The 44035-nt window shown below is 57.6% G+C and carries 41 protein-coding genes, 1 tRNA gene and 2 pseudogenes; 16 read left to right on the top strand and 28 right to left on the bottom strand.

The annotated features are described in order from the left end of the window. Positions 1-842, top strand: an 842-nt coding sequence (locus tag QP363_RS10405; protein WP_284764498.1) for an HNH endonuclease signature motif containing protein, incomplete at its 5' end; no start/stop codon positions are given. Between the two features lie 517 nt (positions 843-1359). Here QP363_RS10405 and QP363_RS10400 read toward each other — a convergent pair. Then, positions 1360-2169, bottom strand: coding sequence for a hypothetical protein (locus tag QP363_RS10400; RefSeq protein WP_253287306.1), 810 nt, complete (start codon positions 2167-2169; stop codon positions 1360-1362). 115 nt (positions 2170-2284) lie between these two features. Here QP363_RS10400 and QP363_RS10395 point away from each other — a divergent pair, with 115 nt between their 5' ends. The 3 genes from QP363_RS10395 to QP363_RS10385 are packed head-to-tail and all read left to right on the top strand — an operon-like array spanning position 2285 to position 5315. Next, positions 2285-3589, top strand: a complete 1305-nt coding sequence (locus tag QP363_RS10395; protein WP_284764497.1) for a DEAD/DEAH box helicase — start codon at positions 2285-2287, stop codon at positions 3587-3589. Continuing rightward, on the top strand, positions 3586-4440 hold the full coding sequence (locus tag QP363_RS10390) for a 3-methyladenine DNA glycosylase (RefSeq protein WP_284764496.1): 855 nt from the start codon (positions 3586-3588) through the stop codon (positions 4438-4440). The genes QP363_RS10395 and QP363_RS10390 overlap by 4 nt, the downstream gene beginning before the upstream one ends. A gap of 56 nt (positions 4441-4496) precedes the next feature. Further along, positions 4497-5315 (top strand): vWA domain-containing protein, encoded by an 819-nt coding sequence (locus tag QP363_RS10385; RefSeq protein ID WP_070445153.1) that lies wholly within the window; start codon positions 4497-4499, stop codon positions 5313-5315. 180 nt (positions 5316-5495) lie between these two features. Here the strand turns inward: QP363_RS10385 and QP363_RS10380 are convergent, their stop codons facing one another. From QP363_RS10380 to secA2, 5 genes are all read right to left on the bottom strand, one after another. Further along, positions 5496-6041 carry a MerR family transcriptional regulator gene (locus tag QP363_RS10380; protein WP_201829573.1) on the bottom strand — a complete coding sequence of 182 codons (546 nt, stop codon included), beginning with the start codon at positions 6039-6041 and terminating at the stop codon, positions 5496-5498. A gap of 328 nt (positions 6042-6369) precedes the next feature. After that, positions 6370-6960, bottom strand: coding sequence for a bifunctional nuclease family protein (locus QP363_RS10375; protein WP_284764494.1), 591 nt, complete (start codon positions 6958-6960; stop codon positions 6370-6372). Positions 6961-7096: 136 nt separating this feature from the next. Next, entirely contained in the window at positions 7097-7852 is a 756-nt protein-coding gene (locus tag QP363_RS10370) for a MerR family transcriptional regulator (RefSeq protein ID WP_010186535.1), read from the bottom strand. Between the two features lie 118 nt (positions 7853-7970). Next, positions 7971-8402, bottom strand: a complete 432-nt coding sequence (gene odhI / locus QP363_RS10365; RefSeq protein WP_284764491.1) for an oxoglutarate dehydrogenase inhibitor Odhl — start codon at positions 8400-8402, stop codon at positions 7971-7973. Positions 8403-8489: 87 nt separating this feature from the next. Further along, positions 8490-10781, bottom strand: coding sequence for an accessory Sec system translocase SecA2 (gene secA2 / locus QP363_RS10360; RefSeq protein WP_201829571.1), 2292 nt, complete (start codon positions 10779-10781; stop codon positions 8490-8492). Positions 10782-10877: 96 nt separating this feature from the next. Between secA2 and QP363_RS10355 the strand changes: the two genes are divergently transcribed. From QP363_RS10355 to QP363_RS10340, 4 genes are all read left to right on the top strand, one after another. Beyond that, positions 10878-12056 (top strand): alpha/beta fold hydrolase, encoded by a 1179-nt coding sequence (locus tag QP363_RS10355; RefSeq protein WP_201828175.1) that lies wholly within the window; start codon positions 10878-10880, stop codon positions 12054-12056. Positions 12057-12063: 7 nt separating this feature from the next. Further along, positions 12064-12462, top strand: a complete 399-nt coding sequence (locus QP363_RS10350; protein ID WP_070730043.1) for a YchJ family protein — start codon at positions 12064-12066, stop codon at positions 12460-12462. A gap of 87 nt (positions 12463-12549) precedes the next feature. After that, positions 12550-12623: transfer RNA gene (locus tag QP363_RS10345), tRNA-Pro, on the top strand. A 218-nt stretch (positions 12624-12841) separates the two neighbouring features. Next, a complete protein-coding gene (locus tag QP363_RS10340) occupies positions 12842-14449 on the top strand; it encodes a cation:proton antiporter family protein (RefSeq protein ID WP_070445130.1) in 1608 nt (535 codons plus the stop codon). A gap of 221 nt (positions 14450-14670) precedes the next feature. Here the strand turns inward: QP363_RS10340 and QP363_RS10335 are convergent, their stop codons facing one another. Both QP363_RS10335 and QP363_RS10330 read right to left on the bottom strand, forming a co-directional pair. Next, positions 14671-16086, bottom strand: coding sequence for a WHG domain-containing protein (locus QP363_RS10335; protein WP_284764487.1), 1416 nt, complete (start codon positions 16084-16086; stop codon positions 14671-14673). Between the two features lie 233 nt (positions 16087-16319). Continuing rightward, a complete protein-coding gene (locus QP363_RS10330; protein WP_070445127.1) occupies positions 16320-16526 on the bottom strand; it encodes an antitoxin in 207 nt (68 codons plus the stop codon). Between the two features lie 423 nt (positions 16527-16949). On the opposite strand from QP363_RS10330, the gene QP363_RS10325 reads away from it, so the two are divergent. Next, positions 16950-18302: a site-specific DNA-methyltransferase gene (locus tag QP363_RS10325; protein ID WP_284764483.1), complete on the top strand. Its 1353-nt coding sequence runs from the start codon at positions 16950-16952 to the stop codon at positions 18300-18302. A 21-nt stretch (positions 18303-18323) separates the two neighbouring features. On the opposite strand, the gene QP363_RS10320 is transcribed toward QP363_RS10325, so the two are convergent. Further along, entirely contained in the window at positions 18324-19334 is a 1011-nt protein-coding gene (locus QP363_RS10320; protein WP_236659268.1) for a PHB depolymerase family esterase, read from the bottom strand. A gap of 82 nt (positions 19335-19416) precedes the next feature. Between QP363_RS10320 and QP363_RS10315 the strand changes: the two genes are divergently transcribed. The 5 genes from QP363_RS10315 to QP363_RS10295 all read left to right on the top strand — a co-directional run bounded on the left by QP363_RS10315 (position 19417) and on the right by QP363_RS10295 (position 23829). Further along, on the top strand, positions 19417-20259 hold the full coding sequence (locus QP363_RS10315; RefSeq protein WP_070717254.1) for a class I SAM-dependent methyltransferase: 843 nt from the start codon (positions 19417-19419) through the stop codon (positions 20257-20259). 106 nt (positions 20260-20365) lie between these two features. Beyond that, a complete protein-coding gene (locus QP363_RS10310) occupies positions 20366-21304 on the top strand; it encodes an ABC transporter ATP-binding protein (protein ID WP_216382187.1) in 939 nt (312 codons plus the stop codon). 13 nt (positions 21305-21317) lie between these two features. Then, the gene (locus QP363_RS10305; RefSeq protein ID WP_216382184.1) at positions 21318-22112 is read left to right on the top strand and encodes an ABC transporter permease; all 795 of its coding nucleotides are present in this window, start codon (positions 21318-21320) and stop codon (positions 22110-22112) included. Further along, complete coding sequence (locus tag QP363_RS10300) at positions 22109-23224, top strand: sensor histidine kinase (RefSeq protein WP_284764479.1); 1116 nt, start codon at positions 22109-22111, stop codon at positions 23222-23224. Before QP363_RS10305 ends, QP363_RS10300 begins: the two co-directional genes overlap by 4 nt. Continuing rightward, positions 23221-23829 (top strand): response regulator transcription factor, encoded by a 609-nt coding sequence (locus QP363_RS10295; RefSeq protein ID WP_284764477.1) that lies wholly within the window; start codon positions 23221-23223, stop codon positions 23827-23829. Before QP363_RS10300 ends, QP363_RS10295 begins: the two co-directional genes overlap by 4 nt. A gap of 7 nt (positions 23830-23836) precedes the next feature. On the opposite strand, the pseudogene QP363_RS10290 reads toward QP363_RS10295, so the two are convergent. The 19 genes and pseudogenes from QP363_RS10290 to QP363_RS10200 form a co-directional block, all read right to left on the bottom strand. Continuing rightward, positions 23837-24367: pseudogene (locus QP363_RS10290) on the bottom strand (anaerobic C4-dicarboxylate transporter family protein); the annotation flags it as partial. 85 nt (positions 24368-24452) lie between these two features. Beyond that, complete coding sequence (gene der / locus QP363_RS10285; RefSeq protein WP_284764475.1) at positions 24453-26081, bottom strand: ribosome biogenesis GTPase Der; 1629 nt, start codon at positions 26079-26081, stop codon at positions 24453-24455. Continuing rightward, positions 26074-26784 (bottom strand): (d)CMP kinase, encoded by a 711-nt coding sequence (gene cmk, locus QP363_RS10280; protein ID WP_070711848.1) that lies wholly within the window; start codon positions 26782-26784, stop codon positions 26074-26076. Before cmk ends, der begins: the two co-directional genes overlap by 8 nt. Next, on the bottom strand, positions 26784-27701 hold the full coding sequence (locus QP363_RS10275) for a pseudouridine synthase (RefSeq protein ID WP_070711844.1): 918 nt from the start codon (positions 27699-27701) through the stop codon (positions 26784-26786). The genes cmk and QP363_RS10275 overlap by 1 nt, the downstream gene beginning before the upstream one ends. An 87-nt stretch (positions 27702-27788) precedes the next feature. Continuing rightward, positions 27789-28403 (bottom strand): SMC-Scp complex subunit ScpB, encoded by a 615-nt coding sequence (gene scpB / locus QP363_RS10270; protein ID WP_070711842.1) that lies wholly within the window; start codon positions 28401-28403, stop codon positions 27789-27791. A 16-nt stretch (positions 28404-28419) separates the two neighbouring features. Further along, on the bottom strand, positions 28420-29217 hold the full coding sequence (locus tag QP363_RS10265; protein ID WP_070445094.1) for a ScpA family protein: 798 nt from the start codon (positions 29215-29217) through the stop codon (positions 28420-28422). Between the two features lie 9 nt (positions 29218-29226). After that, positions 29227-30105, bottom strand: a complete 879-nt coding sequence (locus QP363_RS10260; RefSeq protein ID WP_201828169.1) for a ParA family protein — start codon at positions 30103-30105, stop codon at positions 29227-29229. A 164-nt stretch (positions 30106-30269) separates the two neighbouring features. After that, entirely contained in the window at positions 30270-31385 is a 1116-nt protein-coding gene (locus tag QP363_RS10255) for a hypothetical protein (protein WP_284764467.1), read from the bottom strand. A gap of 45 nt (positions 31386-31430) precedes the next feature. Further along, positions 31431-32309, bottom strand: coding sequence for a site-specific tyrosine recombinase XerD (xerD, locus tag QP363_RS10250; protein WP_070445087.1), 879 nt, complete (start codon positions 32307-32309; stop codon positions 31431-31433). A gap of 41 nt (positions 32310-32350) precedes the next feature. After that, positions 32351-32989, bottom strand: coding sequence for an NUDIX hydrolase (locus tag QP363_RS10245; RefSeq protein ID WP_284764465.1), 639 nt, complete (start codon positions 32987-32989; stop codon positions 32351-32353). After that, complete coding sequence (locus QP363_RS10240; protein ID WP_070445081.1) at positions 32990-33949, bottom strand: copper transporter; 960 nt, start codon at positions 33947-33949, stop codon at positions 32990-32992. Beyond that, on the bottom strand, positions 33949-35133 hold the full coding sequence (gene steA / locus QP363_RS10235; protein WP_284764462.1) for a putative cytokinetic ring protein SteA: 1185 nt from the start codon (positions 35131-35133) through the stop codon (positions 33949-33951). The genes QP363_RS10240 and steA overlap by 1 nt, the downstream gene beginning before the upstream one ends. Before the next feature lie 26 nt (positions 35134-35159). Further along, entirely contained in the window at positions 35160-36836 is a 1677-nt protein-coding gene (gene recN / locus QP363_RS10230) for a DNA repair protein RecN (protein ID WP_070445074.1), read from the bottom strand. A gap of 38 nt (positions 36837-36874) precedes the next feature. After that, complete coding sequence (locus tag QP363_RS10225; protein WP_070445071.1) at positions 36875-37786, bottom strand: NAD kinase; 912 nt, start codon at positions 37784-37786, stop codon at positions 36875-36877. Then, the gene (locus QP363_RS10220; protein ID WP_284764460.1) at positions 37783-38592 is read right to left on the bottom strand and encodes a TlyA family RNA methyltransferase; all 810 of its coding nucleotides are present in this window, start codon (positions 38590-38592) and stop codon (positions 37783-37785) included. The genes QP363_RS10225 and QP363_RS10220 overlap by 4 nt, the downstream gene beginning before the upstream one ends. Positions 38593-38632: 40 nt before the next feature. Then, a complete protein-coding gene (locus QP363_RS10215) occupies positions 38633-38794 on the bottom strand; it encodes a hypothetical protein (protein WP_168165683.1) in 162 nt (53 codons plus the stop codon). Next, positions 38785-39768 (bottom strand): HAD-IIA family hydrolase, encoded by a 984-nt coding sequence (locus QP363_RS10210; protein ID WP_070718036.1) that lies wholly within the window; start codon positions 39766-39768, stop codon positions 38785-38787. Before QP363_RS10210 ends, QP363_RS10215 begins: the two co-directional genes overlap by 10 nt. After that, positions 39768-40676: a tetratricopeptide repeat protein gene (locus tag QP363_RS10205; RefSeq protein WP_070644619.1), complete on the bottom strand. Its 909-nt coding sequence runs from the start codon at positions 40674-40676 to the stop codon at positions 39768-39770. The genes QP363_RS10210 and QP363_RS10205 overlap by 1 nt, the downstream gene beginning before the upstream one ends. A 130-nt stretch (positions 40677-40806) precedes the next feature. Next, positions 40807-41400 carry a hypothetical protein gene (locus tag QP363_RS10200; protein WP_070445058.1) on the bottom strand — a complete coding sequence of 198 codons (594 nt, stop codon included), beginning with the start codon at positions 41398-41400 and terminating at the stop codon, positions 40807-40809. Positions 41401-41748: 348 nt separating this feature from the next. Between QP363_RS10200 and QP363_RS10195 the strand changes: the two genes are divergently transcribed. After that, positions 41749-42973, top strand: a protein-coding gene (locus tag QP363_RS10195) for an IS3 family transposase (protein WP_284764456.1) whose coding sequence is annotated in 2 segments (ribosomal slippage) — positions 41749-42032 and positions 42031-42973 — 1227 coding nt in all. Because the reading frame shifts where the segments join, the coding sequence is not laid out codon by codon here. Between the two features lie 603 nt (positions 42974-43576). Further along, positions 43577-43852: pseudogene (locus QP363_RS10190) on the top strand (transposase); the annotation flags it as partial. Positions 43853-44035 lie beyond the last annotated feature (183 nt).

Genomic DNA, 44035 nt, shown 5'->3' with positions numbered 1-44035 from the left:
AAAAGACCCTGGATGCCTGGAACTTAAGAATCAAACTCGCCGCCACACCCGCACACCGCATCCCACATGTTGCCGCCGCACGGCTTAAAGAACTGCGTGCTAAAAGAACCGCCAAACCAGGCGTGCGCATCACCTACCGGGAACAAGGCCCCAACACGCTCTCCATCACCGATGACGCCACCACGATTGCCAACATGCGCGCCGTCTTAGAATCCACCAACACCACCGACCTTCTTAAAGCCGCCAACGACGTCTTCTTCAACCAAGCAAGCGGTACAAAGCCGGCCGTGCGCACCCAAGTCATCATCACATTAAATGAGTTGGACCAAATCATTAACGGCGACGGGGACGAAATCCAGCTCAACCTGACTAACGGCGCGCGCATGACAGGCGCAGAGTTTCTCACCCACAAGTTTGCCGAAATAGGCTACGCCACCCTCGTCCACCCTCTTGACGGGCCCATCAACACCTGGCGGCTAGAACGTGGAGCAAACCTCAACCAACGCCTTAGCCTGCACGCGGAATTCCACACCTGCTCAAGACCAGGCTGCAACAAACCAGCCGATTACTGCCAAGTCCACCACCTCATCCCCTGGCAAGCAGGTGGCTTTACCAACATCAAAAACCTGACCTTCCTGTGTGCCTACCACAACGGTATTAACGACGATGACCCTTCAAGGCCTACCGGACGTGGCTACATGTACCGACTTAACACCGGGGTTAGCTTCATCCCACCCTGGGGTGCACCGATAACCGCAATGCCGGAATACCAAGAAGCACTAGCCAGACTCAACACCGAAAAAGCAGAACAGCCACCAGAGGAACCACCCGACAGCAGTTAACCCCAGCCACCACACACAACAACGACTGAAAGGAAACGGCTTACCACCTGCACCAACACCGCTACCCGCCAACCGAGGGAAGGTTCGCGGGCACACCGGCGATCCTTCAGACAACACCACCCACAAACCACAACAAGGCACGCGGGGATCCCTGACCACGGCTAATGCGCCACAAAATGCAGCGGGGTGTACCGGGACTCTTAAGCCCTTAAAGGAGAAACCCGCCACCCAGATGCAACGGCAGTGACAGTAAGGCCGGGTTTAAGCCCTTAAAGAACGAGACCCGCCAACCGAAAGATTAACGGGATACCCGTGGTGTGTGACAACAAGTCGACCGTGCGATGCCCCACCGCAGCGAAACACTTTCAAGCTAGTTCTCGAAAGCAATCGACCTGAAGCAGGAGCGGCCGAGAGATTTACTGCCTGCTATCCCGGCTATCCACACCGCCTGCGGATGACAAATGCGCGCTCGCGGGCTGTGCAGCCGGCGGATGGATGGGAGGTGCGGCGCTAAAAGTTAGGCATCCACCGGCGGGCCTCCCGGAGTCAGCTCAAGGATGCCCGCACCCACAAGATAGGTTGCTAGATCATTCAAATCAGCTTCCTCCCCGTTGTCGTCATAACCATCCATGACGTACTCAATGACCGCGTCGCCATCCTCGAGAACTTCCGCAATCACGTACTCCTCTGCCTCCCCAAAGGCGGCAATCTGCGAGCCACGGGCCGAAGTAAAGTCCTCAACGGAATCGCTTAGCCCAACGCTTTCTGTATCGCGAATCGCATCCGCGTTCTCTGTGTACTGAGCCACGAACTCCCTGTCCGGGCCATAAATACAAGAGATCGTCGGAACCCACTGCACGTCCAAGCCCAGATAGTCCGACTGCCCAAAGAAAGATGTGTCCTCATAGCACTCGTCCGAAAGCCCAATAAGCGGTTCGGGCACCGGAGCAGATACCTCGGAGGCTCGGATCCTGTCGACATCATCAGCGTCGTATGTACTATTCCAATACGTGTCATCAGAAGCCGCGACGTCTCGTGGTGCTTCGTCGAAGTCAGCTGCGACATCCTTGAAGAAGGAAACCGCAGCAAAGATTGCGACGGCTGCGATAATAGCGAGTACAAGGATTACTGCCAGTACAATCCACAGCACCTTCTTCGAGCTCGACTTCTTTTCCGGCGGCTGCGGCATTGCCGGTCCGCTGGCGTTAGGCCCTTGATTCTGATTGTTAAATCCAGGTGCTGCTTGGTTGTGCGCTGGGTGGCCTTGCTGTGGGTTCTGTCCAAATCCACCGGGCGGTTGTTGCGGGTTAGCGAAAGGGTTCGTCATGCCGATCAATCTAACAGAGAACCACGTCACAATATTGTGAAAAATGCAGGATGCGAGGCCCGTTCCCCGTCATAGCTTTTCGATCTGACGGTGCAGCGCATTAGACTGCCATCCGATGAGTACTTTCGCCGATCTCGGCCTCCCCCGCGATGTTGTCCGTGTTCTAGATAAGCAGGGCATCACGACCCCCTTCCCTATCCAAGAAGCCGCGATCCCCGACACCCTCTCCGGCAAGGACGTCCTCGGCCGCGGCCCCACCGGTTCGGGGAAAACCTTTACGTTCGGTCTTCCTATGTTGTCCCGGCTGGCAAAATCTGGTGTTTCCCGCCCCGCGCACCCACGTGGGCTCGTTCTGGCACCAACACGCGAGTTGGCAACCCAGATCCAGCAGCGCCTGGAAGAACCAGCAGCTGCCCTCGGCCTGCGTGTGCTTGCGGTAGTCGGAGGCGTCAACATCAACAACCACATTCGCTCACTCGCGCGCCCGGTCGACCTGCTCGTTGCTACACCGGGGCGAGCACAGGATCTGATCGACCAGGGCAAGCTTTTCTTCGACCACGTCGCTATCACTGCCCTCGACGAGGCCGACCAGATGGCGGACATGGGGTTTCTCCCCCAAGTGCGCAAACTACTTAAGCTCACCCCACCAGACGGCCAACGCCTACTCTTCTCCGCCACCCTCGACGGTGAAGTCAACAAGCTGGTCCAGCAGTTCATGCACGAGCCCGTAACTCACTCCACCGCGCCTGTCGAGGCCGCCGTGGACACGATGGAACACCACCTGATATATATCGGCACGCGTGAGGCGCGCAACGACGTCGTCCTGCGCCTAGGTGCACGCAAAGGCAAGACCATCATGTTCATGCGCACTAAGCACGGCGTCGACAGGCAAGCCAAAAAGCTCCGCAGAGTCGGTATCAATGCGCTGCCTCTCCACGGCGATAAGGGCCAGGGCTCACGGACAAAGGCTATAGAGGGCTTCGCCGACGGCAGCGTTCCTGTGCTCGTCGCCACCGACATCGCCGCGCGGGGAATCGACATCGCGGACGTTTCCCTCGTCGTCCACGTTGACCCGCCCGCGGAACACAAGGCCTACCTGCACCGTTCCGGCCGCACGGCGCGCGGTGGAGATTCAGGCACCGTTGTCACGCTCGTCACTGATGAACAGCGCGACGAGGTGGCTAAACTCATCGCGAAAGCGGGGGTCAAACACACCGACCTCGACATCAGCGACCGCGCCAACCCTGCCAGCAGTCCTGAGCTTGCCCAGATGACCGGTGCACGCAAGCCAAAGGGCGAACCGCTCGGCCCACCACACCAGCAACCATCTAAGAAGCAGACATCGCGTCAGCGGGCGGGCCTCCAAGGCCAGCGCCACCGTAACTCGCGCCGCCGACGGGGAAACGCAGGTCAACGATGATTCTGCAGACCACAGACTGGCAAGCTCGAATGCGCAAGCATGAGGAATCAGCAGATGAGTTCCTCAAGCGCTTTCGGCACCCTGGTTCCTACCACCCTGTCTACGACTTTCTCTTCGAGTACTACCCTGTTCGCCCTTCGCATCTGCGGCGTTGGCACCCGGGGGTAGGCATCACCCTGGCAGGGGATGCTCCACACAGCGACTGGCGCTACTACCACCGCACTGCTGAGGGAATTGCGGTAGACACCGAGGCCTTCCTCGAGCGCCGCGGCGGTACCGTGCGCTACATCCTTGACCTACTGGAAAAGACTACACGCAACCCCACCCAATTTGATTGTTTTGGGCTGCATGAATGGGCCATGGTCTACCACACTGATGCTCCTCGCCATGACCTGCCGTTGCGGTTAGGGGCGGAGGGGACGAATGAGGTCGTCGACAAGCACCGCATCAAGTGCACCCATTACGATGCCTTCCGTTTCTTTACGGAGCCCGCGCGTCCGCTCAATCTCACGGTGCTGAACCGCGAAGACCAGCCGGAAAACGACCAAGCAGGGTGCGTCCATGTGAGCATGGATCTCTATAAGTGGGCGTGGAAATTGGGGCCTCTGGTGCCGGGTGAGTTGTTTCTTGACACCTTCCGTCTGGCCGTCGCCGCACGCACGCTCGATATGGAGGCCTCTCCCTACGATTGTCGCGAATGGGGTTTTGGTGTCGTTCCTATCGAAACGCCCGAGGGAAAGTCGGAGTACGTGCGACGCCAACGCGCGCTTGCCGACGCCTCCGAGCCACTCCGCGCGCGGCTTGTCTCCCTAATTAGAGCAGCGCTGAGCGCTACAATGAGAGACCATTGATGTGACCCGTCGGGACGCAGTGCGCGGCCCCGAGACCTCAGCGCGGAAGGAAAGAGATGGCCCGGCACTCGGATGGAAAAAATAACTACGCATTTGCACCGTGGGTCATCATCGTGGCCGTCCTGGCGGTGTTGGCGCTGGCCATCGGCGGTTTCTTCCTTTTCCGAGAGGGAGATTCCTCAAAATCTGAAACAGAGGCTGCGGACACAACCGCTGCGACTTCCACTGAGGAAGCCCCCACCAGCACTGCGGCCAAGACTCCGGAATCCGCCACGTCTTCGGAATCAGAGCAGCCTTCTTCGGCCGCGCCCAGCTCGGAAGACAAGGCCCCTGAAGATGTCGCGCCAAATACGCTGTTCCTGCTCGATACATCCGACAGCCTTGCGCCGTACTTCGATGCTGTCACTCAGGGCGTGGCGGAGGCGGCAACGGCGGTCGGCGCGAAGGGAAGCCAAGTGGCTCTCTGGAACTATTCCTCCCCCATTTCCGCAACAGCCATCGTGGGCTTCCGTCAAAATGTTGCTTACGGCGACGCCGAGAACGTCGCCTTTGCCGTGGGGCAGTTCGGCACCGGCGGTGTACCACAAACACGCAGCGCCGTCGTTGCGGCACTCGATAACGCCACGGATCAAACAGCTGGTAGTGGCGAAAACACTCGCGTCGTGCTGATTACCACTGGGACCCAACAGGATATGGATGACGCAAGCTTTGCGGAGGCAGCCAAGAACGCTCGCGGTGAAGGCGTTAGTTTGAGTGTGGTCCATATCGGTGATGGCGAAAAGGACACAGAGTTGGAAAAACTCGCAGACGATTATTCCACTGTCTCGAATCCTTCCAATGCACAAGAAAGCATCGCGAGCGCCGCTGGGGCGTAATAATTTAGGTACGCACCTGGAGGATGCGCGGCCTTGCTTGAAGCGACGGTGTGCGGGCACGTAAAACCGTCATGTGGGTGCAGGGCTGCAGAGAAGAAAAGCCGCCGCATCCTCAACAGCACTGACGTGAGCTGCAGTGCGCAGGAGGAGGAGCGGCGGCGGCTTCCTGTGGTAGGCGTTTTAGGAGGTCTTGCGCTTGCGGCGAGCGGCCAGCTCGTCGAGGCCAATGACAACGTCGATGTCTTCTTCCTCTACAACACGCTCGGCTGGGAAGGAAGTAATGGTACCAGAGAGTTCCTTGAGAATACCCGGCACAGCGATGCCGAACACGCCTTGGCCGCCGGCCAGCAGGTCGATAACTTCGTCGTTAGACCGGCACTCGTAGACCGTGGTGCCGTCCGACACCAAGGTGAGCTCAGCAAGATCGTTGACGCCGCGGTCGCGCAAAGACTCCACGGCGAGGCGGATGTTCTGGAGGGAGATTCCGGTATCCAGAAGGCGCTTGACAATCTTCAGGACCAGCACGTCTTTAAAGGAGTACAAGCGCTGGGAACCGGAACCGCGGGCAGTACGGATCGAGGGCTTAACCAAGTCGGTGCGCGCCCAGTAGTCCAGCTGGCGATAGGTGATTCCAGCTACCTGACACGCGATGGGAACGCGGTAGCCCAGCTCCTCATCAGGCCCTACATCGAAGAGAGATTCCTGAACGTAGGTGTTGGCGGCAATCTCGTCGAGCGGCAGGGCGCTGGACTCAGTACGATTATTCTTACTGCTCACGTAATTACTCCAGTGATACTTGAGGGGAGTTCTATTTTTCTATTAAAGGACACGTCAGCGACGGCGTCAAGGGTCGTCATCGGTGAACCTCTAGTAGAACTTTAGACTTTTTGATTCACTTTGTCATCATTAGTCACACGCGTGTCATTAAAAATTTTCACTGACAGCACGAGAAAAGCGGCGCCCGCAAAGGCGCCGCTCTGTCCATCAAAGATCGGTTTAGAACATATGTCCGCTATTGAACTACGCGGAACCTAGGCTCCTCGCAGTGAAGGGGCTAGTCCTCCTCTTCCTCTCCTCCGAGCAAGTCCTCCTCCGATATGCCAGAATCACGCATCATCTGTTCGAAGCCATCATCTTCCTGCGTTTTCTGCTGAGCAGCTCGCTCTTGAAAGTCGCGCATGCGCTTCTCTGGAAAGGTTTCCGGGGATTCCGCCTCGCGCTCTAGGTCGTAATACTCTTTAAGGTCCTCGTCGCTAATGTAGATGGCCACCTCGTCGAGCACATCCTTTTCAAAATGGATGGGTAGCCCATAGTGGTCTGCCAGGACGAGTGCATCGGACATACGGGCATCATGCTCTTCGCCGGTTCCGTCCACAAGATCAACCATGAAAACGCCTTTGCGGTACTCGGAGACGCAGATGTGCTCGATGCCATCGAGCTGGTCCGCGAAGGCGATGAGCAGCTCGTAGGTACTTGGCCGCGCGTTGAAATGGCGCTCGAGGACTTGCAGCACGCGCGCCCCATCAATCGGTGAGACCCACACTGGCACGTGCCGGTCCGTCTCTTCCCAGTAGAAAAGAGCGCACAGATTGTTTTCGGGTCCGACGGGATGGATTCCTAAAAATTTCAGTACTTCAGTAGTCATGGGACCCACTTTTACACACTTTTCTTGCACATGGTTCTCGGGCCAGCTAGGCAGCGTAAAGATACTCGGAGTGGCACGAGAAGGCGACACGAAGCCTGGGTTAGGCCACATTCCATCGCGAGCCAGGCATCAGGTTTTAAGGCCGGAATTCGTCGCGAAGCTCGGTCTTGACCAACGTCCCGTGGAGCGATAAAACCAGGGCCGCCATCTGCTGTGACAGCTCCTCCGCCTGTTGCGGGGCGGTATCAGACTTCGAATGCGCGACCGGCGTTGCCACCTGCGAAATCATGTCCGCCTGGCGTCGGGCAGCATTGCGCAGCGATTTCAACTGCCGAGCCTCGAGCCCAAAGGACTCCAGCGCCACGGCCGCGGAGACAATGGACACGTCATCCGTGTCGAAGAAGCCCGCCGGATCCGGCTTGATCAGGCCCACCGAGACCAGTTTCGCGATGTTTTCCTGCGTTGTTCCGGCTTGGTCGGCCACGTCGGCGTCGGTAAGCCGGGTAACTACCGGCGCACGTAGCTGCTCAGCGCTGATAAGGGCCTCAGCCTGGGAGGAGACAATAGCGGTCACCTGCCCCGAGTCCATCGCATCCAGTTGTTCCCGAATGACCTTGAGCGGCGTGTAGTGATCACGCTGCGCAGTCAGAATGTAGCGCAGGCGGTCCAAGTCTTTTTGGTAATAGCGACGGTAGCCCTTTGCGGTGCGCTCCGGAGTAATCAGCCCCTCAGACTCCAAGAAGCGAATCTTCGACACCGTCACGTCCGGAAATTGCTTCTGAACGTGCTTCAGCGTTACGCCAATAGACATGGGCTTCTGCTTAGCAGGCTTGGTCTTCTTGGCCACGGAAGACGCTGCTGCGGCAGCGGCGGTGGACTTCTGCGCACTCACGATAGGACTACTACTGCTTTCTACACGGTTTCACTTGGACACAGCGGGAACGTGGGCAGGGTGCGAGATAAACCTACTCCCCCTCGCACCCGTTAGTTCCTGCTAACTAGAACTGCTTTTATTTAGGGGCAATAAAAACCAGGCGGAACTTACCGATCTGGATTTCATCGCCTACTTCCAGCACCTGCGCATTGCGTGGCTCACGGTTGACGTAAGTGCCGTTGAGCGATCCGACATCGACAACCTCAAATTGGCCGTCTTTGGAGCGGAACTCGGCATGGCGGCGGGACACCGTGACATCATCAAGGAAGATGTCTGCTTCTGGGTGGCGTCCGGCGGTAGTGGTCGGCTGATCCAGCAGGAAGCGTGCGCCAGCGTTGGGACCGCGCTTTACGACGAGCAGCGCCTGGCCCTCTGCCAGGTTCTCAGCGCCGGCAACGGAGGCGTCAGAACCCGCCGCGGTGCCGTTTTCCATCTCCTTGAGAAGATCAGCGCGGAAGACAGAAGTAGTCTCTGCCTGCGGTTCCGGCGTTCCGGTATTCTCGCTCATTTTTACCTCCGAAGGGTCGGATCGATGTTGACTCATTCCATATTAGCGACTCCGCTGTCCGCGCGAGTCACCTCTGGCGCATTTACATTAGCGGAAAATGTTTCCTATGCCCTTGAGCACGGAATTTCCGCCCCCAGATAGTGGGTTATCAGAGACCATATAAGTCCATGTGGCGCTCGGTCGAGACAGCCCATGATCCTCGAGGTGGGCACCCTCAGAATCAATAAGCACAGTCTTAAAAGTATCAAGAGCGTCATCAACTGCCCGCTGCGCCAAGTCCTTAAATTCACGCACCGCGATGCGGTGGTATTCGTCGATGGGCGTCTCGCGGGCGATGGCGCGCAAGTGGATGGATTCACGAACGTCATCCATCAGCTCTAGGTGGTCGGCCCACGCCAAATCTAGGTGGTACAGCATAATCTCGCGGGCAGCCCGCTCACGAGCTTCCGCGGGGACGTCGCCAAGCTCGGCTGCGCGTTCGGGCGCCCGTTCAGCCAACTCCTGCCAGGCTTGATCAGTGTCGAGCAACTTGGCACGGCGCTCATCGATAATGATGCGTTGGTCCGCGAGTAGCTGGTTGTACTTCCAGGTTTGCGCGTGAATCTCCAGCAGTTGCCCTTCCGTCACGCGTTGGCAGTGTGCAATGAAGTCCCGGACGCGCTTGGAATCGATGAGCCCATCGGCATCGGGGCGCGCGGACAAGGATTCATCTTCCCCGCCCTGTTTGACCACGTCATCCTCCAAGGAAACGAAAAAGAGCGACATGCCCGGATCTCCTTGGCGGCCTGCACGCCCGCGCAACTGGTTATCCAAACGGGAGGAGCGGTGCCGCGAGGTGCCGAGCACTGCCAAACCGCCCTTTTCAACAACGGCTTCACGGTCAGACTCATCCGCGCCGCCCAGCTTGATATCGGTGCCGCGGCCCGCCATCTGGGTAGACACAGTCACTCGCCCCACGTCGCCTGCTTCCGCAACGATGCGCGCCTCGTCCTCATCATTTTTTGCGTTGAGGACGTTGACCGTAATCCCCTGTTCACGTAGGGCTTCGGCGAGGTCTTCTGATTCAGCAACATCGTGGGTACCCACGAGTACCGGCTGGCCAGTGCTATTGATTGCCACGATTTCATTGACGATGGCACGGGATTTTTCATCCACGGAGGCATAAATGCGGTCAGGTTCGTCGAAGCGCTGCAGTTCCTTGTTGCGGTCGATGACCGAGACGTGCAGGTCATAGAACTGACGCAGTTGGTCTGTTGCCTCCACTGCGGTTCCGGTCATGCCGCACACTAGCGGATAGCGCCGCATGAGCTCCTGGAGCGTAATGGTGTCGAGGATGCGCCCTCCTTCTGACACCTCTAGGCCTTCCTTGGCCTCCACCGCGGCCTGGAGGCCATCCGGCCAGCGCTGCAGTTCCGCTACGCGGCCGCGGGAGGCGTCGATAAGCTGCAATTTTCCGTCCGTGATGATGTAGTGAATATCGCGGATAAGCAGTGCCTTAGCGTGCAGCGCTAAGTTAACTTTGACCAGCACGGAGCCGATGTTCTCCTCCGAGTAGAGCGAGTCGAGTCCCAATTCGTGCTCCACACGTGCCGCGCCCTCCTCGGTGAGCGCTACCGTGCGCCCATCCTCCGCAATAACGTAGTCCTGCTCCTCTCGCAGCCGGGAAACCACGTTGGTGATGTGGCCCGTAGATTCCTCACCGGGGCGATTTCCGGCGAGGACGAGGGGGACGAGGGCTTCGTCGACAAGCACAGAATCCGCTTCATCCACCAACGCCACATCCGCGCGCGCTTGCACCGTTTGCTCGCGGGACGTGATCTGGTTATCCCGTAGCACATCGAAACCGAGCTCATTGACTGGTGCATAGATGATGTCGGATAAGTAAGCCGCGCGGCGTTCTTCCGGGCCGAGCTTCTCCGTTACCGGGGCCACCGTGAGTCCAAAGAACTCCACGAGCGGGCGCATCCATTCAGCGTCGCGCGCTGCTAGATAATTGTTCACTGTCACCAGGTGCACGCGCTTGCCGGTCAGCGCAAAACCCGTCGCGGCCATGGCTCCCACCAGCGTCTTTCCCTCACCAGTGGCCATCTGGATAACGTCGCCTTCAAGAAGACGCAGCACAGCTTGGGACTGGACAGTAAAGGGACGCATGCCAAGCTTGCGTTCGCTGGCCACGGCTAGGGCTGCGAGGAAGCGGGACTTATCCGCGATCTTGCCGTCCTTCACGCACTCCCGTGCGGTGGCGGCAACCTCTGCATCCGACAGGTTCGCGATATCCTCTACCGCGGAATCTGCGGCCGTCACAACGGCTTTCGACTTCTTGTTGTTGCGTTCGGACTGCGCGCCCATTGCCTTCCAGAACCAATCGAATGCGCCCATGAGCACTCCTCCATCCTTGTGCGTCATACAGGTCTTCTATCGACTCTAGTCAACCCCGGTTCGCAGGCGTGCGTTCGCCCTTATATCCTTATGGTCATGCAATCCGTGAACGTGTCGCTCCCCTCCAGCACCGGTACCACGATGGCCGGAACCATCGACTTCCCTGACTCCCCTCCGCAAGCCTTCGCCATCTTCGCGCACTGCTTTGCCGGCTCGCGCCATACCCCGGGCGCTGCCCGTGTGAGCAAACAGCTGACTAACTTTGGCATCGCTACCCTGCGCTTTGATTTTCCTGGCCTAGGCCAATCCGAAGGAAATTTTGCGGACACATGTTTCAGCCAGAATGTTGCCGATATCCAGGCCGCCGCTGACTGGCTAGCACAGAACTATTCCGCACCGCAGCTACTCATGGGCCATTCACTGGGCGGGGCTGCCGCTCTGGCCGCGGCCAACAACATTCGCTCCCTCAAGGCCGTGGCCACCATCGGCGCCCCCTTCGATCCTGCACACTCCGTGCTGCACTACGCCGACAAGATCGGCGAGGTCGACGCCAACGGTGAAGTCGAGGTCACCCTTGGAGGCCGGGCACTGACCATTTCGCGCCTCTTCCTCGAAGACCTTGCTGAGACCAACCCGGAGGACTATCTTCCGCGCCTGCGCAAGCCCCTCATGGTGCTACATTCCCCCATTGATCAAACGGTGGGCATTGATAACGCGCAAAATATTTTCCGGACCACGCGCTATCCCAAGTCCCTCGTCGCCTTGGATAAGGCCGATCACCTGGTGACTAAGCAGGGCGCGGCAGCCCGTGCCGCCGACCTCATCGGGGCGTGGGCGGAGCAGTTCATTGTTCCGGAGAACATTCCCACCCCAGTTGCTGAGGACTCAGCGCTTGCAATCCCGGCAGTTGGAACCAGGATGGGCGTCGTCGTGCGCCACAATGACCGATCGGTGAGCGCTGACCGCACGAAAAAGAACGGCGGCAAAGGCCAAGGTTTCACCGCGGAAGGCCTTCTTATGTCCGCTGTGGCTACGGCAAGCACTCAGGCCATCAAAGAAGCGGGCAAGGCGCAGAAAATGGACGCGAAGGTGCTCGAAGCGGTATCTGTCAGGGTTAGCCAAGAATCCGAATCTCGTTTCACACGTATGGTGACGCTTCCTGGCTCTCTGAGTGCCGATCAACAACGCGCGCTTGCCGACGCCGCCGCTTCCACCACCATCGACTCCCTCCTCGCTGTGGACATCGCCACCGCCGTGGCAACCACTGCAGAATAAGCCGCCCATGGTTGTTCTTAACCCACTTGATCCTGGCGCCCGCTGCCCCTGCGGTACCGGCCTAAGCTTCGGCGAGTGCTGCTCGCGCTACCATACCGGCACACCCGCCCCCTCAGCGGAGGCCCTGATGCGCTCGCGTTTCAGCGCTTTCGTCACCGGCGACGAGGATTATTTGCTGCGCACCTGGGACCCCGAAACCCGCCCGGAGCGCCTCGACCTCGCCGAAACCGGCATTCGCTTTTATCGCCTCGACATTATCGACACCGTCGCGGGCGGCCCCTTGGACCAGACCGGCATCGTTGAATTCGAGGCTTTCTATAAGGGAGCTGCCAAGGGCTCTCAACGGGAGCGCTCCTCTTTTCGCCGCCAAGGCGGGCAGTGGGTCTATTCCACCGGAGAGTTTTAGAGCCTTTAAAACAGAGGTTGAGCTGGGATTTGTCGAAGCGAATACCGCTGGTGTAATCTGTAGCAGTTGCACGAAATAGTGCGACGGCGGACTATGGCGCAGTTTGGTAGCGCACTACACTGGGGGTGTAGGGGTCGCAGGTTCAAATCCTGTTAGTCCGACAGTATTATGGCTGGTCAGAGCGATTCTGGCCAGCCTTTTCTCACGTTTTCCTTTCCCATCCTGAGGTGGACTAGCCGGCTAGTCCACCGTAACTCAGAACTTCAAAGTGCCTAATGTGTCGTCGCCAAGCAGCGCTGCCCCTATGTTTCTCCCCCTCATGGGCTAAAGAGCGTTTCTAACTAGGGCTATAACCTGGGTTGAGGCACTATTACAATTCATGGAATTGTTGTTGACCTACCTCGCTGTGGTGTTTGGTTGCGGCCTCATCGCGTGGGCAGTGCGCCTGCCTCCACTTATTGGATTTCTCGCCGCTGGCTTTGCGCTCAACGCCGGCGGAGTCGAGCATGTCGAAGCATTAAATCTATTCGCGGACATTGGCGTTACTCTCATGCTTTTCGCAATCGGGTTACGCCTCGATCTCAGGGCCTTAACTGATAAAGCTGTGTGGCTGACAGCCAGCGCACATGTACTCGTGATGACTCTGCTCGGAGCGGGCTTCATTACAGCACTCGGGGCTCTTGGTGTATTTGGACCTACGAGCTTTTCGGTAGCTGTCAACATCGCCCTGGTACTGAGCTTCTCAAGCACCATCGTGGTCTTAAAAATCCTGCAGGACCGCGGCGATGAACAAGCCCTGTACGGAAATATCTGTATTGGCGTACTCATTATGCAGGACATCATCGCTGTTGCCTTCATGAGCATTCTCCGCGGGGAGCCGCCCAGCTTGACTGCCCTCTTGCTTGTACTCATCGTGCCGCTACTGGCATTGACAACGCGCCGCTGGTACAAGCTCGGCCACGGTGAGCTGGGCGCACTATTCGGCATCGTGATGGCCCTTCTGCCTGGTTATGCTCTTTTCGAATGGGTCGGACTCTCGGGCAGTCTGGGTGCTCTCATCATGGGCGTGGTTCTCTCTCGCTCCCCTGGGGCGGAACAACTCAGCCATTCACTGTTCACACTCAAAGAATTGCTGCTGGTTGGCTTCTTCGTCAACATCGGCTTCCTGGGCCTCCCGACGTGGCAGCACCTCCTTGACGCCAGCCTGCTCCTAATGCTTTTGCCTGTCCAGGGAATCGCCTACTGGGCCATCCTGTGGACACTAGGGCTGCGCAACCGTACTTCCGTCCTCGCGTCTTTGCTCCTGGCCAATTATTCCGAATTCGCGTTAATCATTGCTGCCCTCGGGGTGGAAGACGGCTGGCTGAATCAGCGCTGGCTACTTTCATTGGTTCTCGCAGTGTCCTTGAGCTTCGTCATCTCCGCCATTTTCAACCCACAGAGCGTCTCGCGGGCCACGCACGTGGCCAAACGCTTACCTACGCGCCCACCGCACAAGATTCACCCGGAAGATCGTCCGATCGAGCTGGGGGATGCCCATGCTTTGGTCCTTGGGGTCGGCCGCCTAGGACTTTCCTGTTACAAGGAGCTCACAGAGGTCTATGGCGCGAAAGTCTTAGGCGTGGAGCATGATCCAGCCCGGGTGCGCCACCTCCAAGAGCGCGGCTTCAATGTCGTGGAAGGCGATGCCACCGATGTCGACTTCTGGGAGCGTGTCAAGGACAGTCACCACATTGACATGATCATGCTTGCTATGCCCGCCCAGCACGCGAACGTCGACGCAGTCAAGGAGATCTTCGCCTCCGATATCAACCCCGAGGAATGCACCATTAGCTCGGTGGCAATGTACCGCGAGGACGTAGAAGACCTCGAGGAACTCGGGCTTAACGTCGTGGTGCATCTGCAGGACGGTGCAGGCGAATCACTGGCCGAACGGACCTTCACCGAAAACCAGATGCGGCGCCTGCGCCTGGCTGGTGAGCTCTAGGTCTACGACGGCATCGGAGCGGCGCCTTCCCACCCCGGCGGGCTTTCTCCTCCACGAGCTACACAAATGCACCTAGAAAATACGCATATCTCACCCGCCACAAAGTAACTTCACACGGAAGAACTAAGAAGAAAAATCTCCGCTTCCCCTTAAGGAAGTGGAGATTAGCCGTGATAACTGTTGCGGCCAACTAGGCACGCCGCACCGTCACGAGAGCGAAACTAGTTTGCCATACCGCTAAGGCTTCGCATGATGCCGCCAAATTCGATATCCATATACTGACTGAGGACTTCAAAAATGAAGTCCGAGTCATAACCACGCAATGGCCCCTTTGTGCTCAACATGGAAAGACCATGAGCACCCGCCCATACCGAAATAACTAGGGTGAAAAGCACCCACGGGGTGCGTGGTCCATCAACCTCATCGATAACCTCGCGCACAAGAGACATAATGAAGCCAAAAGCTCGTCCAAACTCGCTAAAGTCGCGCTCGAGCTCGACCGCTTTGTTTGCATTCGGGAGGAAATTATCTTCGAATGACATGGGGACGATTGGCCCAGATGCAATCTTGATCAGCGTCTCGAAACCTTGTGGGTCATACAGGGCATGTGAGACATACCCATAACCTGTGGCCTTAATCTTGGATACGGCACTAGCATTTTCAGGCAATGCAGCCACCTGACGGTAAATGAACTCATAGTTGATCTTGTCCAGATAGCGCTCAAGGTAGTTAGTTAGTTCCTTATCACTTTCAATCAGGTGTTCAGCCTCTTGAACGCTGAGGCCTGCTCGATTCGCAGCTCCGCCGATGTACAGTCCGGTTACACCACGATCAAGAATCTCCTCAACAGCACCCCGAAGTAGCGCTGAACGCTGCTCTTCTTCTGTCGTGCGTGGAAGATCCTTAGCCTTTGTCAAAAGCGCTTCCGGCTGCTCCCCCACCAATCCATAAGGAATGGTGCGTTCAATTCGCTCACCCCTAAAAAATGGGTAAAGACCAACGCTGAGAGTATCCATAACAGCACTAAACGTCTGCTTCTTGGCTGCTGGCGAAAGGTAACGCAAGATTCCTTCAGCAGCGAGCTGCGTTACGCCGTGCAAATGCGAGAAGATAGACAACGCTGAAAGCAGAGTCCCCTTTGCATCGACCTCTCGGCCGCCAGATTCCCTTATAGCGTCTTCAGTCAGCTCAAAAAGCATCCGCATTATAGGGCACGTCTCGGCGCGCCCGCCTCGGTCACCAAAATCTTCCGCCTTCAGCCCCACCTGCGGCGTTGCGTGGACCGCAGTAAATGCTGCGAAGGCGGAAGGATCCTCAACCGCAAAAGAGAAATACGACAGAGCTGTGGCCCGGAGCTTGTCCACTGCAGTTGCGTTTTCAGGTAAGCGTTCTAGATGTAAATCAACTACTGAGGTCAATGCTTCATTGAGCGAATGCTTAGTAGCTTCAACAAGCTCAGCCTCAGATGCAAACAGTGCCCGTGCTTCCCCAAAAGGCACATCGACTTGATCTGCAACCTCCCGCAGGCGGACTTCATCAATACCCGCCTTGGCAATGACCCGGCCGGCTTGCTCAATAAGTAGCTGCCGAGAGGGGCGGTTACCGTGTTCCACATCTACTGAAGTAATCACGGTCATTAGCCTACCCAGGAATAGGTCAATTTTAATTCCATAAACGCAAGATAGGAAACTTTATAGAATATTCTCAGTTTTCTTCCTGGCCGCATCAGTCCGCAACTGAACCAAAACAGGTTGAACTATACATTAGTGTAAAACTTATACAGTCCTGCCCACTTTGTGGACAGGACTTTTTAGACTACTGGGCATGCCCTAGTCGCCCAAGGCTACCATGCCGGAGAGGCGGCTAGTCTTTACTTCTGCTCATCGCCCTCGGGAGCCTCAGCACCCTGGTTGCCGATACGTTCATCAAGCTGGTCACGCACAGAGTCAATCTTATCTGCTTTGTCCTCGCCCAGCTTTCCCTTAGCCAAGTCTGCACCCTTGTCCAGTGCGCTATCCGAAATCTGCTCACCCTTATCGGTGTTCAGCGCATCCTTTGCCTTGTCAAAAATACCCATTTCTACAGTCCTTCCTTTGCTTTACTGTTTCTAACAGTGCTGGCTTCCAACACCCGAAGGCACCTACACCAGAGCCGTGTTCACTATTGCGTGAAGCCTCCTTAGACTCCCCACGCAACGAACAGATGCTCTACGGTCGCTGCCTTCGGCGTGCGCGCCAACACACCCCCACCGTACCGACGCCCTGAGTTCTTCGCCACAGCGTTTATAAATTAACGCTGTCAACAGCGCATGGCAGTTTTGGAAAACTAGATTCTAAGAGTTTTAAGTATCTCTATAATGCCCCACCCCCACCATCTACCCCTTTTCGTTCAACAACTTGGTACGTGCCATCACCCTCTCATTTGTGAACGCCTGTACTCTAAGACACAATCCTTTTGTGCTCTTTTCCCTCTTTGCCGCGGGAAACGAGTAAAGGGCCCGATGTTCAACGCCCCCCCTTGGTCCTTAATCTCTATAACCAACACACTAATCGCCACGATGCCTTCGTCTCATTCCTCGCCTGATTTCCTTCCTGCCACGCGCCCTCGTGTCACCACACCATCCCCCGTTGAGCGCGCTTCCACCGATGTGGGGTCGGTTTTTGGGCTTGTATGGCCGGGCAAGGAACAAGCTGCTGCGCTGGCCAAAGAAGAATCTGTGAGCAAGCGAAAGCTCATCAGCGGCCGGGGTTCTTCCCCCAACAGTGTTAGCGTGGCAGATAATCTAGCTGCACTGAATGACTTTATTGAGCGGGGTATGCGCGCGGACATCATCTACATCGATCCGCCGTACAACACTGGTAAAGACTTTGTCTATCGTGACAACTTCCGACAGCGCCGCGATATGCGCTCAGAGCATTTTGGGCAGTGGCATGCAGAATGGCTTTCCATGATGCTGCCGCGCTTAATCCTGGCGCGTGAGGCGCTTGCTGACGCAGGCTTCATCCTCGTGTCAATCGGCGAATCAGAATCGGCCCATCTACGCCTCCTTCTGAATGAAGTTTTTGGTGAAGATTGCTTTGCTGGCCAACTCATTTGGAAGAAGGGCGGGACTGGCAAGAATGACTCGAAGTATGCCGTACTAGAACATGAATACATCTTGTGTTACGCCAAGTCCCCAGCAAATCCTGGGTTCAATGTGGATGTAGAGGCGCAGACCTCGACCCGCTACAACCACAGTGACGAGAAGGGCAACTACTCCTTAGTCCGATTGGACTCTAAAACTTTGGGCTACCTACCCAGTCTGGACTTCCCCATCGTCGCCCCCGACGGCCGCGAGTACTGGCCCCATCAACCAGAAGGAAAATCAAAGGTAGCTCGCTGGCGATGGGGCAAGGACAAGGTTGCTGAACACTACGAAGAATTGGTGTTCAGGCGTGGTTTTGTCTACACCAAAAACTATGAAAAGAAGGGTGCACGACCTCGTTCCATCCTGGATGGGCAGCGATTCGGAGTCACACGCACAGGCCGTCGCGATGCCGAAGAAGCTCTCGGCATCACAGGTGTCTTCGACTTCCCTAAACCCGTACGGCTTCTCAAGCACCTCATTGCCATCGCCGGTGGGCCAGACGCGGTAGTCCTTGATTTTTTCGCTGGCTCGGGGACAACCGCTCAAGCCGTCGTCGAGCTCAACCGCGAGGACGGTGGCCATCGCTCTTTCCATTTGGTGCAGATTCCCGCCCCCACAGAGGCCTCCAGTGCGGCGCGCCAAGCAGGCTTCGACACGGTTGCAGATATCTGTCTCGCACGAGTTCGCTCACTCGATGTGCCCTTTGACCACTTCACCCTGGACTAGCAAAACCGCGCAGTAACGCCCCTAGGCCACGCCGTGCTCTTCGGTGCCTTCTGGGCGCCCGGGGATGCCAAAGAAATCCAGTACTGCATCGGTAGCGAATCCTTGTCCGACTTCGATTTTCGTGTCATTGTTTCCGCCCGGCCATACGTGAGATCCGCCTTCGATGCGGATGTGCTGTAGCGGTGCTTCACAGGCAGTCCAGGTCTCTCTGGTGGCACCGTTTGTCAGGCGCACGGAATCGACGTCCCCTCGACAGTCATTGCGCCGCTGATCCTGCCCAAGCACCTCTGCTACTGAAGAATAGGCAGTATCGTGGCGCACTCCGCCTTCGTAATTAACTACGGGATCTTTTGTACCGTGGATATCCAAACGGCCGACAGGTTTATCCAAACAATTCGTATGGATTCCTTCGTAATATGCCGCCGAAACTGTCGCTACAGATCGAAAGGTGCCCGGCATCCGGCAGGCCAGGAAGGCTGCGAACCCCCCGCCGTTGGACAGACCTGCGGCATAGATGGCGTTATCGTCCACCTCGTAAGTAGAACGCAGACTATCCACGAGAGAGCGAACGAATTCTAGGTCTTCTTCAGCGCTAGTAGCAGCGTAGGGGGCTGGCGCCCACGCGGCCTTCTCCCCCGCTGGGTAGGCAACGATGGCGTGAGCGGCATTGAATTGGGTGTACTGCTCCATATTCTCCGGAGAATCTGTATACCCGTGGAAAGATAGCAGCACCGGCCAGGAACGCTCAGGCGTGTAGTTTTCAGGCACATGGAGAAGGAAGCTCCGACCAGAGGCCAACCGAACTTTCTTCGTGTGTCCAGGCTCCGGGCCGACCAGCATAGGAGCTAGTGGGATACCGAGATCATTTGTCCACTCTGCTGGGGAGGTTGACGTAGGTGCTTCCTCTTCAGGCGAGCTGCACGACGCCAACGCCATGACAGTTGCCGCGACGGCGACAGACCCAGCGAGCGCACGCAACCGGCGCAGCCGCGTTGCGGAATCTTCGCCCATCATTCCCCTCGCCACATTCATTATCGGAAAATATCCTCGTCCACCTTAAAACATCCCACCAACATCCACGAACCTGCAGCACCACGGTAAGTTTGAGGGCATCATGAGCTCTTTGCCTTCCGACCCATCCGATTCCTTGGGCGTACCCTCTCCGCACCCACTACCCGAGCATTACCCCAGCTACCGGCACGCATCCGGAAAAGAATCTCCTAACTTCGGCACTGCTCAACAGCGGGTGCATTCTGCCCGAGCTTTCCAACAAGGAGCCGACGTCTACCACGATGCTCGTCCTGGATATCCGCCGGAAGTATCGCAACTTATTTCCTCTGCACACACCGTCCTCGACGTTGGGGCAGGAACCGGCAAACTGACCGAGTCACTGCACAATCCTGTCGTCTACGCCAGCGATCCTTCCCCTGATATGGCACGAGTATTGGCACGCCTGGGGATTCCCTGCTGGCGCGCCACCGCTGAGAACACAGCTGCGGATACCGCCTCCCTCGACGCCATCACCTGTGCTCAAACCTGGCACTGGGTCGATGTCGATCGAGCTTGTGCGGAATTTGACCGAGTGCTCCGCCCAGGGGGAAAAGTGCTTTTGGTGTGGAATACACTAGACGTTCACGCTGACCCATGGATCCTCCGGCTCTCCCGCATCATGCATTCAGGTGATATCCACCGTCCCGGTTTCTATCCCGCTTTGAGCGATCCGTGGACGCTCCGTGAAGAGCTTCGCTTAACGTGGGAACACGAGCTGTGCCCCGAAGATCTGCATGCACTCATGCATACTCGCTCATACTGGCTTCGCAATGGAGCGAAAATCCATGAACGCATGACGCACAACCTCAACTGGTACCTCTACGAGCACATGGGGTTTAGCCCCGGACAAGCGCTGAGCATCCCGTACCGTACGGATGCATTCTTGTTGGGCCGCCATGGCGAGTAGTTCCGCCATGGCCAGGAGCGGGCCTTCGGCAGCCATGACAACTGTCATCACTGATTGGTGACACCTCTTCTACGCTGCAAATACTTCACAGCCATAGCGTGAAGATATGAGCACAACACCTACACTCCCGCCGGCCGTAGATGTCAGGGGCGTCGGCAAAGTCTTCAACGCATCCTCCCGAGAACCTGTTCCAGCGCTTCACGATGTCTCCCTCACCATTCAACGGGGTGAAATCGTCGGTTTGCTGGGTACGAATGGCGCTGGCAAGACCACGCTCATTGACCTCATCCTTGGGCTCACGAGTCCAACTTCAGGGACAATTAACGTGCTCGGCACCTCGCCAAAGGAAGCAGCGAAGACTGGACGCATCGGCGCGGTCATGCAATCCGGCGGCTTACTCCCAGATATCACGGTGAAGGAAACCCTCGAGCTCCTTGGCGCGGCCTTCCCATCCCACCGCCCATTAAAGGACATTATTGAGCGCGCGAACTTAGGCGATATTCTCTCGCGCCGGGTGGGGAAATGCTCCGGCGGCGAGCAACAGCGTGTGAGGTTCGGCTTAGCGCTGTTGGGGGATCCGGAGCTGTTGCTTCTCGACGAACCCACGGCCGGCATGGATGCCGCGGCTCGGCGTCACTTCTGGGAGGCCATGCACCACGAGGCTGAATCCGGCCGGACCATCGTCCTTACTACTCATTACCTGGAGGAAGCAGATTCTTTTGCCCAGCGCATCGTCATGCTCAACAAGGGCGAGGTTCAAGCCGACGGCTCCACGGAGGAGATCCGCAAATCTAACTCCACCCGGATTATTCGCGCCACCTTTCCCGATGGGCTGCCTGATTCCCTCTTGAGTGCTGATCTTCCGGGAGTTGTCCGCCTAGAAGGCACCAAAACTGGCCTCACCATCACTACACGGGACTCTGACGCTGTGGCCCGCTTCCTGCTCACTAAAACTGCAGCTCGCGATATCACCATCGCTGGCCATAGCTTGGAGGATTCCTTCTTGGAGCTTTCCAACGCATCCCCGACTACCGCCAATCTTTAAGGAGACAACCACCATGAGCACACGCATGGCATCACCCAACCTTGCCGCCACGCTACGGTACGCCGGTCACGACCTCAAGCGATTGCGCCGCGACCTACCAACGCTCTTCTTTAGTATTGGGCTACCGATCATCTTCTACATTCTCTTCGGCGCGATGCAAGAATATGGCGACGTTGAATTCAACGGCGGAAACGTTGCTGCCATGGTCATGATCGGCATGGCGCTCTATGCCGGTGCCACAGGTGCTGTAGGCGCTGCTGGCTCAATGATCGCAGAGAACCGCGCGGGGTGGGGCCGGCAATTGGCTCTTACTCCCCTGCAGCCTGTCCAGCTGGGAATCGCTCACTTCCTCAACATTGCGGTTCGAGCTATCTTGCCTATCGTCGCCGTTTTCATCACTGGGGCGCTGACCAAAGCCAACATGCAGCTGGAACAGTGGGTGCTGGCTTTTCTTGCTACCGTAGCCTGCGCCATCCCCTTCGGCTTCTACGGCATGGCTTGGGCCATGCTCAATCCATCGGAAAACAGTGTGTCCATTGCTTCCTCTAGCATCGTCATCCTCGCCTTTGCCGGAAACGTCTTCATGCCGCTCAAGGAAAACCTTCTTGACGTAGGACGCTTCTCCCCCATGTACGGCGCACAAGCTCTTGCTCGTTGGCCGCTGTCTGAAGGAGCTCAAATGATCAATGGCCATCAGCTTTTTATCAAAGATCCTCTCTGGTACGCATGGGTTAGTATCGCGGTATGGACAGTGGTTTTCGTCGGGACGTGCTTACTTCTTCGCAGCCGCGACAAAGACCGAGCATGATGCACAGCTTCAAGGCCCGCGATGCCGCCTTCGCCGCAGTCTGGCTGATATTTCTCCTTCCTGTACTGCTGCAAATCCTCTTCCAACCCACTACTTCTGCAGGACGGCGTTTCTGGGCAGTGGCAATCACCGTCGTCTTCTGCGTGGCCTATTCTCTTGCTTTCGGAACGTTGCACTCCTACCCACAGGCATGGTCCTACCAGCGTCGCGTAGCTACGTGGTGGCTCATCCTCGCACTGCTAGCGCTTTTAGCTATTCCATCTCACGGTGTCTGGGCTGTGGTCTTCGCGCCCTACCTTGGGGCCTTAGTGTCCTTCACACAACCGCTCAAAACAGCGTCCACCATCATTGCCCTGACCGGTGCCGTAGTTGGTATCCCTCTTTGGTTTTACGCGGAGCAGCGCTTTATCGATTTCGCACTCATCCTCTTCGGGTGGCCGCTGCTCATCTTGACGCTGGGCACTTTGTCCCAGCGCGATGACACTGAAACCGCCTTGCGCCACGACTTGGATTTAGCTCAACAACGTGAAGACATCGCCGCAGATATTCACGATCTCCTCGGTCATACCCTCACGGCTATTAATCTCAAGTCAGAAGTAGCCCGCCGCCTGATCGACCATGATCCGTCGACAGCAGCCGCCGAGCTCGAGGAAATTAGCTCTCTTTCAAGGCTGTCCCTTGCAGAGGTCCGCTCGACAGTTACACGGATGAAGAACCCCACTTTTGCCGGTGAGATCCAGGCGGCCCGCCGCATCTTGGACACTGCCGGAATCACAACCCACCTTCCCGATACATTTACGCAGCCCCAGTCACATGAGGATCTTTTCTCCTGGGCACTGCGGGAACTCACCACCAATGTGGTGCGGCATTCTGGTGCCACGGAGTGCTGGGTAACCCTAGACGAAAACTCCTTGCAAGTAACGGATAACGGCGGCGGCTTCACGGAGGACGCTAAGCAGGCGCTTGCCGCCGGCCTCACAGGCCTTGCTGGCCTTCGCCGCCGTGCTGACGACGCGGGCGGCGACCTCATAATCCGGCGTGGCGACGGCTTAACCTCTGTCCTCTTGACTCTTGAAAACACCACCGAGGTAAAGGAGTTTCAGCAGCCATGACAGCTTCGATCCGAGTTCTTATCGCCGAAGACCAGTCACTGGTCCGCGGAGCGCTCACTGCACTGCTCAACACCGAACCGGACATAGAAGTCGTAGCGGACTGCGCTTCCGGGACAGAGGTCGCTGCACTCGTCGCTAGGCACAGCGTTGACGTGGCTCTACTGGATATTGAAATGCCCGGTATGAACGGCATCGATGCGGCACAAACTATCGCAGATACTGGCTGCCGCAGCCTTATCGTCACCACATTCGGGCGCTCTGGTTACGTCAAGCGTGCGCTCCAGGCAGGTGTCGATGGCTTTCTGGTCAAAGACACCCCGCCCGACGAACTCGCTGATGCCATCCGCCGAGTCCATTCCGGTATGCGAGTCATCGATCCGCAGCTTGCTCAAGATATTCTCTTCTCCCCCGACAATCCTTTGAGCGAAAGAGAAGTAGAGGTCTGTCGCCTGCTGCTGCGTGGGCTCGGCTCCGCCGACATCGCTTCACAGCTTCACCTCAGCGGCGGGACCGTGCGCAACCACGTCTCCGCAATTATGGCGAAGACGCGGGCAGCAAATCGCTTCGAAGCTGCACGGCGAGCCGAAGCTAATGGCTGGATTTAGGAGGGACTTAGAGCCGGATCTGCGCGAGCACAGAACCGACTACGCAGGAGGTAACGACAGAGATGGCGCCGGGGATGATGAACGAGTGGTTGATGACGAATTTGCCGATGTGTGTCGTACCGGTTCGGTCGAAGCCAATGCAGGCCAAATCGGAGGGGTACGTCGGCAGAATGAAGTAGCCGTAAGCAGCACCGTAGAAGCCCACGATGACCGCTGGGTCAATGCCTAGCTGGAGCCCGATGGGAGCAATAGCTACGAGTGCCGCAGCCTGGGAATTGACCAGCTTAGACACGATAACCAAGACGACAGCGTAGGCCCATGGAGCGGCTTCGACGACGCTGCCAAGGTTGGATTCCAGGGCATCGATGTGGGCTTGGAAGAAGGTGTCTGCCATCCAGGCCACGCCGAAGACTGAGAACACTGCGGTCATACCAGCTTTAAAGACAGGAGTTGAGGCGATCTTCGCCGGTTCCACCTTGCAGCTCAGCAAAATGATGGCGCCGGCCACCAGCATAATCATCTGGATGACCAGGTTCATTGGGTATAATGCCAGCGTAACGGCCATACTGTTAAGAGAGCCGCACCGCCCCAACAGCAATCAGAAAGTCAACTAACCAGACACCTCATCGGCGTTGACGGCGCTCGCGCACGCGCACCGCGATGCGCACAGGCGAGCCATGGAATCCGAAGCGCTCGCGGAACTTGCGCTCCAAGTAACGGCGGTAGCCCGCATCCAGGAAGCCGGTGGTAAACAACACGATGGTCGGCGGCTGCGTGGATGCCTGGGTAGCGAACAGCACGCGCGGGAGGCGGTTATTGTTCATCGGCGGCGGGTTGGCGGCGATTGCCTCGCGCATCCAGTTGTTGAGCTGACCAGTCGACACGCGCTGATCCCAGCTCTCGAGAGCCTCGATCATGGCGGGTTCCAGCTTCTGCAGGGCGCGGCCGGTCTCCGCCGAGATATTCACGCGGGTCACCCACGGCAGGTGCCGCAGGTTCTCATCGATCTCGCGCTCCAAGTAGTAGCGGCGATCCTCATCCACAAGGTCCCACTTATTGAAGGCAATAACCAGAGCCTTACCGGCTTCCAAAATCATATTGAGAACGCGTTGGTCTTGCTCGGAGACTTCCTGGGAGGCATCGATAAGCATGATGCACACCTCGGCCGCGTCGATCACGCCGCGCGTGCGCAGCGAAGCGTAATACTCGTGCCCCTGCGCATTCTTGACCTTCTTGCGCAGGCCCGCAGTGTCGATGAACTTCCATAGCCGCTGATCCAGCTGCACCAAGGAGTCGACCGGGTCGACAGTCGTGCCGGCAGCATTGTCCACGACGGAGCGCTCCTCCGCCGTCAGCTTATTCAGAAGCGAGGACTTACCCACATTTGGCTTGCCCACCAGCGCTACGCGGCGGGGCCCGGAGGTAATCGACGAATGCCGCGGTTCCTCGGGGAACAAACGCAGAATCTCATCCAAGACGTCGGCGCCGCCCCGGCCGTGCTGGGCGGATACCGGCCACGGATCTCCTAAGCCCAGCGCGTAGAACTCGGCCATATCTGCGTACATCGTCTCCGAATCAAACTTGTTCGAGACGAGAATGACCGGAACTTCGGAGCGCTGCAGTTTTCGAGCCATCACAGCATCGGTTTCCGTGATGCCCACCTTGGTGTCCACCACGAACACGATGACATCGGCGGTCTGCATAGCCTGCTCTGCTTGGCGGGCGATGGCAGCGTGGATGCCCTTGACATTCGGATCCCAACCACCGGTGTCCTGAACGAAGAAGCGTTGGCCATTCCAGTCCGCCACGTAGGACACACGGTCACGGGTCACACCAGGATGGTCCTCCACCACTGCTTCACGGCGGCCAAGGAATCGGTTCACCAGGGAAGACTTGCCCACGTTCGGGCGGCCGACCACGGCCACAGTGCAGAGGTTTTCCTCAGTGTGCTCCTCGCCTACTCCGAAGGCATGCGATAGTGCTGCCCATTCCTCTTCGCTCAGCGGGGCATCACCTTCGGTCGGTTCGTCTTGCTCACCGAAATCAGCTTCGCCGAATTCCGAATCATCGAATTCTGACTCGTCAAACTCATAATCGAAGTCCTCGGAATCGAAATCTTTTTGCGCCCAGCCGCCGTGCGGATCGCGCACGACCTCTTCCTCGAGCTTGCCTACCGGGTAATGAAACTCCGTCTCGAATTCTTCCGGCTGCTGCTCGGGATCCAGGTCCGGATTCTGCGGTTCATTAGTCATTCGAGGCCTCCTTTGCAGCAGATTCTTTCACGACGGCGATGAGTGCGTCGAGGACTTCCTCACGGGTCATCTCGGACGTATCGACGAGCACCGCGTCCTCAGCCGGGCGCAACGGCGAGGTGGCGCGGGAGGAATCTGCGGCGTCGCGCCGTTCGACGTCGGCAAGCACGGTGTCAAAATCCGATTCAATGCCGGCGGCGAGGTTCTGGTCGTGGCGGCGCTGCGCGCGGACCTCGGCACTGGCCGTCATATACGCCTTCGCGGGGGCGTCCGCGAGAACGACAGTGCCGATGTCACGTCCTTCCACAATCGCGCGGTGGGCCTGTGCCGCCAGCTTCCGTTGCAGTTCAACAAGGTTCTGACGTACTTCCGGGATTGCCGATACCGCCGAGACATTGCGGGTGACCTCATCCTCACGGATAACGCGGGAAACGTCTTCACCATCGAAGATAACCTGGGTGGAATCAGGGTCATCGGAGACCTCAAGGGGAAGGTCTGCAGTCGCGGCAATCACCGCTTCAGTATCTGCCGGGTCCACCCCTGCGCGCAGTACAGCCAGAGTAGCTACGCGGTACATGGCCCCAGTGTCGACATACTTCGCCTCAAGCCGCTTGGCCAGCGCACGGCACGTCGTGGACTTACCGGTCCCAGAGGGGCCGTCAACAGCCAAGATGAGGCCTTGATCGGGCATATTTGAAATCATTACATCCCCACCGCCTTGTACAGGCTGGTCAATTCATTGGAGTTAAGAGCACGCAGGGAGCCAGGCTTCATATCGCCCAGCTGTACTGTGTGAAGCTTGGTGCGCACGAGGCGCTGAACTGGGTAGCCGGCTTCCTTCAGCATGCGGCGAACGATGTGCTTGCGCCCCTCGTGCAATTCGACACGCACCAGCGAATAGCCCTGGTTCTTGTCCACGATTTGCACATAGTCTGCCTGTGCCAGGCCATCTTCCAATTCGATGCCCTCACGCAGTTGGCGAACCAACTTCTTATCGGCCTCCCCCAGCACGGTAGCCAGGTAAGTCTTAGAAACCTCGTACTTAGGGTGCATGAGGCGGTTAGCAAGCTCGCCATCATTAGTCAGTAAAAGTAGGCCCTCGGTGTCAGCATCGAGACGCCCGACGTGGAATAGGCGTTGACCTGCCACGACGCGGTCAGCCACGACATCACCCACACAAGGCCGGCCCATGTCATCCGACATGGTGGACTGCATCCCGCGGGGCTTGTTGAGCACGAAGTACTGTGTCTCTTCGTTGACGTTGATGCGGGTGCCATCAACTCGGATGACGTCCTTGTTGGGGTTCACACGGGTGCCCTGCTTGATGATGACCTGGCCGTTAACTTCGACTCGGCCCTCATCGATCAGGATCTCAGCGTGGCGGCGCGAAGCAACGCCGGCCTTGGCCAACACCTTTTGGAGGCGTTCGCCCTGATTCTGGGAATTCTTCTTGTTGTTGGCGCCTACCAGCCAATCCGCGCCTAGGTCTCGGGCGACGGAATCTGCGGTGGCCTTCTTCTTTACATGCTGGTGGCGAGCCGGCTTAGCGTTCGAGACGATCATGTCGCTGTCACGCTTTTTCTTTTCCGGTGTGCCGTCGCGGCGAGCGGGTGGAGTCACGGGAGTGTGTCCTCTCGATAGTTCTTCAATTTGCTGGGCGCGAAAACACGCCTCTGTCCGGCCGCAATCCTACCGCAGAGTATGCCCTTATGAGTAGTCCTCCTCGATCTGCTCGATGTCTGGCAACAGCGGAGCAAGATCCGGAAGGCGCTCAAGAGAATCAATGCCGAGTAGCTCGAGGAAAAGCTCAGTGGTTTCATACTGGTGCGCATGTCCCACAGAGGGCTCAGGGCTTTCTATCTCCCGAATAAGTCCACGCAACAAGAGCGTCCGGACAACTCCATCAACGTTAACGCCGCGAACACCTGCGACTTGAGCTCGGGTTACCGGCTGGCGGTATGCAATGACCGCCAAGGTTTCCAGGGCGGCGCGGGAGAGTTTGGTTTGGGTGCCATCGAGAACAAACTGCTCGACGGCATCTGCGTTCTCTTTACGCGTATAGAAGCGCCACCCCTCGGGTGTCTCGCGCAGGTCGATTCCGGAACCACGCTCGGCCAGTTCTCGTTCCACAGCCCGCAAGGTATCGCTGACAACAGTGGGCTCCGCGTCCAACACGCGGGCCAGCTCTTCCACGCTTGCAGGCGAGTCGACGACGAGGAGTATCGACTCGAGGCGTGAGCGCAGCTGCGGGATGAGGGGCAAAGCTCCCTGTCCGCTGGAGGTGGCCGCTTCGCTAGGTGCCGGAGATGACGTGTCGTCCATGTCTCGGTAGCGTACCTTAATCCCAGTTCGCTGCTGCGACTACGGCCGGATCTACGTCGAGTCCAGTCCACGATAGTTCGAGCGGCCCCAAAGATTCCGGCTGGGAAGCATCCACCGCCTTGGCTTTATATAGCTCCAGCAACGCCAGGAAGCGGCCGACGATTTCCATAGAGACAGTACAGTCCCTCGTTAAGGCATCGAAGCTCATCCACTGCCCCGTACCCAGCAGCTTGAGCGTAGTGAGGATCTTTCCAGCCTGCTCCGGCACGGAAACGGCAACTTGGTGGATGTGCCCCGTCGCGACCTCCTCCGGCGGTTTAGGCCGGAAAACACCTGCGGCCAGCTCTGCGAAGCTCGCTGGAGTGTGCCCAAGCTTCACCGGCGGGAGGAGATCACTAAAGCGTTCCTCCATGGCCACCGCCCGCGGATAGCGCCGCTGGGCAGCACGTTGCCACTGCGCGAACTGGTCGGCGACTTGTTTATAGGCCTTATACTGAAGCAGACGCGCGAAAAGAAGATCGCGGGTCTCCAAAAGCTCTAGGTCCTCCAAGTCATCAACCTCGCCGCGCGGTAACAAACGCGCCGCCTTCAGGTCCAGGAGTGTGGCGGCGATAAGGAGGAACTCCGTAGTCTCATCCAAGTCCGCAGTTTCTCCCAGTGCACGTGTATAAGCCACGAACTCGTCAGTAACTTCAGACAGCGCCACTTCCGTAACGTCCAGCTTCTTTGCCTGAATCAGCTGGAGCAGCAGATCGAAAGGGCCCTCGAAGTTGCCCAGCGCGATGCGAAAGCCGGTGATCTCCGGTTGGGTCATAGTAGGCGGCTAGCCGTTAGCCCGCTCAATGACCTCTTTAGCTAGGTCGCGGTACTGCTTGGCCGCCTGGGAGCTCGGGGCCCACGTAGTAATGGGCTCGCCGGCGACAGATGTCTCAGGGAAACGCACGGTGCGGGTAATCACCGTATCGAAAACCTTGTCACCGAAGTACTCCACCACACGGTCCATGACCTCGCGCGCGTGACGGGTGCGGCGATCAAACATGGTGACCAGAATACCCATGATCTCGAGGTCAAAATTGATTCGGTCAGCCACCTTCTCCACAGTATCGGTCAACAAGGCGAGACCACGCAGGGAGAAGAACTCACATTCCATAGGAATGATGACGCCCTGCGAACAGGCCAAGGCGTTGACGGTCAGCAGGCCCAGGGAGGGCTGACAGTCAATGATGATGAAGTCATAGTCCTTGCGCACAGGGCGCAGCGCGCGGGCCAGAGTGTGCTCGCGGCCTACCTCGTTGACCATCTGGATCTCCGCGGCGGACAAGTCGATGTTGGCTGGAACAAGGTCGAGCCCAGCCACACCGGTATGCACAATCGCCGAGTGCACCGAGACCTCGCTGTCAAGCATGACGTCATAGATGGTGTCCTGGATCTGGTCGTGAGTCAGGCCTAGACCAGCCGAAAGAGCACCCTGAGGATCCAAGTCAACGAGGAGGACTTTACGCCCGAGCTCCGCCAAACATGCGCCCATGTTAATGGTGGACGTGGTCTTTCCCACGCCACCCTTCTGGTTGCACATGGAGATAATCGTCGCGGGACCATGCTTTTCCAACGGCTCTGGTTCCGGAAGCTCCCGCAGTGGGCGGCCGGTCAACCCGACCTGTGCTTCTGAGGCCTCAAACAGTCCCTCGTCGCTCACAGTCACACCTGCTTCCTTGACCTTACGGCCTCTCTGCGGCCTTTCCGCTTCGACACTGCAGCCCCGACCGGCGCTACATTCTTACATCTTTGTGATTATAGGGTACCCCTTGGGTGCCCGCGCCGCGATTATAGCTAGCACAAACCACAGAATAAACCCTGCAGCCTAGATTAAGAAAGCTCTTCCTTCGATGTCGAACGGCGCCTCTTCACGATAAACCCGACGATGAGAGCGATGATCCCGATGCCCACAATGCCCGCTGCGAGAGCGCCAGCTCCCACTTTCGAGCTATTCTGATCCTCGCTGTCAGACTCGTTAGCGCCATCAGAATCGAGCTGCTGCTCCGGCGGTACCTCACCAGCGTTCTCACGAGTCGGATCCGTAAGCGTCACTACCAGCTCCGCGGACTGAGTGTCCTTATTAAAGAACTGCATGATGAAAGGATTGTCAGGCTCCGTACCTTCTGGATAGGTTAACGTCATTGTGCGCGAGCCTTTATCAATCTCGCGCTTCACGCCTTCCACAAACTCGCCCTCCGCATTGAGGTAGCGCAGCGTGACGCCGTCATCCTCGAGATGCTTGAAGCGGTTGTACAGATCTAGAGCCTGCTTGAAGCCAAGCTTGGCGGTAATTGTCTGTCCGTCGATCGTGGATTCCAGGTTGACATAAGCCGCGTGGGAATCATCGACACCCTCCCAGCCGCGGCCAGTGCGCGGAGGACGCGCTTGGCCTTTTCCACCGCCATCCGTGGCAGGTGCCGAGCCGCCGGTGGCAGGAGCATTTCCGCCTTCTTTTTCATCTCCGCCTGTGACACCCTGTGGATCTCCGTTATCCCCAAGACTATCCGCACCACCTGGGTTCTGCTGTCCCCCTCCGAGGCTGTCCGGATCACCACTTTCAGCCGCGTCATTGAGTTCCTCGGCAGTTACCTCAGCATCTGCCACGAGCACGATAGTCATGGTCACGCCCTGGTAGGTAACCGGAACACTGATTTGTCCTCCAGCTGCCGGCGCGGTCACCGTTGCCGTACCACCAGAAGCGCTCACATTCCATCCATCGGAGGCCACGTTGACATCGACAGGCACAGGCAAGGAGACGGTTGTCGTCTGACCAGCCGGCACCGGGATGGTGGCATCTTGCGCGTGCGCAACCGCCGACCCAATCCCAGTTATTCCACCCTTCCCGCTCACGGGGCCGGCGACGATACCGGACAGCGGGGCTACGGTGATCGCGAAGGCCAGAGCCATCCCGCGATAAGCTCGGGAGAAAGATGCGGTTGAAGCCATAAGAATCCTTTTCATTGGTAGACGTCGTGATGATTCTAGGTGCCTTTAGGCACGTGGGTGCGCAGTGCGCCATACTTCGCGGAGCGAATCCGCGGTCACGTGCGTGTAAATCTGTGTTGTCGTCACGGAAGAATGTCCCAAGAGCTCCTGCACGGTACGTACATCCGCCCCGCCTTCTAGCAGGTGGGTAGCAAAGGAATGCCGCAAAGTGTGCGGAGAAATTTTAGTGCTCAAGTGTGCGCGCTGCGCTGCGGTCTTGATCGCGGCCCAGGCGCTTTGCCGTGACAAAGCCCTTCCCCGAGTGTTGAGGAATAAGGCGTGGGAGGCCCCCGTTGCCAAAACCGGTCGGGCACGCACCAGGTAGTTCTCTACCGCTTTCACCGCATGCGAGCCCAGCGGAACCAGGCGCTGCTTATCGCCCTTACCGCTCAGCAGGAGAATATCGCGCACCGACGTCGGTCCCTCACCCGTCACATCATCCACACTCAGCGAAATCACTTCGGAAATACGGGCGCCCGTTCCATACAGCATTTCCAAAAGGGCGCGATCCCGAATATCAATGGGTGTTGCGGATTCATTGGTGGGGATCGCGTTGAGGAGAGCCTCGACGTCGTGCACGCTGAGTGTCTCTGGCAACGCTTGCGCCCGCTTGGGCGGGGTCACTTCCGCAGCCACATTCGCCTCAATCATCCCCTCCGCTAGCGCAAACTTGTGCAAGCCGCGCGCCACAATCAGTGCGCGGCTAGCAGAGGACTGCGCCAAAGATTCTCGGAGAAAAACGAGGTAGTTTTCCACGTGCGCGCGGGTCACCCGGCGCAGATCGGTGATGCCGGATTCCGCGAGCCAATCAACGTAGCGATTGATATCTCGGCGGTAGTTGCTCACCGTATTCTTTGAGGCACCTTTTTCCACCATGAGGTGCATCAACCACGCTTGTCCAGCAGCTGCGGCGGGGCTTGACTGCGTCACAGCTTCTTCAGATCCGGTCCGGGGCGCCGTTGCGCTAGGGATTGCGGGCGCAGCTCGAAGGGCGCTTCGACCGAGCGCGCTGTGCGTCCCTCTTGCACGCAGGCATAAGCTGCGAGAATTCCCGCCACCGCAATCGAGTTCACGATCTCCCCCGCGAGGATTCGCTCGACGGCCTCTGCGAGGGGCACCCAGGCGAAATCCATGTCGGCTTCTTCATCGCCTTCGGCTGCGAGCTTCTCCACGGGGGACAGGCCACGCGCTAAGAAGACGCGCACGGCTTCCTCACAGAAGCCCGGGGAGGTCACCAGATCGGTCAACACTGCCCATTCCTCGGCGGCTAACCCGGCTTCCTCCTGGAGTTCGCGTTGCGCGCCGCTGAGCTCATCTTCACCCTTGACGTCGAGCAATCCGGCTGGTAGCTCCCACAGGCGCTTGGCGACGCTATGGCGGTACTGCTGCACCATGGCGACCCGGTTGTTCTCATCCAAGGCCACAACGGCGACAGCGCCGAGGTGCTCTACAATCTCGCGTTGCGCTACGACCTCCCCTGGCATGATGACGTCATCGCGACGTACGGCGATGATGGGGGCGTCGACAAGCATCTCGCTACCTACCGTGCGAAAATCGTGGGTCATCTAGAGGTCCTTCGGTAGTGCCGGAGCTGCGCCTTCAGCATTCGCCGCAGAACCGTAGACGCCCTTACCGCCATCCAGCTGTTCCTTCACCGCCAGGACTGTCGCCATCTGGGACACTGGGTGATCAATAGAATCCACAGTGCTGATTCCTGTCTTGGCGGCACGCAGCTTATCCAATACTCCATCATCGCCGGCAGATTGCACGCGACCGGCATAGACCATAGCGGTGTCTACGGAATCAAAACCTTCGAGGAATTTGACGGTGGTATCGATAGCGTACTTCTTGGCAGGGCTGTCCTCATCATCCCCTGGGACCAAGCCGCCGCCCACGACAACGACTGCTTGGGCTGGAAGAATAGTCCCGTCTTTGTAGTCGATATAGCCGGCATCGCGCAAGGCACGAAGCAAGGTGGCCCGGTCCTCAACGCTGGCAAGAGGCTGGGTGGTTTTAGCATCCATCAGCAGGCCCGCGGCGAGAGCTTGGCCGGAATGAGTACCGGCGTCGACTTTCTTTTTGTCGAGCTTCGCGCCGGCCGGCAAGGTAGAGGTGACGAGGGACAGGAGCTTGTCTGCCGAATCTTGGGCAAGGAATTTATCGGTCAGCTTGATGCTTCCGGCATCGGTGGAATCCGCCGAGCCCAGCAGATCCTTCACGGCCTTAACATCGGCATCATCAGCATCGGGCATGCTCAGCACCATGACTGGGCGCTGGACTAGGGTTCCATCGACTACGAAACGGCCGAGTTCGCCCATGACGGAATCCGCAGAGTCCAGCTGAGCCTCTGCAATTTTATTGTCCAGTACCAGCTCGCTGTACTTTTCCCGCACCTCATCTGTGGATTCACCGCCGGGGCCAGGGGCAGAATCCATGTTGGGGGCAATCACCAATGTGCCAAGTGCAATGCCTAGTGCTGCGCCGAAACCGAGCCCGGCAACGACGAGGGATTTAGGAGACATCATCACTTGAACCACCCCTGCACGCTCAGTGCGAAGTTATTCCAGGTATCGATCAAGTTCTGGAGGAAGGATTCATCGCCACCCAAGCCGACGATCAGAATAACCACAGCAAGCGCTACGAGAATGCCGAGCAGCGCCCACAGCCACCCCATAGCGCCGGAATTCGGCGCAGTATAGAGGTTAATAACAGCGTCCGCGTCCACGAGGCGCGTTCCTGCCTTCATGTGGCACAGCAAGGCTGCCGGCGTAGCATTCGGCTCATTGGCGAAGATGTCATCGAGGTCGAGAGCTCCCCCTACCTGCACGATCATCTGGGCCTCGTGGTAGTCCGCTAACAGAAGGGCAAGGTCGGTGGCTGAGTCCGTAGCTGCTGGGAAAGTCATCGCCCCGATCCCCAGATCCTGAATGCGCTCGAGCCCTTCAGCGGTTCCGTCTGGCTCAGCGGGAAGAATGACCTGGGCGCCGCTGCGCAAGGTTTCCGAGCTCACCTCGGAGGGATTTCCCACGATGAAGTGAGGCTGGTAGCCCAGCTCTACCAACGTATCGGCTGCAGAATCCACGCCGATGATGATGGGTTCATACTCGCGGATGAAATTACGCAGAAGTGTTAGCTTCTTACGGTGTTCCTCGGAGGGCGAGACCACGAGTACTTTACGGCCAGCCATGTCGGAACCCGCATCGGGTACGCCTAGGCCGTCGATGAGCAGCGGCCCCTCGGAGTGAATGAACTCGATGGAGTTGCCGAAATATGCCTCCATGTGATCGATGAGTTCCTGTTGAGCAGAAGCGAAATTCTTCTCCGCCCGGTCACGAGTAACTACCGTTCCGGAGGACAACTGGGTATCACCAGAATAAATCGCTCCGTCCTCAGTAAGTCGAGCCTTCTTTCCTTCCTTGAAGTTACTCACGAAGTCTTGACCGACGCCTTCAACGAGGGTGACATCGGCGTCGAGAAGCATATGCGGGCCATAGTTCGGGATAGAACCAGTGGAAAACTCGGCGACGTTGATAACGGCGGCCGGCTTCATGTCCACGAGGGTCTGGGCCTCTTGGCGGGAAATATTGGCGGCGTTGATGACTGCGAAGTCACCGGCGCTGAACTTCTTCATGCCCTTGCCACCCGGGGTGCAATCACGCAGCGCGCCGTGTTCTCCAGGCAGATCGGTGTTACGGGAAAACAGACTCATGCCTGACAGTTTCCCCTGTTAGGCGCTCAATGTGTGGAAGGCGCGCGGAAAGTCTCCACTTCTGCTTGAGCTCTATCGAAAAGCTCCTGAGCGTGCGCGCGACCGGTCTCGGTGTCATCGAGACCAGCGAGCATACGAGCGAGCTCCTCGACGCGCTCCTCAGGGGTCAAATCCGCCACGCCTGACGTGAACTTCTCTTTGGACACATGCAGGTGCGAATCTGCATAGGCAGCTACCTGGGGCAGGTGGGTAACGCAGATGACCTGGTTGGTAGTCGAAAGCCGTGCTAGGCGACGCCCAATTTCCACCGCCGCACGCCCTCCGACGCCGGCATCCACCTCATCGAAGACCAGCGTGGTGCCGTCGCCACTGGCCAGGACCACCTCCATAGCCAGCATGACGCGGGAAAGCTCTCCTCCCGAGGCCGCGGAAGCTAGCGGCTTGCCGTTGAGTTGGAACTCAACCTCATCCGCGCCAGTTTTGGAATATTTGGCCTTCTTTACGGCGACCGTCAAGGTGGAGTTGGGCATGGCCAAGCCGTGGATCTCTTCGGAGACCTGGGTGCCCAGTTTCTTCGCTGCCTTAGTACGGGCAGCAGTGAGTGCTTCTGCCTTGGCCACCATCGTCTTTTCGGCCTCCATTACGTCCTTCTTCAAGGCTTCGAGGGCTTCGGTGGAGGTATCTAAGGTCGCAAGTTTCGCTTCAGCGGCGTCCCGCCAGGCCAAAACTCCATCGATGTCAGCGGCATACTTGCGCGTGAGGAGCTTAAGCTCCTGCTGACGTTGCAGAGATTCCTCAAGGAGGTTGGGATCCGCGGGCAGATCGCTTAAATACGTGGTGAGCTCGGCAGCGATATCGGTCAGCTGCGCGGTGACTTCACCCAACCGCTCTCCTAGCCGGGTCAGCTCGGCATCGCTCGCCCCATTTAGTGCCGATTCAGCTGCGCCGACAAGGTTGACAGCAGTGTCCTCATCACCAAAACCTTCTCCACCGTCCACAGCGCTCAGAGCAGTAGCTGCGCCTTCACGCAAAGCATCGACGTCCTGCAAACGCTTAATCAGGGTCACGAGCTCAGCATCCTCACCAGGCTCCGGCTCGAGATCAGAAATCTCCTTGATGGCAAACTGCAAGCGGTCCACCTCTTGGGCCATCTCACGACGGGACTCCATCCGGTGCTGGTAGTCCTTGGCCAATGCGCGCCACTTCCTAAAAGCCTCGGTATACGCAGTACGGAACTTCTCGATGGAAGGCTCGAAGCGATCGATGGCGGCCAACTGTTGATCAGCCGACAGCAAGCGCAGCTGGTCATTTTGCCCATGCACAGTGATGAGGTGGGAAGCGAATTCCCCCAATGTCGCCGCCGGTACCGAACGCCCACCCAGGTACGCGCGTGAACGTCCCGCCGCAGACACCGTGCGGGAGGCGATATACTCACCGTTTTCATCCGGCTCTCCCCCTGCGTCCTCGACCAACGCCGCCACAGCCAGTGAATCGGAGGAAAAATGACCTTCCACAGCCGCCTTCGCGGCCCCATCGCGCACGCGTGAGGCATCAGCGCGACCGCCAGCCAGCAGGCGTAGTCCAGTCACAACCATGGTCTTACCGGCGCCAGTTTCACCGGTAAGCACGGTAAGACCCTGCGAAAGCTCCGCAGCGGAGCTTTCGATAACGCCGAGGTCAGAGATGCTGATATCTACGAGCACAGTGCGGTATCTTCCTTCCTGAAAACGCGCTAAGGCAGTTAATGCCGCGGTCCGCGCCAGCCTTCCACGGGAAGGCGGAGCTTGGACACGAGGCGGTCGGTGAAGGGCTGCTGGTCCAAGCGAACCCAGCGCACGGGCCTTTCACCACGCACGATTTCCACGCGCGAACCCGGCGGCATAGAAATCTCACGGAAACCATCGAGGATTACCACGGCCGGAGTCGTAGCCGAGGCCGATTCGACCGCCACCTGCGAATCCGGAGAAACTACGAGTGGTTTAGTAAACAGTGCATGCGCATTGTTCGGAACCACCAGGATGGCATCGAGAGAGGGCCACAAGACGGGACCACCCGCTGAAAAGGCATAGGCCGTAGACCCCGTCGGAGTGGAGATAAGAACACCATCACACCCAAAAGCTGAGACTGGGCGCCCATCTACCTCGAGGATGGCATCGAGGACCCCCGAGCGGTTGAGGTTCTCAATGGAGGCCTCATTGAGCGCCCAACTACGCTCCCGCAGCTCGCCTTCCGAATCAAAGACGCTCACGTCGATGGTCAAGCGGTCTTCGACGTCATAGGACTGCTCGATGACGCGCACAAGCGCACGGTCTAGGGACTCCGCTTCCCATTCTGCGAGGAAGCCCACGTGCCCCAGATTGATGCCTAGGACGGGGACGTCTACTGCGCGTGCCATGTCGGCAGCGCGCAAGAACGTGCCATCACCACCGAGCACGAGGACTAACTCACAGCCTTCGGCTGCCGCCGGGGTATGCCGCACGTGCTGCAGCCCAGGGAGAACGGTGTCCGCTCCGCAAACGCGTACCTTGATGCCAGCCTCCTGCAGCAGCTCTGCTGCACGGTGTGTGGCAGCGAGGTTGTCCTCGCGGCTAGCGTGCGGGACAAGAAGAATTTCGCGGCGAGTGGCGCCCTCCGCGGCACTAGTCCTGCTCACTGGGGTCCTTCCTTGATTGCCGTGTCGATGAGTACATCCAGCTTATCTTCTGGGGTGGACAAGCCATCCTTGACCAACCACAGGAAGTATTCAACATTGCCGCTTGGTCCAGGTAGTGGGGATGCCGCCACGCCTTTGATGCTCAACCCGAGCTCTTGGGCGAAGACAGCCACGTCCTTAGTCACTTCCGCGCGAAGCTCAGGCGAGCGCACTACTCCGCCCGCCCCAATCCGGTCCTTTCCTACTTCAAACTGAGGCTTGACCATGGGTAATAACCATGCGTCATCAGCCATGCATTCTACGATTGCCGGAAGTACCAGCTTTAGGGAGATGAACGAAAGGTCACCCACCATAGCGTCGCAAGGCCCATTCGTCTGTTCAAGAGTCAGGTTGCGAATATTGGTGCGGTCAAGCACAGTAACGCGCTCATCATTCTGCAAGCGCCACAATAGCTGTCCATAGCCCACGTCAACAGAAAGCACTTCTGCGGCACCGTGGTGCAAACAGACATCAGTAAAACCGCCGGTGGACGCCCCCGCGTCCAAGACACGCTTGCCCTTGAGGTCCACGTCGAAAGCCGCGAGCGCACCGAGGAGCTTGTGCGCACCACGCGACGCCCAATCATCACCCTCGCTGGCTTCGACCTTAATCGACACCTCAGGCTCGACCACTGTCGCGGGTTTCGTAGCCTTGAAGCCCCCAACCGTCACCCGACCAGCCTTGATCATCTCAACGGCTTGTTCTCGTGAGCGCGCGATCTTGCGGCGTACCAACTCTGCGTCGAGACGGCGACGTTGCGGTGGCATGATTAGGTCCTCTTTCCCCTAGATTCCTCGGCGATTCGCACTAATTATCTTGGAGCGCATCGCGCAACACGGTATGAGCGCGGTCCAGCTGGGCTAGCTCTTCCTCAAGAGTCTCTGTCGGCTCAGTGAGAATCTCGGTGATGGACGCATTGAGGGTCTCTGGAGCCAACACTGCGCGTGGGTCATGGGGTTTTACTGCCATGTGGATACTACCCTCTCCGCGGCTTCGCTCCGCGGCTGAATGTAGCGCGGAGGCTCAGAGCCTGCCCAGGCTACTTCCAAAACGGTACGCAGTGCCTCGACCGACGTAGACTTCTCGTTACCGCCTTGCAGAACGATGTCATAGCCGTCAAAACGTGCTCTAAACCCGCCCTGGGCGCCCGGACGCGCTTGCGCTTCCGACAAGGAAAGCTCGTGGAATCCGGCACCAATGAAATTCGGACGCTCCTCCGGTGTTGCTTCAATGAGCGCCAGCTCACGAGACACGCCTGTCAGCACGTGGAAGGTATCCATGGCCGCATTGTTGCCGCCGACGATATCGGTGTCTAGACGGTCACCGACAGCCAGGGGTTTGGTCGACCCCACCAGCTTGGCCGCCTGCGTAAACATAGCGGGCTCCGGTTTGCCTGCAGAAATAGGTTCAACACCGGTGGTCGAAACAACGGCTGCGACGAGTGAGCCATTACCAACCGCCATTCCGCGCTCCGTCGGAAGTGACGTATCAAGGTTTGAGGCATAGTACTTCGCGCCTTGGTTAATAGCGAGCGCGCCTTCAGAGAGTTGTTCCCACCCCACTGATTTATGCATGCCCTGCAGTACAGCAGCAGGCTTGTCATCAGCACTATCAACAACGACGAAACCGGCATCGCGCGCTAGCGAGCGGAAGGAGTCCGCACCGATGACGAGAACCTTGGCGCCAGCGGGCAGATCCTCACGAGCAATCTTGACTACCGCTTGCGCTGAGGTAACAACGCGATTGGCATCGGTCTCAAGACCGATCTCTTCGAGCATATCGGCTACGGTTTGGGGGCTGCGCGAAGCATTATTCGTGACATAAACAGCAGGGACGCCGCAAGAATTGATCACGTCAACCACGCACTGAAGGGCTTGTCCGCCCTCCCACACAGTTCCGTCAAGATCCAGCAACAGTGAATCGTGGGTTTTGAGAATACTCATTATTTACACTCGGCCAGACGCTCTGCGGCGTCGGTCCAGTCTCCTTCATCAATGTCGATCGCGTGCTGGAACCATTCCTGTGCCTCGTCTTTACGGCCAGCTTCCAGCAAGGCGTTGGCATAGGCATAGGAAAGGCGGCACGCGGACACCCCCGTGGCATCCTTCGTGGGTTGCGCACGCTGAATCGTGACCACGGCGGAATCTGCCTGGCCCATATCCAGCCGCGCGCCTGCAGCGACGATGGCCAATTCGACGGCATCCTCTGGACTAAGCTCCTTAGCCTCCTCGCTACGCCACAGCTCGACAGCTTTCTCAGGGCGCCCAAGTCCGCGCTCGCAATCAGCCATGACGGCCATCAAACCAGGGCCACCGGAAATGCGGCGTGCTGCGCGCAGCTCCGCGAGTGCTTCCTTCCACTCGCCGGCGCGATACGCAGCGATTCCGTTCATCTCACGAGCAACCGAAACACGGCCTGCACGGTCTTTGGCAGCACGGGCATGGCGAAGTGACAGCTGTGGATCGTCATCAAGCCACGTCGCCGCCATGATGAGGTGCTTAGCCACTGCTTCGGAGTTTTCCTTCGAAAGCGAAGAGAGGTCCTGCAAAACAGAGGGATCGAGATCAGTGATGTCGATATCAGAAGGCAGGTCCGGATCCGTCATGCGGCGGTTGATACGCTCCTCACGGTAGCCCGAACGCTGCGGATGCGAGGCTTTGTTCTTATCACGACCATGGCGCTTTCGATCATTGCGGCGCTCATCACGGCGATCACTGCGGCGCTCTTCACGACGCCCCGATGCGCCACCACGTTTTTCAAACTTGCGGCCCCCAGAGCGGTTGTGCCCACGGTTGCCTTCCGAGGAACCTTCGCGGCCACGGCGGTGGTCGCGGGAGTTGGATTCAGACATTAAAGCTATGCACTTTCTGCGGTTGACGCGTCCGTATGTACCGAACCAGTCTACAGGTCAGCGAAACAAAACCGGCAATACACTGGCTAGTAAGTGAAACGGCCCACAACCACCGATTGACGTCCAAGACTCACGAGAATTCAAGAGGCAAATCTAACCCGTTCAGTGGCCAACAATGCCTCACGCGGTCTAAGCCAGCAGCCACCTGGGAAGCGGATAGTCCATGTTCCACGCTTCCATTCTCCAGTTGCTTCCCGCGGACAACGGCCCAGAATGTCCAGCCATTATTATGAATGGCGTCAAGACGAATCCCTTGGTGATCCCTCGCCATGACCGCGCCTTCCTCAATCAGTCGGTCCGGGCTCATTCCCTCTACGATCACGTCAAGCATGCGCGATTCGCCGCTTGGCGCCACAACGAGAGCTTTCGTGGCATAAAAATGCCCCTTTTTTCCAGCCTTTGCACCTTTCTCTTCGTGGAAAAAGCTCCCGAGGAGGACTGGGTAGAACTCTATCCAACCATTCTTCCAAGCCTTGCTAATCCTCAAAGCGAAGAAGATATGCCGAGCTACAAGAAAAAGAAAGTAAAGCAACAACCCGCCAAGGAGAAACGCCAATAATCCTGGAATCTGCATGCTGTTCAGCAGTAAACCGAAGAAGAAGATAAAAGCTGCTATCAAGACCATCGCACCGAAAAAGACTAGCCCGTCGCGGATAGCACGCATCTGAGGCACTGGTTCCTCTGCCTCAAAGACGCGACACAGGCCATAGGGAGAAGGACTATCGTTCTTTCGACTAAAGGGCACAGCCTTCAAGTCCCTCAGGAAGGTCGCATTATAAGCATGCGTAAACAGACTCGATGATTGTAAAAACCTCATCTACTTCTCCTCAGCGGCCCCTCAGAACGAAGTGCATATACGGAAATCATTCTAGTTCGCGGGCGATGAAGGTCCGCTATCTATAAGTGCAGACCTGGATGTGCATTCATCCAAGTTGCTGGTCCTGGGCTGTTTGCGGTGTGGTGTGAAGCGTCCTGGGTTTAGTTCCTACCTCAGCTAAGGAAGGATTGAACTATGCCTAGAAAGTATTCCGTCGAGTTCAAGGAGAAGGCGGTCCATCAGATCATCGAAATGGTCCGCTTGGAGTCCTGCTCACTGCAACGTGCCTACACGGAGGTCGGTGAGCTGCTTGGAGTGTCTCACCATACGTTGCGGGCTTGGTATCGTGACAGCGCTTCAGTACGTGATGACTCTGACGCGTCTGGCGGCGAAACAATGGAAGAAGAGCTCAAGCGTTTGCGCCGCGAAAACCGTGAGCTGAAGCGAGCAAACGGGATTCTTAAGACTGCTTCGGCTTTTTCGCAGCGGAACTCGACCGACCCACGACCAAATGATCTCCTACATCGACGCGTATAAGGATCAGTTTGGGGTCGAGGCCATCTGCCGAGTCCTTAAACAAGCAGATCGTGGATTCATTACTTCACGCGGCTACCGCAAAGCCACCACACGTGTTCCCAGTGCAAGGGCCTTAAGCGATAGCCTTCTCATCCCAGAGATACAGCGTGTGCATGCGCAGAATTTCTCGGTTTACGGTATCCGCAAAATGTGGCACGCTATGAACCGTGAAGGTTTTCATATCGGCCGCGATAAGACCGCTCGATTAATGAAGTTAGCAGGTGTTTGCGGCCGCAGACGCGGACGAACCCCCGCGACAACGACTAGCCCGAAGACACCGGATCATCGCCCGGACCTAGTGCAGCGAAACTTCCGTGCACAAGCACCAGAAAGGTTGTGGGTTGCCGACATTACCTACGTTCGTACCCTGTCAGGATTCGCCTACACCGCGTTTGTCGTGGATGTCTACAGCCGAAAGATTGTTGGTGTTGCTACACGCTCGACGATGCGTACCGATGCGCTGCCCATGGAGGCTTTGGAGCATGCGTTAACGACTGCTGGGCGAATCCATGGAAACCAGCTGATTCACCATAGTGATCGGGGCAGCCAGTACGTGTCACTGAAGTATTCCACCGCTCTCGCGGATTCCGGAATCCGGCCGAGTGTGGGAACAGTCGGCGATTCTTATGACAATGCTCTAGCCGAAACAGTCAACGGTCTCTACAAGGCGGAACTGATTCATGCCCAAGGCCCGTGGACGTCGGTCGGAGAAGTCGAACTGGCCACCTTGCGGTGGGTGCATTGGTGGAACACCAAACGGCTTCATGAAGCTTTGGACTACGCCACCCCACAGGAAGTAGAAACCGAGTACTATCGCACCCAGCCCATCAACACAGGGTCGTAAAAGAAGCGGAACTAAACCCAGGACGCTTCATTCTCCCTCACGATGCTCACAGTGGTGATTTTCGCCTTACTACCCATGAAGATAGTTGGAAGGAAGTTGAGTGATATTCATGACTGGTTCAAGTTATCGATCAAGAGTATTTGGATATAATTTTAGTCGGATCGTACTTATCTTCGCAGTACTCTTATTGTGTGTCTACTTCTTGACCAGAAGAGATCAAACCGCCTTTATCACATGCGGTCTTTTAGTGTCTCTGGCAATTTTCTTTAATGTCGGGGTGTTGCTGAATGATGAAATCCTTCGGATTTCAGTTCTTGGCATTCCAGTTAGCAACGTTCGTTTGGAATCTCTGAAGGGGGCGGAGATCCTTCCCTCGGGCCCCATACTCGAATCCCAAACGTTTGGGGTTCACTTCCTGGATGGCACTATTTCATTCCATGCCGGTTCTGCAAATATCCTCCTACACCGCAATATCGGAAGACCCATTCGCTTGACGGTTAAAGACCCAGAGGAATTTTTACACCTCCTAGCGGAGAACTCCGCTATTCGACCCGCTTCTCACAGTTAAGCCCCCAGTGCCGACACAACTGGCAACCAAAAGCATACCTCGAAGAGCTACTCACTCAAGCATCACCCGATCTGACGCGTCAGATGCTCGGTGATTTCATCAACCAAATTCTATCTTCCCAAGACGATACTGTCGGCAGCGCTGACTACGGCACCACCAGCGACAACCGCGTCAACCACCGCAACGGCTACCGCAACCGACTACTGGATACACGGGTCAGCACCGTCGATGTGGCTATCCCGAAACTACGCCACGGTTCCTTCTTGTCTGACTGGCTGTTAGAACGACGAACCCGTAGCGAACGTGCCATGTAGATAAGCCTCTGGGCACTAAAGTACCCAGAGGTACTATGCAGTTGGTATGGACTGCGGAAGCTGCATTGACTGTCAGTAGCGCGAATACGAGGAGTGAAACATGGTGTCAATTTGGGGTAGTTGGTACCGCGAGTCCGCGTAGTTGGTACCGGGGTTCCACGTACCCGGTACTGCAAGGGG

This window comes from Corynebacterium sp. UMB6689 (genome assembly GCF_030215295.1).
In the GTDB taxonomy this organism is placed as follows: domain Bacteria; phylum Actinomycetota; class Actinomycetes; order Mycobacteriales; family Mycobacteriaceae; genus Corynebacterium; species Corynebacterium aurimucosum.
Note: the sequence above shows the minus strand (reverse complement) of the source record. Positions and strands in the feature narration are given on the sequence as shown.

Bases quoted from the DNA above. Each gene is read 5' to 3' on its own strand.
- QP363_RS10400 (WP_253287306.1), bottom strand. From the start codon at position 2,169: ATGACGAACCCTTTCGCTAACCCGCAACAACCGCCCGGTGGATTTGGA.
- QP363_RS10395 (WP_284764497.1), top strand. From the start codon at position 2,285: ATGAGTACTTTCGCCGATCTCGGCCTCCCCCGCGATGTTGTCCGTGTT.
- QP363_RS10390 (WP_284764496.1), top strand. From the start codon at position 3,586: ATGATTCTGCAGACCACAGACTGGCAAGCTCGAATGCGCAAGCATGAG.
- QP363_RS10385 (WP_070445153.1), top strand. From the start codon at position 4,497: ATGGCCCGGCACTCGGATGGAAAAAATAACTACGCATTTGCACCGTGG.
- QP363_RS10375 (WP_284764494.1), bottom strand. From the start codon at position 6,960: ATGACTACTGAAGTACTGAAATTTTTAGGAATCCATCCCGTCGGACCC.
- odhI (WP_284764491.1), bottom strand. From the start codon at position 8,402: ATGAGCGAGAATACCGGAACGCCGGAACCGCAGGCAGAGACTACTTCT.
- secA2 (WP_201829571.1), bottom strand. From the start codon at position 10,781: ATGGGCGCATTCGATTGGTTCTGGAAGGCAATGGGCGCGCAGTCCGAA.
- QP363_RS10355 (WP_201828175.1), top strand. From the start codon at position 10,878: ATGCAATCCGTGAACGTGTCGCTCCCCTCCAGCACCGGTACCACGATG.
- QP363_RS10350 (WP_070730043.1), top strand. From the start codon at position 12,064: ATGGTTGTTCTTAACCCACTTGATCCTGGCGCCCGCTGCCCCTGCGGT.
- QP363_RS10340 (WP_070445130.1), top strand. From the start codon at position 12,842: ATGGAATTGTTGTTGACCTACCTCGCTGTGGTGTTTGGTTGCGGCCTC.
- QP363_RS10335 (WP_284764487.1), bottom strand. From the start codon at position 16,086: ATGACCGTGATTACTTCAGTAGATGTGGAACACGGTAACCGCCCCTCT.
- QP363_RS10330 (WP_070445127.1), bottom strand. From the start codon at position 16,526: ATGGGTATTTTTGACAAGGCAAAGGATGCGCTGAACACCGATAAGGGT.
- QP363_RS10325 (WP_284764483.1), top strand. From the start codon at position 16,950: ATGTTCAACGCCCCCCCTTGGTCCTTAATCTCTATAACCAACACACTA.
- QP363_RS10320 (WP_236659268.1), bottom strand. From the start codon at position 19,334: ATGAATGTGGCGAGGGGAATGATGGGCGAAGATTCCGCAACGCGGCTG.
- QP363_RS10315 (WP_070717254.1), top strand. From the start codon at position 19,417: ATGAGCTCTTTGCCTTCCGACCCATCCGATTCCTTGGGCGTACCCTCT.
- QP363_RS10310 (WP_216382187.1), top strand. From the start codon at position 20,366: ATGAGCACAACACCTACACTCCCGCCGGCCGTAGATGTCAGGGGCGTC.
- QP363_RS10305 (WP_216382184.1), top strand. From the start codon at position 21,318: ATGAGCACACGCATGGCATCACCCAACCTTGCCGCCACGCTACGGTAC.
- QP363_RS10300 (WP_284764479.1), top strand. From the start codon at position 22,109: ATGATGCACAGCTTCAAGGCCCGCGATGCCGCCTTCGCCGCAGTCTGG.
- QP363_RS10295 (WP_284764477.1), top strand. From the start codon at position 23,221: ATGACAGCTTCGATCCGAGTTCTTATCGCCGAAGACCAGTCACTGGTC.
- der (WP_284764475.1), bottom strand. From the start codon at position 26,081: ATGACTAATGAACCGCAGAATCCGGACCTGGATCCCGAGCAGCAGCCG.
- cmk (WP_070711848.1), bottom strand. From the start codon at position 26,784: ATGATTTCAAATATGCCCGATCAAGGCCTCATCTTGGCTGTTGACGGC.
- scpB (WP_070711842.1), bottom strand. From the start codon at position 28,403: ATGGACGACACGTCATCTCCGGCACCTAGCGAAGCGGCCACCTCCAGC.
- QP363_RS10265 (WP_070445094.1), bottom strand. From the start codon at position 29,217: ATGACCCAACCGGAGATCACCGGCTTTCGCATCGCGCTGGGCAACTTC.
- QP363_RS10255 (WP_284764467.1), bottom strand. From the start codon at position 31,385: ATGGCTTCAACCGCATCTTTCTCCCGAGCTTATCGCGGGATGGCTCTG.
- xerD (WP_070445087.1), bottom strand. From the start codon at position 32,309: ATGCACCTCATGGTGGAAAAAGGTGCCTCAAAGAATACGGTGAGCAAC.
- QP363_RS10245 (WP_284764465.1), bottom strand. From the start codon at position 32,989: ATGACCCACGATTTTCGCACGGTAGGTAGCGAGATGCTTGTCGACGCC.
- QP363_RS10240 (WP_070445081.1), bottom strand. From the start codon at position 33,949: ATGATGTCTCCTAAATCCCTCGTCGTTGCCGGGCTCGGTTTCGGCGCA.
- steA (WP_284764462.1), bottom strand. From the start codon at position 35,133: ATGAGTCTGTTTTCCCGTAACACCGATCTGCCTGGAGAACACGGCGCG.
- QP363_RS10220 (WP_284764460.1), bottom strand. From the start codon at position 38,592: ATGCCACCGCAACGTCGCCGTCTCGACGCAGAGTTGGTACGCCGCAAG.
- QP363_RS10215 (WP_168165683.1), bottom strand. From the start codon at position 38,794: ATGGCAGTAAAACCCCATGACCCACGCGCAGTGTTGGCTCCAGAGACC.
- QP363_RS10210 (WP_070718036.1), bottom strand. From the start codon at position 39,768: ATGAGTATTCTCAAAACCCACGATTCACTGTTGCTGGATCTTGACGGA.
- QP363_RS10205 (WP_070644619.1), bottom strand. From the start codon at position 40,676: ATGTCTGAATCCAACTCCCGCGACCACCGCCGTGGCCGCGAAGGTTCC.
- QP363_RS10200 (WP_070445058.1), bottom strand. From the start codon at position 41,400: ATGCGTGCTATCCGCGACGGGCTAGTCTTTTTCGGTGCGATGGTCTTG.